The sequence below is a fragment of the Acidovorax sp. M14 genome (genome assembly GCF_049331375.1).
Lineage (GTDB): Bacteria > Pseudomonadota > Gammaproteobacteria > Burkholderiales > Burkholderiaceae_C > Acidovorax.
This window is the reverse complement of the sequence record NZ_CP186263.1, coordinates 1,634,057-1,689,603: the sequence shown is the minus strand read 5'-3', so window position 1 is coordinate 1,689,603 and position 55,547 is coordinate 1,634,057. Positions and strand designations below refer to the sequence as shown.

At 65.5% G+C, this 55,547-nt stretch carries 54 protein-coding genes (2 of these 54 running past the window's edge); 31 read left to right on the top strand and 23 right to left on the bottom strand.

The window, feature by feature from the left end:
• Positions 1-15, top strand: partial view of a RidA family protein gene (locus tag ACOYR4_RS07870; RefSeq protein WP_422849160.1) — the 3' end only. The gene continues 444 nt to the left of window position 1, outside the view; only the last 15 of its 459 coding nucleotides appear in the window; the start codon falls outside the window, past its left edge; the stop codon is at positions 13-15.
• Between the two features lie 139 nt (positions 16-154).
• Here the strand turns inward: ACOYR4_RS07870 and ACOYR4_RS07865 are convergent, their stop codons facing one another.
• The 4 genes from ACOYR4_RS07865 to ACOYR4_RS07850 form a co-directional block, all read right to left on the bottom strand.
• On the bottom strand, positions 155-1,957 hold the full coding sequence (locus tag ACOYR4_RS07865; protein WP_422849159.1) for a methyl-accepting chemotaxis protein: 1,803 nt from the start codon (positions 1,955-1,957) through the stop codon (positions 155-157).
• 294 nt (positions 1,958-2,251) lie between these two features.
• The gene (gene parC, locus ACOYR4_RS07860; protein WP_422849158.1) at positions 2,252-4,609 is read right to left on the bottom strand and encodes a DNA topoisomerase IV subunit A; all 2,358 of its coding nucleotides are present in this window, start codon (positions 4,607-4,609) and stop codon (positions 2,252-2,254) included.
• Between the two features lie 10 nt (positions 4,610-4,619).
• A complete protein-coding gene (locus ACOYR4_RS07855; protein WP_422849157.1) occupies positions 4,620-5,474 on the bottom strand; it encodes a lytic transglycosylase domain-containing protein in 855 nt (284 codons plus the stop codon).
• 33 nt (positions 5,475-5,507) lie between these two features.
• Positions 5,508-7,490 (bottom strand): DNA topoisomerase IV subunit B, encoded by a 1,983-nt coding sequence (locus ACOYR4_RS07850; protein WP_422849156.1) that lies wholly within the window; start codon positions 7,488-7,490, stop codon positions 5,508-5,510.
• Between the two features lie 130 nt (positions 7,491-7,620).
• Here ACOYR4_RS07850 and ACOYR4_RS07845 point away from each other — a divergent pair, with 130 nt between their 5' ends.
• From ACOYR4_RS07845 to ACOYR4_RS07820, 6 genes are all read left to right on the top strand, one after another.
• Complete coding sequence (locus ACOYR4_RS07845) at positions 7,621-8,838, top strand: MFS transporter (protein ID WP_060986400.1); 1,218 nt, start codon at positions 7,621-7,623, stop codon at positions 8,836-8,838.
• 21 nt (positions 8,839-8,859) lie between these two features.
• The gene (locus ACOYR4_RS07840; RefSeq protein ID WP_422849155.1) at positions 8,860-9,015 is read left to right on the top strand and encodes a hypothetical protein; all 156 of its coding nucleotides are present in this window, start codon (positions 8,860-8,862) and stop codon (positions 9,013-9,015) included.
• A 90-nt stretch (positions 9,016-9,105) separates the two neighbouring features.
• Positions 9,106-9,669 (top strand): class I SAM-dependent methyltransferase, encoded by a 564-nt coding sequence (locus tag ACOYR4_RS07835; RefSeq protein ID WP_422849154.1) that lies wholly within the window; start codon positions 9,106-9,108, stop codon positions 9,667-9,669.
• 30 nt (positions 9,670-9,699) lie between these two features.
• Positions 9,700-10,596: a 4-hydroxy-tetrahydrodipicolinate synthase gene (dapA, locus tag ACOYR4_RS07830; protein WP_422849153.1), complete on the top strand. Its 897-nt coding sequence runs from the start codon at positions 9,700-9,702 to the stop codon at positions 10,594-10,596.
• A gap of 47 nt (positions 10,597-10,643) precedes the next feature.
• Positions 10,644-11,741, top strand: coding sequence for an outer membrane protein assembly factor BamC (bamC, locus tag ACOYR4_RS07825; RefSeq protein WP_110959280.1), 1,098 nt, complete (start codon positions 10,644-10,646; stop codon positions 11,739-11,741).
• Between the two features lie 110 nt (positions 11,742-11,851).
• A complete protein-coding gene (locus tag ACOYR4_RS07820) occupies positions 11,852-12,634 on the top strand; it encodes an MBL fold metallo-hydrolase (RefSeq protein WP_422849152.1) in 783 nt (260 codons plus the stop codon).
• A 123-nt stretch (positions 12,635-12,757) separates the two neighbouring features.
• Here ACOYR4_RS07820 and ACOYR4_RS07815 read toward each other — a convergent pair whose 3' ends face one another.
• The 3 genes from ACOYR4_RS07815 to ACOYR4_RS07805 form a co-directional block, all read right to left on the bottom strand.
• Positions 12,758-13,039, bottom strand: a complete 282-nt coding sequence (locus tag ACOYR4_RS07815) for a hypothetical protein (RefSeq protein ID WP_043565263.1) — start codon at positions 13,037-13,039, stop codon at positions 12,758-12,760.
• Positions 13,040-13,290: 251 nt separating this feature from the next.
• Positions 13,291-13,812, bottom strand: coding sequence for a hypothetical protein (locus ACOYR4_RS07810; RefSeq protein WP_422849151.1), 522 nt, complete (start codon positions 13,810-13,812; stop codon positions 13,291-13,293).
• A 13-nt stretch (positions 13,813-13,825) separates the two neighbouring features.
• Entirely contained in the window at positions 13,826-14,956 is a 1,131-nt protein-coding gene (locus ACOYR4_RS07805; RefSeq protein WP_110959284.1) for a cupin domain-containing protein, read from the bottom strand.
• A 54-nt stretch (positions 14,957-15,010) separates the two neighbouring features.
• On the opposite strand from ACOYR4_RS07805, the gene ACOYR4_RS07800 reads away from it, so the two are divergent.
• Positions 15,011-15,535 carry an FKBP-type peptidyl-prolyl cis-trans isomerase gene (locus tag ACOYR4_RS07800; protein ID WP_015013336.1) on the top strand — a complete coding sequence of 175 codons (525 nt, stop codon included), beginning with the start codon at positions 15,011-15,013 and terminating at the stop codon, positions 15,533-15,535.
• 81 nt (positions 15,536-15,616) lie between these two features.
• Here the strand turns inward: ACOYR4_RS07800 and ACOYR4_RS07795 are convergent, their stop codons facing one another.
• The 4 genes from ACOYR4_RS07795 to coaBC all read right to left on the bottom strand — a co-directional run bounded on the left by ACOYR4_RS07795 (position 15,617) and on the right by coaBC (position 18,540).
• Entirely contained in the window at positions 15,617-16,117 is a 501-nt protein-coding gene (locus tag ACOYR4_RS07795) for a glycine zipper 2TM domain-containing protein (RefSeq protein WP_015013335.1), read from the bottom strand.
• Between the two features lie 216 nt (positions 16,118-16,333).
• The gene (dut, locus tag ACOYR4_RS07790) at positions 16,334-16,780 is read right to left on the bottom strand and encodes a dUTP diphosphatase (protein ID WP_422849150.1); all 447 of its coding nucleotides are present in this window, start codon (positions 16,778-16,780) and stop codon (positions 16,334-16,336) included.
• Positions 16,777-17,229 carry a hypothetical protein gene (locus ACOYR4_RS07785; protein ID WP_422849149.1) on the bottom strand — a complete coding sequence of 151 codons (453 nt, stop codon included), beginning with the start codon at positions 17,227-17,229 and terminating at the stop codon, positions 16,777-16,779. Before ACOYR4_RS07785 ends, dut begins: the two co-directional genes overlap by 4 nt.
• An 87-nt stretch (positions 17,230-17,316) precedes the next feature.
• The gene (coaBC, locus tag ACOYR4_RS07780) at positions 17,317-18,540 is read right to left on the bottom strand and encodes a bifunctional phosphopantothenoylcysteine decarboxylase/phosphopantothenate--cysteine ligase CoaBC (RefSeq protein ID WP_422849148.1); all 1,224 of its coding nucleotides are present in this window, start codon (positions 18,538-18,540) and stop codon (positions 17,317-17,319) included.
• Positions 18,541-18,790: 250 nt separating this feature from the next.
• On the opposite strand from coaBC, the gene ACOYR4_RS07775 reads away from it, so the two are divergent.
• From ACOYR4_RS07775 to ACOYR4_RS07745, 7 genes are all read left to right on the top strand, one after another.
• Positions 18,791-20,449: a CTP synthase gene (locus ACOYR4_RS07775; RefSeq protein ID WP_015013331.1), complete on the top strand. Its 1,659-nt coding sequence runs from the start codon at positions 18,791-18,793 to the stop codon at positions 20,447-20,449.
• A gap of 12 nt (positions 20,450-20,461) precedes the next feature.
• Positions 20,462-21,319: a 3-deoxy-8-phosphooctulonate synthase gene (gene kdsA, locus ACOYR4_RS07770; protein WP_056743422.1), complete on the top strand. Its 858-nt coding sequence runs from the start codon at positions 20,462-20,464 to the stop codon at positions 21,317-21,319.
• Positions 21,320-21,322: 3 nt separating this feature from the next.
• On the top strand, positions 21,323-21,613 hold the full coding sequence (locus tag ACOYR4_RS07765; protein WP_056640013.1) for a DUF1330 domain-containing protein: 291 nt from the start codon (positions 21,323-21,325) through the stop codon (positions 21,611-21,613).
• A 24-nt stretch (positions 21,614-21,637) separates the two neighbouring features.
• Complete coding sequence (locus ACOYR4_RS07760; RefSeq protein ID WP_422849147.1) at positions 21,638-22,396, top strand: hypothetical protein; 759 nt, start codon at positions 21,638-21,640, stop codon at positions 22,394-22,396.
• Positions 22,397-22,425: 29 nt separating this feature from the next.
• Positions 22,426-23,712: a phosphopyruvate hydratase gene (gene eno / locus ACOYR4_RS07755; RefSeq protein ID WP_291441639.1), complete on the top strand. Its 1,287-nt coding sequence runs from the start codon at positions 22,426-22,428 to the stop codon at positions 23,710-23,712.
• A gap of 110 nt (positions 23,713-23,822) precedes the next feature.
• The gene (locus ACOYR4_RS07750) at positions 23,823-24,101 is read left to right on the top strand and encodes a septum formation initiator family protein (protein WP_015013327.1); all 279 of its coding nucleotides are present in this window, start codon (positions 23,823-23,825) and stop codon (positions 24,099-24,101) included.
• A gap of 125 nt (positions 24,102-24,226) precedes the next feature.
• Entirely contained in the window at positions 24,227-24,745 is a 519-nt protein-coding gene (locus tag ACOYR4_RS07745; protein WP_422849146.1) for a hypothetical protein, read from the top strand.
• Here ACOYR4_RS07745 and ACOYR4_RS07740 read toward each other — a convergent pair.
• From ACOYR4_RS07740 to ACOYR4_RS07730, 3 genes are all read right to left on the bottom strand, one after another.
• A complete protein-coding gene (locus ACOYR4_RS07740; RefSeq protein ID WP_422849145.1) occupies positions 24,726-25,196 on the bottom strand; it encodes a CZB domain-containing protein in 471 nt (156 codons plus the stop codon). The genes ACOYR4_RS07745 and ACOYR4_RS07740 overlap by 20 nt on opposite strands.
• A 208-nt stretch (positions 25,197-25,404) precedes the next feature.
• Entirely contained in the window at positions 25,405-26,397 is a 993-nt protein-coding gene (locus tag ACOYR4_RS07735; RefSeq protein ID WP_422849144.1) for an Hsp33 family molecular chaperone HslO, read from the bottom strand.
• A gap of 46 nt (positions 26,398-26,443) precedes the next feature.
• Positions 26,444-26,968, bottom strand: a complete 525-nt coding sequence (locus ACOYR4_RS07730; protein WP_015013323.1) for a gamma carbonic anhydrase family protein — start codon at positions 26,966-26,968, stop codon at positions 26,444-26,446.
• A 113-nt stretch (positions 26,969-27,081) separates the two neighbouring features.
• Here ACOYR4_RS07730 and ACOYR4_RS07725 point away from each other — a divergent pair, with 113 nt between their 5' ends.
• The 3 genes from ACOYR4_RS07725 (at position 27,082) to ACOYR4_RS07715 (ending at position 30,654) form a co-directional block, all read left to right on the top strand.
• Positions 27,082-27,885 carry a ferritin-like domain-containing protein gene (locus tag ACOYR4_RS07725; protein ID WP_422849143.1) on the top strand — a complete coding sequence of 268 codons (804 nt, stop codon included), beginning with the start codon at positions 27,082-27,084 and terminating at the stop codon, positions 27,883-27,885.
• 121 nt (positions 27,886-28,006) lie between these two features.
• A complete protein-coding gene (locus tag ACOYR4_RS07720) occupies positions 28,007-29,272 on the top strand; it encodes an EAL and HDOD domain-containing protein (RefSeq protein WP_015013321.1) in 1,266 nt (421 codons plus the stop codon).
• 101 nt (positions 29,273-29,373) lie between these two features.
• The gene (locus ACOYR4_RS07715; protein ID WP_422849142.1) at positions 29,374-30,654 is read left to right on the top strand and encodes an EAL and HDOD domain-containing protein; all 1,281 of its coding nucleotides are present in this window, start codon (positions 29,374-29,376) and stop codon (positions 30,652-30,654) included.
• 84 nt (positions 30,655-30,738) lie between these two features.
• Here ACOYR4_RS07715 and ACOYR4_RS07710 read toward each other — a convergent pair whose 3' ends face one another.
• The 4 genes from ACOYR4_RS07710 to ACOYR4_RS07695 form a co-directional block, all read right to left on the bottom strand.
• Positions 30,739-31,722, bottom strand: a complete 984-nt coding sequence (locus ACOYR4_RS07710; protein ID WP_422849141.1) for a Bug family tripartite tricarboxylate transporter substrate binding protein — start codon at positions 31,720-31,722, stop codon at positions 30,739-30,741.
• Between the two features lie 51 nt (positions 31,723-31,773).
• A complete protein-coding gene (locus ACOYR4_RS07705; RefSeq protein ID WP_015013318.1) occupies positions 31,774-32,736 on the bottom strand; it encodes a Bug family tripartite tricarboxylate transporter substrate binding protein in 963 nt (320 codons plus the stop codon).
• Between the two features lie 55 nt (positions 32,737-32,791).
• The gene (gene xerD / locus ACOYR4_RS07700; protein WP_422849140.1) at positions 32,792-33,691 is read right to left on the bottom strand and encodes a site-specific tyrosine recombinase XerD; all 900 of its coding nucleotides are present in this window, start codon (positions 33,689-33,691) and stop codon (positions 32,792-32,794) included.
• A gap of 88 nt (positions 33,692-33,779) precedes the next feature.
• Entirely contained in the window at positions 33,780-34,745 is a 966-nt protein-coding gene (locus tag ACOYR4_RS07695) for a tripartite tricarboxylate transporter substrate binding protein BugE (RefSeq protein ID WP_056640033.1), read from the bottom strand.
• A gap of 186 nt (positions 34,746-34,931) precedes the next feature.
• On the opposite strand from ACOYR4_RS07695, the gene ACOYR4_RS07690 reads away from it, so the two are divergent.
• Both ACOYR4_RS07690 and ACOYR4_RS07685 read left to right on the top strand, forming a co-directional pair.
• Positions 34,932-35,837 carry an AEC family transporter gene (locus ACOYR4_RS07690; RefSeq protein WP_291441632.1) on the top strand — a complete coding sequence of 302 codons (906 nt, stop codon included), beginning with the start codon at positions 34,932-34,934 and terminating at the stop codon, positions 35,835-35,837.
• Positions 35,834-36,481 carry a GDSL-type esterase/lipase family protein gene (locus tag ACOYR4_RS07685; RefSeq protein ID WP_422849139.1) on the top strand — a complete coding sequence of 216 codons (648 nt, stop codon included), beginning with the start codon at positions 35,834-35,836 and terminating at the stop codon, positions 36,479-36,481. The genes ACOYR4_RS07690 and ACOYR4_RS07685 overlap by 4 nt, the downstream gene beginning before the upstream one ends.
• A gap of 90 nt (positions 36,482-36,571) precedes the next feature.
• On the opposite strand, the gene queG is transcribed toward ACOYR4_RS07685, so the two are convergent.
• A complete protein-coding gene (gene queG / locus ACOYR4_RS07680; RefSeq protein ID WP_422849138.1) occupies positions 36,572-37,621 on the bottom strand; it encodes a tRNA epoxyqueuosine(34) reductase QueG in 1,050 nt (349 codons plus the stop codon).
• Between the two features lie 12 nt (positions 37,622-37,633).
• Between queG and tsaE the strand changes: the two genes are divergently transcribed.
• From tsaE to ACOYR4_RS07665, 3 genes are all read left to right on the top strand, one after another.
• Positions 37,634-38,176, top strand: a complete 543-nt coding sequence (tsaE, locus tag ACOYR4_RS07675) for a tRNA (adenosine(37)-N6)-threonylcarbamoyltransferase complex ATPase subunit type 1 TsaE (RefSeq protein ID WP_422849137.1) — start codon at positions 37,634-37,636, stop codon at positions 38,174-38,176.
• Positions 38,177-38,182: 6 nt separating this feature from the next.
• Positions 38,183-39,649, top strand: coding sequence for an N-acetylmuramoyl-L-alanine amidase (locus ACOYR4_RS07670; protein WP_422849136.1), 1,467 nt, complete (start codon positions 38,183-38,185; stop codon positions 39,647-39,649).
• A 119-nt stretch (positions 39,650-39,768) separates the two neighbouring features.
• Positions 39,769-40,110 (top strand): cupin domain-containing protein, encoded by a 342-nt coding sequence (locus tag ACOYR4_RS07665; protein ID WP_309823109.1) that lies wholly within the window; start codon positions 39,769-39,771, stop codon positions 40,108-40,110.
• Between the two features lie 20 nt (positions 40,111-40,130).
• Here ACOYR4_RS07665 and ACOYR4_RS07660 read toward each other — a convergent pair whose 3' ends face one another.
• Entirely contained in the window at positions 40,131-41,711 is a 1,581-nt protein-coding gene (locus ACOYR4_RS07660) for a methyl-accepting chemotaxis protein (protein ID WP_309823107.1), read from the bottom strand.
• A gap of 276 nt (positions 41,712-41,987) precedes the next feature.
• On the opposite strand from ACOYR4_RS07660, the gene ACOYR4_RS07655 reads away from it, so the two are divergent.
• Positions 41,988-42,227: a glycine zipper 2TM domain-containing protein gene (locus ACOYR4_RS07655; protein WP_015013308.1), complete on the top strand. Its 240-nt coding sequence runs from the start codon at positions 41,988-41,990 to the stop codon at positions 42,225-42,227.
• Between the two features lie 121 nt (positions 42,228-42,348).
• On the opposite strand, the gene ACOYR4_RS07650 is transcribed toward ACOYR4_RS07655, so the two are convergent.
• Positions 42,349-42,996, bottom strand: a complete 648-nt coding sequence (locus ACOYR4_RS07650) for a DedA family protein (protein WP_295942133.1) — start codon at positions 42,994-42,996, stop codon at positions 42,349-42,351.
• Positions 42,997-43,104: 108 nt separating this feature from the next.
• Here ACOYR4_RS07650 and mutL point away from each other — a divergent pair, with 108 nt between their 5' ends.
• Together mutL and ACOYR4_RS07640 are read left to right on the top strand one after the other, a co-directional pair.
• Positions 43,105-45,201 carry a DNA mismatch repair endonuclease MutL gene (gene mutL, locus ACOYR4_RS07645; protein ID WP_422849135.1) on the top strand — a complete coding sequence of 699 codons (2,097 nt, stop codon included), beginning with the start codon at positions 43,105-43,107 and terminating at the stop codon, positions 45,199-45,201.
• Between the two features lie 66 nt (positions 45,202-45,267).
• Positions 45,268-45,948: a hypothetical protein gene (locus tag ACOYR4_RS07640; protein WP_422849134.1), complete on the top strand. Its 681-nt coding sequence runs from the start codon at positions 45,268-45,270 to the stop codon at positions 45,946-45,948.
• Positions 45,949-46,041: 93 nt separating this feature from the next.
• Here ACOYR4_RS07640 and ACOYR4_RS07635 read toward each other — a convergent pair whose 3' ends face one another.
• Positions 46,042-47,205 (bottom strand): glycerophosphodiester phosphodiesterase, encoded by a 1,164-nt coding sequence (locus tag ACOYR4_RS07635; RefSeq protein WP_422849133.1) that lies wholly within the window; start codon positions 47,203-47,205, stop codon positions 46,042-46,044.
• A gap of 274 nt (positions 47,206-47,479) precedes the next feature.
• Between ACOYR4_RS07635 and gdhA the strand changes: the two genes are divergently transcribed.
• The 4 genes from gdhA to ACOYR4_RS07615 all read left to right on the top strand — a co-directional run bounded on the left by gdhA (position 47,480) and on the right by ACOYR4_RS07615 (position 53,440).
• Positions 47,480-48,823, top strand: coding sequence for an NADP-specific glutamate dehydrogenase (gdhA, locus tag ACOYR4_RS07630; RefSeq protein ID WP_422849132.1), 1,344 nt, complete (start codon positions 47,480-47,482; stop codon positions 48,821-48,823).
• 131 nt (positions 48,824-48,954) lie between these two features.
• On the top strand, positions 48,955-50,088 hold the full coding sequence (locus ACOYR4_RS07625; protein ID WP_015013302.1) for a PilT/PilU family type 4a pilus ATPase: 1,134 nt from the start codon (positions 48,955-48,957) through the stop codon (positions 50,086-50,088).
• A gap of 14 nt (positions 50,089-50,102) precedes the next feature.
• Positions 50,103-52,502 (top strand): GspE/PulE family protein, encoded by a 2,400-nt coding sequence (locus ACOYR4_RS07620; protein ID WP_422849131.1) that lies wholly within the window; start codon positions 50,103-50,105, stop codon positions 52,500-52,502.
• Between the two features lie 104 nt (positions 52,503-52,606).
• Positions 52,607-53,440, top strand: coding sequence for an alpha/beta hydrolase (locus ACOYR4_RS07615; RefSeq protein WP_015013300.1), 834 nt, complete (start codon positions 52,607-52,609; stop codon positions 53,438-53,440).
• Positions 53,441-53,448: 8 nt separating this feature from the next.
• On the opposite strand, the gene ACOYR4_RS07610 is transcribed toward ACOYR4_RS07615, so the two are convergent.
• A complete protein-coding gene (locus ACOYR4_RS07610; protein ID WP_422849130.1) occupies positions 53,449-54,831 on the bottom strand; it encodes a serine hydrolase domain-containing protein in 1,383 nt (460 codons plus the stop codon).
• A 235-nt stretch (positions 54,832-55,066) separates the two neighbouring features.
• Between ACOYR4_RS07610 and ACOYR4_RS07605 the strand changes: the two genes are divergently transcribed.
• On the top strand, positions 55,067-55,547 hold the beginning of the coding sequence (locus tag ACOYR4_RS07605; RefSeq protein ID WP_422849129.1) for a multidrug effflux MFS transporter. It continues 761 nt past the right edge of the window; only the first 481 of its 1,242 coding nucleotides appear in the window; the start codon lies at positions 55,067-55,069; its stop codon lies off the right edge, out of view.

Below are 55,547 nucleotides of genomic sequence, written 5' to 3'. Positions count from 1 at the left end.
GCTGAACTGGCCTGACCTTCAGACCTCCAGCAAAAAGCCCTTGGCATCGCTGCCAAGGGTTTTTTTCGTTGCCTGCGGTCCGCCAGACCCGCTACCGGGGTGTGCAAAAGGCGACGTGCGCGCTGACTCGAGACCGGTGCGATCCCAACACCCGTCAGAAGGATTCCCAGTCCTCCTCGGCTCCCGCCGCAGCGCCCTGCTTCGCGTTTTTCTGGCTCCCTGTCTTGGCGACCGATGAGGGAGCGGGCGCCTTGGCCAGAGCGGCAGAAGTGCCGGTGGTGCTGATGCGGGCCGCTGAAGCGGTAGTACCGCTAGCGGCAGGCGCAGAAGCTGCGCGGGCTGGAGACAGGCTGGCGGTGACCTTGGCGGCGCCGCGCGCAGCGCCAATGGCGGCCTGGGCTGGGCCGTAGCTGGCGGCGTTGACCTTGAACATGGACACCTCGCGCGCCAGATGGTCGGCCTGCTCGCGCAGGCTCTGCGCTGCCGCAGCGCTTTCCTCCACCAGCGCGGCGTTCTGCTGGGTCATCTGATCCAGGTTGCTGATCGCCTTGTTGACCTGCGACACCCCCGCGCTCTGCTCGGACGATGCGGCGGTGATCTCGCCGATCATGTCGGTCACGCGCTGCACCGACTGCACGATGTCGGTCATGGTCGTGCCCGCGTCAGACACCAGGCGTGAGCCGGTCTCCACCTTCTCGACCGACGCGCTGATGAGCTGCTTGATCTCCTTGGCCGCCTCGGCACTGCGCTGCGCGAGGCTGCGCACCTCGCTGGCCACCACGGCAAAGCCACGCCCCTGCTCGCCAGCCCGCGCGGCCTCCACGGCGGCGTTCAGCGCCAGGATGTTGGTCTGGAACGCAATGCCGTCAATCACACCGATGATGTCCGCGATCTTCTTGCTGCTGTGGTTGATGTCCTCCATGGTGGCCACCACCTGGGTCACCACCTCGCCGCCCCGGCGCGCTACGCCGGTGGCGCCTGCAGCCAGGCTGCTGGCCTGCTGGGCGCTGCCCGCGCTCTGCTGGATGGTGCTGGTGAACTCCTCCATCGCGGCGGCAGTTTCCTGCAGGTTGCTGGAGGTTTGTTCGGTGCGGGCCGACAGATCCTGGTTGCCGGTCGCGATCTCGGCGCTGGCAATGGCAATGCTGTCCGTACTCTGGCGCACTTGGTGCACCATGCGCCCCAGGGCGTTGCTCATGGCATAGAGCGAGCGCAACAGATCGCCAAACTCGTCGCCGCGCGTGACGGACTCTTGCTGGCTCAGGTCGCCGCCTGCAATGCGCTCGGCCAGACCATGGGCCTGCGCCAGCGGCCGCTGGATGCTGCCGATCAGGTAATACGCCCCCACGATGATGGCGAGCAGAAGGAGGGCCACGGCCACCGCCGCGATCTTGACGGTGAGCATGCGCTCGGCCGCCATGGCTGCCTGCGTGTCTGCGGCGTTCTTCTGCTGCTGGGCCACGAACTCGCGCAGTGCCGTGAGGTAGGCCACCACGGACGGGTTGTACTTCTGATTGATCAGCGTCACGGCCTGATCTTGCTGGCCGTCGCCCTTGAGCTTGCGGGCCTCGCCACGCAGGTCGATCATGGCCTTGCGGGCGGCCGCGATCTTGTTCATCTGGGCCTTGTCAGCGTCGGACAGGGCCATGGATTCGAGCGACTTCTGCACCTCGCTGATCTGGGCCGAGGTGGCCGCAATGACGTCCTTGAACTCGGCCTCCACCGCCGGGTCGTTGCTCACGATCAGCGCCTGGGTGCGCGCGGCATTGGTTTCGGTCAACCCCGACCAGCGCAGGGCGGCCTGCACCCGCGCCTCCATCTCCTTGCTCACGGCATCGGCCTGGGCTTGCACTTTGGCCGAACGGTAGGCCGCAAACCCCACCACGGCGACCAGCATGACCACGATCAGAATCACAGCCAGCCACAGCTTGTGGGCCATCCTCAGTTGTTTGGGCATGGAGGTCTCCTGGAGTGTGTTTGTCACGAGATGTTGCTCGCTTTCCGACAATTGCACAAACCAGGAGCGGCCGCATGAGGGTCATCCCCAAGCGCCACTGGGCGCGCAGCCAAAGGCGCAGGGTGCGTCAAACGCGTTTCGCGCATCCCGCTCCAGCGGCCGTGACGACGCTTGGAGCGGCGAAAAAACGCAGTGAGATGGCCGCGGCCGAGCGCTGCGCCAGAGACAATGCTGCAGCAGGGACATGGCCGCAGGGCGCGGCAAAGAACGCCAGAAGCCTTGTGCGAGCCGCTGTTACTCGACCCGCGTCACCGCCTGGGGCTTGAAGCCCAAGTCCGCCGCCTTGCCCTTGCGGCCGCGCGCGGCGCGGGCGTTGTTCAGGCTGCGGATCTCCAGCGTTTCGTCGCGCTGCTTGCCGCCCCGGCCGATGCCATCGAGGCGGATGCTGCGCGTATAGGCGGCCGCGCCTGCGAGCTGGTCCTTGTCTTCCAGGTCGATCAGCATCAGCCCCCGACCGCCGTTGGCCATGGTTTTCAGCTCGGTGATCTCAAACGTGAGGATGCGCCCGCCGGTGGAGGCGCAAGCCACATGCGTGGCGGGCACCACCGGCTTGCTGCCTGTGCCGCCTGCGGCGTGCGAAGGCACGCACACGGTTTCGCCCTCGCCCAGGGTGATGAAGGCCTTGCCGCCCTTCTGGCGCGAGACCATGTTCTCCACCGCTGCCAGAAAGCCGTAGCCGCCCGAGTTGGACAGCAGCAGCGTGGCGTTGGCAGGCCCCGCAAAGTAGTGCAGCAACTGCGTGCCGGCTTCCAGCTCAATCAGCGTGGTCACCGGCTGGCCGTCTCCCCGCGCGCCCGGCAGCAGCGACACGGCCACCGAATACACGCGGCCATTGCTGCCAAAGGCCAGCAGGGTATCGACCGTGCGGCATTCAAACGTGCCGTACAGCCCGTCGCCCGCCTTGAAGGCAAAGCTGGCGGCCTCGTGGCCGTGGCCGGTGCGGGCGCGCACCCAGCCTTTTTGCGAGACGACCACGGTGACGGGCTCGTCCACCACCTTCACTTCGGCCACAGCCTTTTTCTCGGCCTGGATGAGCGTGCGGCGTGCGTCGGCAAAGGTCTTGGCGTCGGCCTCGATCTCTTTCACCATGGTGCGGCGCAGCGAGCCGGGGTTGTTCAGGATGTCTTCCAGCTTGCCCTGGCTTTCGCGCAGTTCTTTCAGCTCTTGCTCGATCTTGATGGCTTCCAGCCGCGCGAGCTGGCGCAGGCGGATTTCGAGGATGTCCTCGGCCTGCCGGTCGCTGAGGTTAAAGCGTGCAATCAGCGCGGCCTTGGGGTCTTCGGCCTGGCGGATGATGGCAATCACCTCGTCGATGTTGAGCAGCACCAGCTGCCGCCCTTCGAGGATGTGGATGCGGTCCAGCACCTTGTTCAGCCGGTGCTGGCTGCGGCGGGTGATGGTGGTCTGACGGAAGGCAATCCACTCTTCCAGCATCTGGCGCAGCGACTTCTGCACGGGCTTGCCATCGAGCCCCACCATGGTCAGGTTGATGGGCGCCGAGGTCTCCAGGCTGGTGTGGGCCAGCAGCGCGGTGATCAGCTCTTGTTGCGGGGTCTTGCCCGTCTTGGGCTCGAACACCAGGCGCACGGGCGCGTCTTTGCTCGACTCGTCGCGCACCACGTCCAGCACGGCCAGCATGCTGGCCTTCAGTTGCGTCTGCTCCTGCGTCAGCGCCTTCTTGCCCGCCTTGACCTTGGGGTTGGTGATTTCTTCGATCTCTTCCAGTACGCGCTGGGTACTCACGCCGGGCGGCAGTTCGTTGACCACCAGTTGCCACTGGCCGCGCGCCATGTCCTCGATCTTCCAGCGTGCGCGCACCTTCAGGCTGCCTCGGCCCGTGCGGTAGGCGTCGGCAATGTCGCCGGGGCTGCTGATGATCTGGCCGCCACCGGGGTAGTCCGGGCCGGGCACGATGGCCAGCAGCTCGTCCTGGCTGAGCGATGGCGTCTTGATGAGCGCCACACACGCATCGGCAATCTCGCGCAGATTGTGGCTGGGGATCTCGGTGGCCAAGCCCACGGCAATACCGCTGGCGCCGTTGAGCAGCGCAAACGGCAGGCGGGCGGGCAGCTGGCGGGGTTCTTCGGTGCTGCCGTCGTAGTTGGGCATGAAATCGACCGTGCCTTCGTCGATTTCGTCGAGCAGCAGACTGGTGATGCGCGACAGGCGGGCTTCCGTGTACCGCATGGCCGCAGCGCCATCACCGTCGCGGCTGCCGAAGTTGCCTTGGCCGTCGATAAGGGGGTAGCGCTGCGCAAAGTCCTGCGCCATGCGGACCAGCGCGTCGTAGGCCGACTGGTCACCGTGCGGGTGGAAGCGGCCCAGCACATCGCCCACCACGCGGGCGCTCTTGACGGGCTTGGCGGCCGTATTGCGCGTGGGGCCGCTGTAGCCCAGCCCCATGCGGTCCATCGAATACAAGATGCGTCGCTGCACGGGCTTGAGGCCGTCGCACACATCGGGCAGCGCACGGCCCTTGACGACCGAGAGCGCGTATTCCAGGTAGGCGCGCTGGGCGTAGCCCGCCAGGCCCAGGGAGTCGCCCCCGTCATCGCCTGCGGTGGTGAAATCAAGAGTGGGTTGGTCGCTCATTCGTTAGCGCTCATTCGTTCGGAATCGTCGGTAAGGGTTCAAACGCGGTCTGCGGCGCGTTGCGGGTCTGTGCCACCTGGGTGGGCGGCAGGTTGCCCCGGTTCTGCGCGCCGCCCGACAGCTCCATGCGCACACGGCCCGGCAGGGCGCGCTGTGTCAACACGGGCGCTGGCGGCTTGAGCTGGGCGTACAGACCCAGCACGGTGCGCACGTAGTTCTGGGTTTCCTTGAAGGCCGGGACTTGGTTGCCCGCCTTTTGCACGGCGCCTTCGCCCGCGTTGTAGGCGGCCACGGCCAGGTCCATGCGGCCGGGGAACAGGTCCAGCAGATGGCGCAAGTAGCGGGTGCCGGTGGGTACGTTCACGGCGGGGTCGGCCAGTTTTTGCTCCACCGTGCGCTTCTTGTCCGCACTCACGCCAAAACGGCTGGCCGTGGCGGGCATCACCTGCATCAGGCCCACGGCGCCCTTGGGCGACACGGCGGTGGCGTCAAACCCGGATTCGGCGGCGATCACGGCCTGCAGCAATTCGTAATCCACGCCATGTTGGGTGGACGCGGCGCGCAGGTGGTGCTTGACGCGTTTGTAGTCAGGCGCGATATCAAAAAACGCCAGCAGGCGCGCTCCCGCTGCAGGCAGCGCATAGGGCATGGGCGAGGTTTTGGCCGGCGCATCGCGGGTCGAGTCAAAGTCGTTGCCGCGAAAAAACAGCTGGTAGCGCGCATCGACCTGCTCCGCCGCAAAGTGCGTCACGCCGCGCTCGTCCACATGCGCCCACAGGTCTGCGCGGGCCGTCTGCTGCAAAAAGCAGAGCAAACAACCCAACACATACCAGCGCAAGCGGCCGATTTGGCGAAATGAGGTCATGGCAGGCGGCTCGGGCGCGTATGACGCTGCTCTTCAGATATCGACCTCGACCGCATCGCCATGCAGCTCCATCAGTTCGCGGCGCGCGGCGGCTTCGCCCTTGCCCATGAGCTTGGTAATCAGCCCCTCGGTGGCGGCAAAGTCCATGTCGCCCAGCTGCACGGGCAGCAGGCGGCGGGTGTCGGGGTTGAGCGTGGTTTCCCACAGCTGCTCGGCGTTCATCTCGCCCAGGCCCTTGAAGCGGCTGATCTGGCACTTCTCGCGCGGCACGCCGTCCTTTTCGGCCTTGTCCAGAATGGCGGCCAACTCGCCTTCGTCCAGCGCGTACATCTTGGCCGCAGGCTTCTTGCCACGCGCGGGCACGTCCACACGGAACAGCGGCGGGCGCGCCACGTAGATGTGGCCAGCCTCGATGAGCTTGGGGAAATGGCGGAAGAACAGCGTGAGCAGCAGCACCTGGATGTGCGAGCCGTCCACGTCGGCATCGGACAGGATGCAGACCTTGCCATAGCGCAGGCCGCTCAGGTCGGGGGTGTCGTTGGGGCCGTGCGGGTCCACGCCAATGGCTACCGAGATGTCGTGGATTTCGTTGTTGGCAAACAGGCGGTCGCGCTCCACCTCCCAGGTGTTGAGCACCTTGCCGCGCAGCGGTAGGATGGCTTGGCTTTCCTTGTCGCGGCCCATCTTGGCGCTGCCACCAGCCGAGTCGCCCTCGACCAGAAACACTTCGTTGTGCGCCGTGTCGCGGCTTTCGCAGTCGGTGAGCTTGCCGGGCAGCACGGCCACGCCCGAGCCCTTGCGCTTTTCAACCTTCTGGCCCGCCTTCTGGCGCGTCTGCGCGGCCTTGATGGCCAGCTCGGCCAGTTTCTTGCCGTATTCGACGTGCTGGTTGAGCCACAGCTCCAGCGCCGGACGCACAAAACCGCTGACCAGGCGCACCGCGTCGCGCGAATTCAGGCGCTCCTTGATCTGGCCCTGGAACTGCGGGTCCAGCACTTTGGCCGAGAGCACATAGCTGGCGCGCGCAAACACGTCCTCGGGCAGCAGCTTCACGCCCTTGGGCAACAGACTGTGCAGTTCGATGAAGCTCTTGACGGCGTTGAACAGGCCGTCGCGCAGACCGCTTTCGTGCGTGCCGCCCGCGCTGGTGGGGATCAGGTTGACGTAGCTCTCGCGCATGGGCTGACCGTCTTCGGTGAAGGCCACGGCCCAGGCGGCGCCCTCGCCTTCGGCAAAACTTTCGTTGTTGCGGTCGGCAAAACCCTCGCCCTCGAACAGCGGGATCACCGGATCGCCGTTCAGCGTCTGCATCAGGTAGTCGCGCAGGCCGCCTTTGTACTGCCACGTTTGCGTGTCGCGGGTTTTCTCGTTGACCAGCTGCACCGTTACGCCGGGCATGAGCACGGCCTTGCTGCGCAGCAGGTGGGTCAGCTCGCCCATGGGCAGGGCGCTGGATTCGAAATACTCGGCGTCGGGCCACACGCGCACCGAGGTGCCCTGCTTGCGCTCGCCCGCCTCCAGCGGCCGGGCCACCAGGGGCTCGATCACATCACCAGCCGCAAACACCAGCCGCGCCACCTTGCCCTCGCGATAGCTGGTGGCCTCCAGCCGGGTAGCCAGGGCGTTGGTGACCGACACGCCCACGCCATGCAGGCCGCCCGAGAAGCTGTAAGCCCCGCCTTTGCCCTTGTCGAACTTGCCACCTGCGTGGAGGCGGGTGAAGACCAGCTCGATCACCGGCGCGTTTTCTTCCGGGTGCATGCCGAAGGGGATGCCCCGGCCATCGTCTTCCACACTGACCGAGCCGTCGGCGTGCAGGGTGACGCGGATCTTCTTGCCGTGGCCGGCCAAGGCCTCGTCGGCGGCGTTGTCCAGCACCTCCTGGATGATGTGCAAGGGGTTGTCGGTGCGGGTGTACATGCCCGGGCGCTGCTTGACGGGCTCCAGGCCCTTGAGCACGCGGATCGAACCTTCGGAATATTCGCTGGCGGAAGCAGAAGACGGTTTGGCAGACATAGCGGCGGATTGTAGTGCGGCCACCGCCCTGGAGCTGGATAAAAAGACAGTCTTCGCGCGACCCTGGCGGCAACTGTATTGGTCGCGGGTGTATCAGCGCGTTTCACACAATCTGGCTACATTCCTGCGCATGCATATGAATCCTCCCAAACTATCCATGTTCCAGGTGCTGGCCTGCGGCGCGGCCATCGTGACCCTGTCCATGGGCACCCGCCACGGGTTCGGGCTGTGGCTGCTTCCCATCACCCAGGAGATGGGCTGGACGCGCCAGTCGTTCGCCCTGGCCATCGCCATCCAGAACCTGTCCTGGGGACTGATCGGGATTTTTGCGGGCATGGCGGCCGACCGGTTTGGGGCCTTCCGCGTCCTGCTCGGTGGAGCGGTGTTGTATGCCTTGGGCCTGGCAGGCATGGCCCTGTCACCCACGCCCACGTTATTTGCACTGACGGCTGGCGTGCTGATTGGCGCGGCCCAGGCGGGCACCACCTATGCGGTGATTTACGGCGTGCTGGGGCGGCAGATTGCGCCTGAAAAGCGCTCCTGGGCCATGGGCGTGGCGGCGGCAGCGGGCTCGTTCGGGCAGTTTCTGATGGTACCGGTGGAAGGCTGGCTCATCGCGGGCCTGGGCTGGCAGCAGGCGCTGCTGGCGTTGTCGATGGCGGTGCTGCTGATCGTGCCGCTGGCCTTTGGCCTGCGGGAGCCGGGCTTCAAGGGCACGGCCCCGGTCAAGCGCGACCAGACCATTGCGCAGGCGCTGGGCGAGGCCTTCCGCTACCCCAGCTTCAATCTGCTGATGGCGGGCTACTTTGTGTGCGGCTTTCAGGTGGTGTTCATTGGCGTGCACATGCCCAGCTACCTCAAGGACCACGGCCTGTCGCCCCAGGTGGCCAGCTATGCGCTGGCGCTGATCGGGCTGTTCAACGTGTTCGGCACCTACATCGCGGGCACGCTGGGCCAGCGCATGCCCAAGCGCCACATCCTCGCCTTCATTTACTTTGCCCGCGCGGTGGCGATCAGCATCTTTTTGCTGGTGCCGCTGTCGCCGCTGTCGGTGTACGTGTTCTCAGCGGTGATGGGCGCGCTGTGGCTGTCCACCGTGCCCCCCACCAACGCCACCATCGCGCAGATCTTCGGCGTGCAGCATTTGTCGATGCTGGGCGGCTTTGTGTTCTTCAGCCACCAGATCGGCAGCTTCCTGGGCGTCTGGCTGGGCGGCTATCTGTATGACGCCACCGGCAGCTACGATATCGTCTGGTACATCGCGATTGGTCTGGGGATTTTTGCCGGGCTGGTGAACTTGCCGGTCAAGGAAAGCCCGATCTCGCGCAGCAGCCCACAACCCGCCTGACCTGTTGCCCCCCCTCCCTGCATGAGCCACCCCACCCCGCCCCGCAAACCCACGCCGCGCGCCCTGCGCTGGCTGGGCGGCGCCGTGGCCGTGCTGCTGTGCCTGGTGGTGTTTGGCTTGTACACCGTGCCCGAATTCATGGTGATGCTGGCCGACCAGATGTGGGCGTGTTTTTGACCTGCTCCGCAACATTTTCAAGCGTTTTTGGCCGCAAGCGATAGTGGATCATGCGTAGGCAGCTATCATTTTTATAGTCTCATGCACGGTATGCACAGTACGCACGGTACAGAGGCCCCCTCGGAATGGGTGCGGCGCTGGAGCCACCTTATCGCCCCCCACAGCACCGTGCTGGACGTTGCCTGCGGCGCAGGGCGCCACCTGCGCTATCTGCGAGAACTGGGGCACACGGTGGTTGGCGTAGACCGGTCGGCCGAGGCGCTGGCCGCCAACGAAGGGCTGGGCGAGCTGGTGCAGGCCGACATCGAAAACGGCCCCTGGCCTTTTGCAGGCCGCCAGTTTGGTGGCGTGGTCGTCACCAACTACCTGTGGCGCCCCTTGCTGCCCACCATCGTGGCCAGCGTGGCGCCGGGCGGGGTGCTGATCTATGAAACCTTTGCCCAGGGCAACGAAACCATGGGGCGCCCCGCCCGGCCTGAGTTTCTGCTGGCACCCGGCGAACTGCTGCACGTGTGCAATGACTTGCGCGTGGTGGGTTACGAAGATGGCTTCATCGACGAACCTGCGCGTTTCGTGCAACGCATCACAGCCGTACGGGAACTCCCGCAGGCGGGCGGACCCTCACGACATCTTTTGCCCATCGGGGCTAGTTAGAATGCCCTTTTACCGTTTACCACTGCGGACATGACTTCTTCTTCCGTGCCACTCACCGGCAGCATCGTCGCCCTCGTCACCCCCATGCATGAGGACGGTAGCGTGGACTACCCCACCTTGCGCAAACTGATCGACTGGCACATCGCCGAAGGCACCGATTGCATCGGCGTGGTGGGCACCACGGGCGAGTCCCCCACGGTGAACGTGGAAGAACACTGCGAAATCATCCGCGTGGCCGTGGAACAGGCCGCCAAGCGCGTGCCCATCATGGCCGGCTGCGGCGCCAACTCCACCGCCGAGGCCATCGAACTGGCCAAGTTCGCGCGCGGCGTGGGGGCCGACAGCCAGCTACAGGTGGTGCCCTACTACAACAAGCCCACCCAAGAAGGCCAGTACCAGCACTTCAAGGCCATTGCCGAAGCCACGGGCGACCTGCCCATCGTGCTGTACAACGTGCCCGGCCGCTCGGTGGCCGATATGCAGCACGACACCGTGCTGCGCCTGGCCCAGGTGCCCGGCATCATTGGCATCAAGGAAGCCACCGGCAACATTGAGCGCGCCCAGTGGCTCATCCGCGACGTGCCCAAGGGCTTTGGCGTGTACTCGGGCGACGACCCGACCGCCGTGGCCCTGATGCTCTGCGGTGGCCACGGCAACATCAGCGTGACGGCCAACGTGGCCCCGCGCCTGATGCACGAGCTGTGTGTAGCCGCCCTGGCGGGCGACGCGCGCCGTGCCATGGAAATCCAGTTCCAGCTGATGCCCGTGCACAAGAACCTGTTCGTCGAAGCCAACCCCATCCCGGTCAAGTGGGCCATGGCCCGCATGGGCCTGTGTGGCAGCACCATGCGCCTGCCCATGACACCCCTGGCCAGCAGCAATGAGGCTGTGGTCGAGTCGGCACTGCGCACCAGCGGCCTGATCTAATTCGGGCTTTGCGCCCGCTCTCAGAGACACTTCCCAAGGATTTCCGCGTGAAAGCTGCTACCACCCGCCTCAGCCTGCTGGCCCTCGCCATGGCCCTGTCCGCCTGCTCCACCAGCATTCTGGAAGGCGACAAGATCGACTACAAGAGCGCCGCCAAGGGCTCGTCGCTGGAAGTCCCACCGGACCTCACCCAGCTGTCGCGCGACTCGCGCTATGCCATGCCGGGTGGCTCGGTCTCTGCCGCCGCCATGCAGGCCGGCCAGGCGGCGCAGCCGTCGGGCAACGCCAACGCGGCGGCCCTGCAGCTGGGCGACGTGCGCATCGAGCGCGATGGCAACCAGCGCTGGCTGGTGGTCAACCGCCCTGCCGACAAGCTGTGGGAGCCCGTGCGCGACTTCTGGCTGGAAAGTGGCTTCACGCTGGCCCAGTCAGAGGCCAATGTCGGCATCATGGAGACCGACTGGGCCGAGAACCGCGCCAAGCTGCCGCAGGATTTCATCCGTTCCACCATCGGCAAGCTGATGGAGTCCCTGTACTCCACCGGCGAACGAGACAAGTTCCGCACCCGGCTGGAACGCAATGCCAATGGAGGCACCGAGATCTACATCACCCACCGCGGGATGGTCGAGGTCTATGGCAACGTCACCAAGGACAGCACCGTCTGGCAACCTCGCCCCTCCGACCCGGAACTCGAAACCGAATTCCTGCGCCGCCTGATGGTCAAGCTGGGCGTGAGCCAGGAGCAGTCCAAGGCTGTCGCCGCAGCCCCCGCACCGCGCGCCCAGGCCGCCCGCATGGCCACGGTGAACAATGTGCCGGTAGTGCAACTGGACGAAGGTTTTGACCGCGCATGGCGCCGTGTGGGCTTGGCCCTGGACCGTACCGGCTTCACGGTGGAAGACCGCAACCGCAATGAAGGCACATACTTCGTGCGCTACGTGGCGCCGGACACCGAGAAGAAAGAACCCGGCTTCTTCAGCAAGCTGTTCAGCTCCACTTCCGCAACCCCTCCGCTCAAGTACCGCATCGTGGTGCGCAGCCAGGGTGAAGCAACCACCGTGTCTGTGCTCAACGAAGCCGGCGCCCCCGAAACCTCGGCCAATGCCGAGCGCATCGTGCGCGTGATTGCTGACGATCTGAAATAAGCGGCGCAGGCCGAAAGGCCGCCACCCACACCTCTGGAGCCCCCTCCGCCTTCGGGTGGACGGTGGCTCTGGTTTTTTGGACTGCCACAAACCCATTCTTTCGCCCCGCCATGCTTCGATTCAAGAACCTGGGCAGCGGCAGCACCGGCAATGCCACGGTGGTCGAAGGCCGCAGTGGCAGCCAGGTGCGCCGCCTCTTGATCGATTGCGGGCTCGGCATCCGACAATTGCAGGCCCGCCTGGCACAAGCGCAGTTGCAGGTGGAAGACCTGGACGCCCTCTTCATTACCCACGAACACTCCGATCACATCGGCTGTGCCCAGACCCTGGCGCTGCGTTTTCGCATTCCCGTGTGGATGAGTGAAGGCACGTACGCGGCCCTGGGCGCGCCAGACCTGGACGGTTTGCTGCAGGTAGCGCACGACATGGAAGCAATCGACATGGGCGCGTTCGAAGCCCGCCCGTTCACCGTGCCGCACGATGCCCGCGAGCCTCTGCAGCTGCGCTGCTCCGACGGCGCCGCACACCTGGGCATCCTGACCGATCTGGGCCATGCCAGCTCCCATGTGCTGCAGCAGCTGCAGGGATGCCACGCCCTCATGATCGAGGCCAACCACGACCCCGACATGCTGGCCGCATCCCGCTATCCACCGTTCCTGAAGCGCCGCGTAGGGGGGCTGTATGGACACCTGGCCAACACAGCAACCGCAGAGATTCTGCGCGTGGTGCAGCATGACGGCCTGCAGCGCGTGGTGGCGGCGCACCTGAGTGCGCAGAACAACCTCCCCGCCCTTGCCCGTCAGTCACTGGCCGCCGCGCTGGGGTGGGCGGATGAGGAGATCCAGGTCGCCAGCCCTACCGAGGGGACGCAATGGTTCGACGTGAACTCTTGATGGCCCGAACCGTACGCCCTTGAATGCCTCACCCTGACGAAGGGCATAAAAAAAGCCCCGGACCTTGCGGTGCGGGGCCGTGGCACAGGCCGACCTTGGGGTCAGCCCAGAGCCTGCAGCGATTTACTTGGCTGCGGAAGCGCCGGTAGCGGCGGTGGCAGCGGCGTCAGCAGCAGCCTTGGCAGCGTCAGCGGCAGGAGCAGCAGCGTCAGCAGCAGGTGCAGCGGCGGCAGGAGCAGCAGCGTCGGAAGCGGCAGGAGCTGCTGGCTCGGCGGCGGGAGCAGGTGCTGCGGCGGGAGCTTCCACAGGAGCGGGAGCGGGTGCTGGAGCGGGTTCTTCCTTCTTGCCACAAGCGGCGAGTGCAGCAGCAGCGATCAGGGCGGCCAGAACGAGAGAGTTCTTCATTTCGATTTTCCTATTTGGACAGACAGAATCTTGAAAAGCCACGGCGTCAGGCTTCCTGAGCCCATGCACGCATTGGCACAATGCACTTGGTTGCACCTTTTTGGGCACAGCCGCAGATTATATTGGTATTTAGTCAATACTGACTAACACTGACGAAAGCTTTACGCCAGCTTGACTTTGCGCAGTATGCCGACGGGCGCGACCGCCGCGTGGCGCCCTGCCAACGGGCACTCCCCAAAATGGGGCAAAAGCTACAACCCCAGCGTGGTGGAGGGAAATCCAGGCGCGCTTTTGCTGCGCACCCACTCGTTGAGCGTCTCATGCAGCATTACCCGGCGATCGGCCTCGCTGCCGGTGACCCCCACGCAGTGCTCGGGATCGAGCCGGTGCAGCACCCATTGCGGCGACCACAGCGCACTGGGCAAGTCCAGCGGGTCGGCGGCCGGGCTGCGGCGGCAGGTGATGATGTGGTCCCAGGTGCCACGCCAGCGCACAAAGCGGGCATGGCGGCGGATCACGTCGTCATAACTGCAAGCCAGCATGGTGAAGCGCCGGCCGCTGCGGGCCCAGTCCTGCAAGGCCTCGACCACCGCACGCTCGCCCAGGGGCCAGTCATGAAAGTGGGCATCGCTGATGAAAATTTCCTGCCAGCCATCCCGCGCCGCCGTCGCAATGGCGTCGCGCACCAGTTGCTGAAACGTCTCGCGCCCGCTGAATCGCCCGCTGGGCAAGTCGCGCAAAGGCTCGGCAGAGGGGGTGGCTGTGTCGGTCATCACTGGCTCCTGGTCACTCTCCACCGGCCCAGACATGGGCCCAGCCCGCATCGCACCACGACGAAAGCAGTTCCAGCGCATCGTCGCTGGCCCGTGCCAGATCCCGTGCCGACAGTCGGCGCTCATCCGCCAGGCGCCGCATCAGCGTGGCGTCACGCCCCGCTGCGCGGTAACTTTCGCCGTTGATGAAGATGTGGTGTGCGTCGTACATCATGCGGCTCTTGCGGTCCAGCCGCACCCCTTCCAGCATCACCCGGGTGTCGCCCGGCTCAAACCACACGCTGGGCTTGGGCTCGGTGAGGTACTCGCCCAGCGCGCGCTCCAGCACCAGGGGCTGGGCCAGCGCACGCGACAGGGCCTCGCGCGCAAAGTCCTGCAGCCCGGCGGGAATGTGCGCTGGCTGCGCCACCGCGTCCTGCCCCGCATCGCGATACAGCAACGGGTGATCGTCCTCCCCGGCATCTTCCGCCAGACGCACCAGCAGCTCTTGCGCCAGCTCGGCGCGGGCTGGCGCGCGAAAACCGATGGAATACGTCATGCACTCGCCTTCGGCAATACCGTCGTGGGCGTAGCGCGGGGGCAGGTACAACATGTCGCCCGGCTCCAGCACAAACTCTTCTTCGGGCTCAAACTCGGCCAATATCTTCAAGGGAATGCCGTCGCGCAGCGACAGATCCTTCTGGCGCCCGATGCGCCAGCGCCGCTTGCCGTGCGCCTGCAGCAAAAAGACATCGTAACTGTCGAAATGGGGCCCTACGCCACCGCCGTTGCTGGCGTAGCTGATCATGAGATCGTCCAGCCGCGCCTCGGGCACAAAACGAAACTGTTGCATCAGCGCATGCACCGCGTCGTTGTGCAGATCGACGCCCTGCACGAGCAGCGTCCAGTCGGGCTGCTGCAACGCAGGCAGTGCTCGGCGGCTGAAGGGCCCGTGGCGCAGCTTCCAAACGCCCTTGACCAGTTGCACCAAACGCGACTCCACGCCCTCTTGGGCAGCCAGCGCAAACAGCTCGGTCCGCAGCACCGGCGGTGCAAACTGCGGGATCGCCTGGCGCACCAGCAAGGGCTTCTTCTGCCAGTGGCGGCGCATGAATTGCGCGGGAGTGAGGCCGCCGAGCAGCGCCAGGGGTTGCTGAATGTCCATGGGGAAAGTCTTGCCCCTTTGCGGGGCCGTTGGTCAAACTGCGACAATTCTCCTATGGAAATTACCCAACAATGTGTGGTCGCACTGACCTGGACCCTGAAAGACACCCTGGGCGAAGAGCTGGATGTGCTTGACGAGCCCGTGGAGTTTTTGGTGGGCGGTGATGATCTCCTGCCCCGCATCGAAGAGGCCTTGCAAGGCCATGGCCCGGGTGCCAAGCTGGCGCTGCACCTCGAACCCGAGGACGCCTTCGGTGACTTCAATGACCAATTGCTGTTCTTGGAGCCACGCGCCCTTTTCCCCGCCGAGATCGAAGAAGGCATGACCTTTGACGGCATGGCGCTGCCCGAAGGCTGCAACCCCGATGCCCCCCGCACCGCCCTGTACACCGTGGCCGAGATCTACCCCGACCACATCGTGCTCGACGGCAACCACCCACTGGCGGGCATCGCGCTGCGCCTGCAACTGACCGTGGAGGCCGTGCGCGAGGCCACCGAAGAGGAGATTGGACGCGGCACGGCAGGAACCGGCTTCTTCCGCATTCAGCCCCAGGCGCCAGGCAGCTCGTTGCTGCACTGAGCTCCCTAAGAACCGGTTCAAAAAGCACAACGGACGCCCCGAATCAAATCGGGGCGCCCGTTTTTTGTGGTGTCGATCAGATCACATGCGCGAGATCTGGCCGTTGTACAGACGCACGCGGTCGCCGATGCGCAGGTCCCCCGGGCTGCTCACGTCGTACACGCGGTAGCCACCTTGGTCCAGCTGCACAGACAGCCGGTACCCCTGCACGTATTCCTGGTTGTTGCGGCCTTCGATGGCGTTGCCAGCCACCGCCCCGCCAAGAACGCCCACCGCAGTGGCTGCGGCGCGGCCCGTTCCCTTGCCCACCTGGTTGCCCAGCACCCCACCCACCACGGCGCCCAGAACGGCACCCGTGCCGGTGGTCTGGCCCTGGCTGCGACCTTGCAGGACCTCAATGTTGGAAACGCGACCATATTCTGTGCCCGCTTGTTGCTGCGGATAGGCAGGAGCCGTCTGGTACCCACTGGAATAGCCGCCGGAATACTGCGGCGCGGGGGCGGGGCGGCTGTGGCCACAAGCGGCCAGCGAAGCAGCCAGAACCACGGTGCCCACGAGGGCGAGAGGACGGTGGAATTGCATGTTCAATCTCCTGAAGTTGTCGGGCTACGCATTGGCAAAAGAATCCTGAAAGATCCCAGCTCAATGCCCATGTGCAGATTGGAACAACGCCCGAGGATGCCGTAGCGTAGACACAGGGGCCATCGATAGGTCGGTAACAGACCCATCGAAACGTAAGCGGATTCTTACAAACCGGCTACGCGGCCCCGGGAGCACCACGCCATCAGCTGGTGCGCGTCAGGACTTGCCCGTGGAGCCGTACCCACCCTCACCCCGCTGTGTGGCTTCGAACTCGGTGACGACGTTGAACTGGGCCTGCACCACCGGAACAATCACCAGCTGGGCCAACCGCTCCATGGGCTCCAAAGTGAAAGCCACGTTGCTGCGGTTCCAGGCGCTCACCATGAGCTGCCCCTGGTAGTCGCTGTCGATCAACCCCACCAAGTTGCCGAGCACGATGCCATGTTTATGGCCCAGGCCCGAGCGCGGCAAGATCAGCGCGGCATAGCCTGGATCTTGCAGGTAGATCGCAATGCCCGTGGGCACCAGTTGCCAGGCGTTGGGCTGCAGGGTCAGCGGCGCATCCAGGCAGGCACGCAGGTCCAGCCCCGCGCTACCGGGCGTGGCATAGGTCGGCAATTGGTCCGCCATGCGCGGGTCGAGAATCTTCACGTCAATCTTCACGGTTTTTTCTTTCCTGTTCCTAATCCTGTACCACTGCGCTGCTGCGCCACTTGTCGCAAGCGATCCTGCAAGGCTTGCGTCGCTGTATTCATCCCCGAGGCTTGAGCCCCTCCGAGCTGCGCTGCCGATTGCATCAGCCAGCCCAGCACCCACCACACCACGCCCATGACCACCAGGCCGGGCAACGAGCCATGACCGAGCAGGAAAAGGGCAATGCCGTGCAACACCACCATCACGAGCAACACCGCACGCACCGTGCGCAATACACCGGCCAGCGGACGCATCACCTGCAGCAGATCGGGCGGCAGAGCCTGAGCTTGTGCACCGGTGTTGGGCGCCTGGGCCGCTCTGCCGACAGCAGCAACAGCGGCAGCGGCAGCGGCAGCGGCAGCAGGAGCCTGCGTCACCGGGGCTTTCTGCAGAGGTTTCTGGACAGTCAGGCGCTCCACGTAGGCCGCAAAATCGCCATCGGGTGGCGTGTCCCAATCAGGCTTGGTGGCACCAGTTGTCATCACACCTCCCCACGGTGGTGGTCGTCAAGAAGGCAACGGTGGCAAACGCGCGGCGATCTCCGCAATGAGCTGCTGCGCCAGCACCCGTTTGGACGCGCGGGGCAGCTCGCGGTGGCCCTGCGCGTCCACCAGCAACAGTGCGTTATCGTCCTGCCCAAAGGTGGCGGGGCCGATATTGCCAACCAAGAGAGGGACACCCTTGCGCGCCCTTTTGGCTGTGGCATGGGCCAGCAGGTCATGGCTTTCGGCGGCAAAACCCACGCAGAAAAGGTCGCCTTCCAGCGCATGGGGCGACCTGGCGATGGTGGCCAGAATGTCGGGGTTCTCGACAAACTCCAGCGATGGGGACTGGCCGGAGCCGTCTTTTTTGATCTTCTGGTCAGACGCGTGGGCCGGGCGCCAGTCGGCCACCGCAGCCGTGGCAACAAACACCGAGGCAGCCTGCACATGCCGCTGCACGGCCGCCAGCATTTCCTGAGCAGATTGCACATTGACGCGCCGCACACCGCGTGGCGTGGGCACATGCACAGGCCCCGCGACCAGGGTGACATCGGCACCCGCCTCGCGCGCCGCACGGGCCACGGCAAAGCCCATCTTTCCGCTCGACAGGTTGGTGATGCCACGCACCGGATCGATGGCTTCAAACGTGGGCCCCGCCGTGACGAGCACCGACCGGCCTGCAAGGGTCTTGGGCGTGAAAAAAGCGATCAGCTCGTCCAGCAACTCCAGCGGCTCCAGCATGCGGCCGTCACCCGTCTCGCCACAGGCCTGGTCGCCATTGCCCACGCCCAGCACCACGGCGCCGTCCTGCGCCACCTGCGCCAGATTGCGTTGCGTGGCGGGATGGGCCCACATTTCGCGGTTCATGGCGGGGGCCAGCAACAGGGGCACGCGCTGCGCGGGGCGCGCCAGACACAGCAGGCTGAGCAATTCGTCCGCCCGCCCCTGCACCAGGCGCGCGATGAAGTCCGCACTGCAGGGCGCGATCAGGATCGCGTCGGCCTCGCGGCTCAGATTGATGTGGGGCATGTTGTTGGGCTCGCGGGAATCCCATTGCGAGCCATACACCGTGCGGCCTGACAGAGCCTGCATGGTGACCGGGGTGATGAACTGCTCGGCCGCCTCGGTCATCACCACCTGCACGGTGGCGCCCTCCTTGATGAGCTGGCGGCACAGATCGGCTGCCTTGTAGCAAGCCACGCCCCCACTCAGACCCAGAACAATGTGTTTGCCAGCAAGCTCATTCATGGGGCGAATTTAGCAGACGGGGGTGACCCTGCCCCCGGGGGTGTCGCCGGGGTGCCATCTATAATCCCAATTTCCCACCACCAGGGGGCCTCTCGAAACCTGTAGCGCCGGCAAGCGCTGCGGATCGGGATGGGCTGCTAGGCGCAAACCACAGCAATGGCCCAGCCATTGCGCGGATTTGCAACGCCGCAGACCGCACGAGTCCGTAGATGCTTGCGTCGCTACAGGTTCCGAGAGGCTCCCTTCAGACATGACCAAATTTGTCTTCGTCACCGGCGGTGTGGTGTCTTCCCTCGGTAAGGGAATCGCCTCAGCCTCCCTTGCCGCGATCCTCGAATCGCGGGGACTCAAAGTCACCCTCATCAAGCTTGACCCCTACATCAACGTAGACCCGGGCACCATGTCGCCGTTCCAGCACGGCGAGGTGTTCGTGACCGATGACGGCGCAGAAACCGACCTGGATCTGGGCCACTATGAGCGTTTCATCGAAACGCGCATGAAGAAAACCAACAACTTCACCACGGGCAAGATCTACCAGTCCGTGCTGGAGAAGGAACGCCGCGGCGACTACCTGGGTAAGACCGTGCAGGTCATCCCCCACGTCACCAACGAGATCCAGGAGTTCATCAAGCGCGGCGCTGGCATCGGCACGCCCGATGCCGTGGACGTGGCCATCGTCGAAATCGGCGGCACCGTGGGCGACATCGAATCGCTGCCATTCCTGGAAGCCGTGCGCCAGATGAGCCTGCGCATGGGCCCCAATAACGCAGCCTTTGTGCACCTGACCTACCTGCCCTGGATTGCGGCAGCGGGCGAGCTCAAGACCAAGCCCACCCAGCACACCGTGCAGAAACTGCGCGAAATCGGCATCCAGGCCGACGCCCTCTTGTGCCGCGCCGATCGCCGCATTCCCGAGGAAGAGCGCGCCAAAATCTCGCTGTTTACTAACGTGCCCGAATGGGGCGTGATCAGCATGTGGGACGTGGACACCATCTACAAGGTGCCTCGCATGCTGCACGAGCAGGGCCTGGACGGCCTGATCTGCGACAAGCTGCGCCTGAACACCCCGCCCACCAGCCTCAAGCGCTGGGACGATCTGGTGCACGAGACCGAGCACCCGCAAGGCGAAGTCACCATCGCCATGGTCGGCAAATACGTGGACCTGTCGGACAGCTACAAGTCCGTGAACGAGGCCTTGCGCCACGCCGGCATGCGCAACCATGTGCGCGTGAAGATCGACCATGTCGATTCCGAAACCATCGACAGCGCCGACGCAGTCGCCAAGCTCGCCAAGTACGACGCCATCCTGGTGCCCGGCGGCTTCGGCCAGCGCGGCGTGGAAGGCAAGATCGCCACGGCGCAGTTTGCCCGCGAGCGCAAGGTGCCCTACCTGGGCATCTGCCTGGGCATGCAGGTGGCCACCATCGAATACGCGCGCCATGTGGCCGGCCTGGCCAACGCCAACAGCACCGAGTTCGACCCCACCACGCCCCACCCCGTGATCGCGCTGATCACCGAGTGGAAGGACGCTGACGGCACCATCAAGACCCGCGACGAGAACTCCGACCTGGGCGGCACCATGCGCCTGGGCGCGCAAAGCTCGGACGTGGCCAAAGATACGCTGGCGCACAGCATCTACGGCGACGTGGTCACCGAGCGCCACCGCCACCGCTACGAAGCCAACGTGAACTACCTGGACCAGCTACGCAAGGCGGGCCTCGTGATCTCGGCGCTCACGCAGCGCGAGCAGCTCACCGAAATCGTGGAGCTGCCGCAAAACGTCCACCCCTGGTTCATCGGCGTGCAGTTCCACCCCGAGTTCAAGTCCACGCCCTGGAACGGCCACCCGCTGTTCAACGCCTTCATCAAGGCGGCCGTGGAACACCAGCAAGCCGCGAAAAAAGCCTGAGGGGACCTCACCATGCAGCTGTGCGGATTCAATGTCGGCCTGGACCAGCGCTTCTTCTTGATCGCGGGCACCTGCTCCATCGAAGGCCTGGAGATGTCGCTCGACGTCGCGGGCCAGCTCAAGGAAGCCTGTGCACCGCTGGGCATCCCGCTGATCTACAAAGGCTCCTTTGACAAGGCCAACCGCTCCTCCGGCACCAGCAAGCGTGGCGTGGGACTGGAAGCAGGCCTGAAGATACTGGACGAAGTGCGCCGCCAGCTGCAGCTGCCCATCCTGACCGATGTGCACGACACCTCGCACGTGGCCGAGGTGGCCAGCGTGGTGGACGTGCTGCAAACACCCGCGTTCCTGTGCCGCCAGACGGATTTCATCCGCGCAGTGGCGCAGTCGGGCAAGCCGGTCAACATCAAGAAGGGCCAGTTCCTTGCGCCGTGGGACATGAAGAACGTCATCGACAAGGCTCGGTCGGCAGCGGCCGAGGTGGGCCTGTCAGAAGACCGCTTCCTGGCCTGTGAGCGCGGCGTGAGCTTTGGCTACAACAACCTCGTGGCGGACATGACCAGCCTGGCCGAGATGCGCAATTCCGGCGCCCCCGTGGTGTTCGACGTGACCCACTCGGTGCAAAAGCCCGGCGGCCTGGGCGCCGTGAGCGGCGGCGCGCGCGACATGGTTCCCGTGCTGGCGCGTGCCGGCGTGGCCGTGGGCGTGGCGGGCCTGTTCATGGAAACCCACCCCCGACCTGCCGAGGCCTGGTCGGACGGCCCCAACGCCGTGCCGCTCAAGCACATGAAGGCGCTGCTGGAGACCTTGGTGGCGCTCGACGACGTCACCAAGAAAAACGGATTCCTCGAAAACAACTTTGGAGCTTGAGACATGAGCAGTGGTTACGTCATCGCATCCGTCACCGTCACCAACCCTGAGCAGTACGAAGAGTACAAAAAGTGGAGCACGCTGGCCATGCAGGCGCATGGCGCCGAGGTGTGCATTCGCGGCGGCAAGGTGGAAGTGCTGGAAGGCGACTGGAACCCCGGCCGCACCGTGCTGCTCAAGTTCCCCAGCTTTGAGGCCGCGCGCGCTTTCTACGACACGCCCGAGTACCAGAAAGCCAAGGCCGCCCGCGAAGGCGCAGCCATCATGCGCATGGTGTGCGTCGAAGGCGTCTGATCCTCCCAACTTTACGCGACTCTTATGCGCCATACCGGAACACTCCGCCATATCTCTGCTCGTTGCTGGAGCGCGATCGCACTAGGAGCTCTTTCAGCCTGCGGCGGCGGGAATGGAGGGATCGATCAACAGGCGGAAAAGGCTCTCTGCTTTGACGGCAGTGTTTTTGCCGTCGGCGCGAAACTCAATATCGACTACGTAGAGTCAGGCTTCGCAACGGGAGCGCGTACAGAGACCAGTGTGGTTTTGTCCGATATCGCGACATTTAACGGCAGTTCTAATTTAGTGGAACGGCGCATAACCACTAGCGGGACCTCGGTGCGAGGAGAAACGAACTACCGTGTGGAAAGTAACTTCTCGAAGTACGAAAAATCACTAGGTCCTGGCGTAACTGGGCTGTATGGGACGGTTGCCAACGGTCGATTTGGTCAGCAGCGAACCGTGCTTTACAACCCACCCTACGAAGACCGCCGCGGAGAATTAAAGAGAGGTCAAGAGGGCGTATTCACCTCTCAAGGTATCGACACCACAACTGGAACCGTTCCAGCAGGTCCCACATCGTTTACCAGGCAGATCCGAATCAAATTTGTTGGGGTTGATTCACTCTCCCTACCTGCGGGTCAATATGCTGCCTGTCGTTACGATATTCGCACAGATGACGGCGACTTCTCGAGTGAGTGGATCTACAGAGGCGTAGTCGTTCGCCAGGAGCGCACTACAGGTACTCCGGATCCTGAGATTCTCGAAATGAAGACTGGCACTCTCAATGGTGCCCTCTTGTGATTTTTTGAAACTTTCATTGGAAAACTAATATGAGTGCAATTGTTGACATCGTCGGCCGCGAAATTCTGGACAGCCGCGGCAACCCCACCGTCGAATGCGACGTGTTGCTCGAATCGGGCGTGATGGGCCGGGCCGCTGTGCCGTCGGGCGCCTCCACCGGCAGCCGCGAAGCCATTGAAATGCGTGATGGCGACAAGGGCCGCTACCTGGGCAAGGGCGTGCTCAAGGCCGTGGAATACATCAACACCGAGATCAGCGAAGCCGTGCTGGGCCTGGATGCCTCCGAGCAGGCGTTCCTGGACAAGACCCTGATCGACCTGGATGGCACCGAGAACAAGAGCCGCCTGGGCGCCAACGCCATGCTGGCCGTGTCCATGGCCGTGGCCCGCGCTGCCGCCGAAGAGTCTGGCCTGCCCCTGTACCGCTACCTGGGCGGCATGGGCAGCGTGCAACTGCCCGTGCCCATGATGAACGTGATCAACGGCGGCGCACACGCCAACAACAGCCTGGACCTGCAAGAGTTCATGATCATCCCCGTGGGCGCACCCACGTTCCGCGAAGCCGTGCGCTGGGGCGCCGAAGTGTTCCACGCACTGAAGAAGATCCTGCACGACAAGGGCATCAGCACCGCCGTGGGCGACGAAGGCGGCTTCGCTCCTAGCGTCGAGAACCACGAAGCGGCCATCCGCCTCATCCTGCAGGCCATCGAAGCCGCAGGCTACACGGCCGGCGATCAGATTGCACTGGGCCTGGACTGCGCCGCGAGCGAGTTCTACAAGGACGGCCACTATGTGCTGGAAGGCGAAGGCGGCCTGAAGCTCACCGCCCAGCAATGGACCGACATGCTGGCCGCCTGGGTGGACAAGTACCCGATCATCAGCATCGAAGACGGCATGCACGAAGGCGACTGGGATGGCTGGAAACACCTGACCGAACGCCTGGGCGACAAGGTGCAGCTGGTAGGCGACGACCTGTTCGTGACCAACACCAAGATCCTGAAGGAAGGTATCGACAAGCGCATCGCCAACTCGATCCTTATCAAGATCAACCAGATCGGCACTCTGACCGAAACGTTTGCTGCCATCGAGATGGCCAAGCGCGCTGGCTACACCGCCGTGATCTCGCACCGCTCGGGCGAAACCGAAGACAGCACCATTGCTGACATCTCGGTGGGCACCAACGCCGGCCAGATCAAGACCGGTTCGCTGAGCCGCTCAGACCGCATCGCCAAGTACAACCAGCTACTGCGCATTGAAGAAGACCTGGGCGACATCGCACAGTACCCCGGCCGCGCTGCGTTCTACAACCTGAAGTAATGGCCCCCACGGTCGTCCACTGCGTGTGGCTCCCTGCCCCCCAAGGGGGCCGCGTTTCGCCTTGGGGCGGCCCGGCGGCGAAACATAGTTGCAACAGTAAAGGTTGACCGTTGGTCTCCCGCATCGTCCCCGTCATCCTGCTGGCCTTGCTGGCAGCGCTGCACGCCCAGCTCTGGCTGGGGCGGGGCAGCGTGCCGCGCGTCAATGCGATGCAGCGGCAGATTGATGTGCAAAAGGCGGCCAATGAGCAGGCCCGCCAGGTGAATGCGCGGCTGACCTCGGAGGTGCACGACCTCAAGGAAGGCCTGGACATGGTGGAAGAAAAAGCGCGCAGCGAGCTGGGCATGGTCAAGCCCAATGAGGTGTACGTGCAGTTCACGCCCCGCTGACCTGCGTTGCGGGGCCCTAGTGCTGCATTGACTACTGCCCCGCGCCGACCCCTTTCACCACGCAGACATTGACCAAGGCCTGCGCTTCACTCATTGCCGTGCGGCAGCCCTCTACACCCACTCCCTTGATTGCATTGCTGGGCGCCCCCCATACGGGTGTAGAGGCGTTGGCACAGGCGCTACAGCAGCACATCAGTCCCGGTACGGTGCATATCGCCCTGCACCACCCGCACCTGACCCACACACCGACCGCGCCGCAGGAGGCATCTGAGGCGGTGGCGCTGACCCTGCTGATGGGTCTCGACCAGCCATGCCCTGCCGAGGAACGTGCCGCGCAAGAGGCCCGTGATGCCCAGCTGCGCACCGCCCTGGCGGCTGCATCCATCCCCTACCGCGTGGTGTACGGCACCGGCGAGCAACGCACTCGCAACGCCCTCATTGCTATACAAAAAGTAGCGCCTCAGGCTTATTCCACTAGCGCGAGAGCCGCATTAGACACTGAAAACGCGCCCAGAACGGCCCGGTTGCGCGCCTGGAACTGCGAGAAGTGCAGCGACCCCATTTGTGAGCATCGGCTGTTCACTGCACTGGTCGAGCAGCGGGATACGACACCGCCACCAGCCATCACGCCAGACCGCGCTTGAGCTCCTTGAGGAGCAGCACCACCTGGCTGGAGCCGTAGCGGTAACCGCCATTGAGCACCTGCACGGCCCGGTCCCATTCGCCCTGCTGGGCCAGTTCCACCAGGGTGGCAGCCTGCTCATGAAAGTATTGGTAGCGCGCCACCAGCAGCGGATAGGCAGGCTGGTCGCCCAGCAACTCGCCGCCCACGCCATGCAGCCAGCGGCCCAGCGCGCTCTGGTCGGCGCGGCGCACCTGGGCCGGGTCCAGCCCGACGGAGGTGCGGCCCTCCAGGTAGTCCATCAGCCGGTCTTTCCAGCGCTCGTGGGCGTTGATGGCGGCGTCGATGTCCAGCGCGGCGAGCAGGGTGTCAGCACGCCGCGAGTCTGGTGCCGCTGCACTGTCGTACAGCGCCAGCGGAGGCGCAGCCGAGCTGGCCCGGTGGCTCCCCAGAACACGGCGAAGAAACTGCATGACACCCCTCGTTCATTTCCTGCGCGACCGGAACTGATCGCTTGAACGCACACAGGCCTTGCGGTCCGGCCGTATGCATCGGTCCCCGCCACAACATGCACTGCTGCAGCACTGTTGAGTAGGGACCCAGGAATCTTAGGCGTGGATGGCGGGGGCGATTGTCAACGATGGTCAGCCAACCGCCGCGCCCGCAAGCAACAGCTGAACGTTACTGGATGCCGGTAGGCCCCGGGGGCTGCGCAGCGCCTGGCGAGACAAAAATCTGCGCCGCGTCGACCGCGTCGAAGCGGTACTGCTGGCCGCAAAACTCGCAACCCACCTCGATGTCGTCGCGCTCGGCCAGGATGCTCTCAGCCTCTTCAGCGCCCAGGTTGCGCAGCATGTTGCTCACGCGCTCGCGGCTGCAGGTGCAGGCAAAACGTGGGCCGCTGGCGCCCTGCTGGGGTTCAAAGCGCAGCAGCTTTTCTTCCCAGAACAGGCGGCGCAGGATGGTGTCCACGTCCAGCGTCAGCAGTTCCTCACGGGTCAGGCTGGAGGCCAGGTGCGCAATGCGGTTGTAGTCCTCGTTGTGGCCGATCTGGTCTTCGTTCTCGCGGTGCGAGAGGCCGGCGGCCAGGTTGCCCTCGCCCTTGATGGGCATGCGCTGGATCAAGAGGCCTGCGGCCACCTGGTCATTCGCGCCCAGCACCAGAATGGTGTCGAGCTGCTCGGACTGCAGCATGTAGTGCTGCAGCACGTCCGACAGGCGCTCCAGCTTCTCGTGGTGGTCGCCATGCAACGGCACCACACCCTGGTACGGCTGCTGGCCAGGGTGGCGGTCCATGGGGTCGAGCGTGATGGCGCAGCGGCCACCGCCGCCCACATTGACCATCTGGCTCAGCTTCGCGTCCGATGACACCTCGCCATTCACGGTAGCGGTGGCGCGCAGGCTCAGGTCCGACTGCACCTCGGCCACGGCCAGCTTGACGGGGCCGTCCCCAAACACCTGCAGCACCAGCGCACCGTTGAACTTGATGTTGGACTGCATGAGCACACCGGCGGCGGCCATCTCACCCAGCAACTCGCTCACCGGCGCGGGGTAGGCGCCGGTGGCGGTGTTGCCCGCCCGGCGCTTCAGGATTTCGGTCCAGGCATCGGTCAGGCGCACGATCATGCCGCGCACCGGCAGACCATCGAAAAGAAACTTGTGGAGTTCAGACACGCAGGGTTCCAGGAAAAATGAGGTGGCGGGCGGCGGCGATGCCCGCTCAGCCAATCTTGCGCAGGCCGCGTTGGAAGCGGCGTGCATTGTCAATGTAGTGTTGGGCGCTCTGGCGCAGGCCTTCGATCTGCTCGGGGGTGAGTTCACGCACCGCCTTGGCGGGGCTGCCGATGATCATGGAGCCATCAGGAAACTCCTTGCCCTCGGTGACCAGCGCGCCCGCGCCCACCAGGCAGTTCTTGCCAATCTTGGCGCCATTGAGCACCACGGCGCCAATGCCGATCAGCGATTCGTCGCCGATGGTGCAGCCGTGCAGCATGACCTGGTGGCCCACCGTCACGCGCTCGCCCACGACCAGGGGCTTGCCGAAGTCGGCGTGCAGCACGCTCGCGTCCTGGATGTTGGAGCCCGCGCCGATGGTGATGCTCTCGGTGTCGCCGCGCACCACGGTGCCAAACCACACGCTGGCGTCTTCGCCCAGCACCACATTGCCCATCACCTGTGCGCTGTCGGCCACCCAGGCCGACGCTGCCACTTGGGGAGCCACACCGTCGAGTTCGTAAATTGCCATGCACCCACTCCGCAGAAACCAAAGAAGCGGCACGCCATGGCGCGCCCTGAGAGGTCGCCAATCGTTACAAAGCGCAAGCCTTGGTGCCGATGGCAAGGCCTAGAATTGTAAGGATGGAGCTTCGCCACCGTGCACTGCAGGTCTTGTGCCTGGCAGACCCCGAACAAAAAGCGGCTGCAGCGCTAGAACTGTTTGCCCAAGCAGCTACGCTTTCAATAGCAGACACCCCCCCTGCGACCCCCACCGATCCAGACGCCCTGCCCGGCCGCCCCGAACGCCCCGAGCTGCTGCGCCACACCCAGGTGGCCCGCCGATCGCCCGCCACCCCCGAGGGCCGCGCCATTCTCATCCATGCCATCGCCCACATCGAGTTCAACGCCATCAACCTGGCGCTGGACGCCGTGTGGCGCTTTGACGGCATGCCGCGCGATTACTACCTGGACTGGATGCGCGTGGCGGCCGAAGAGGCCAAACACTTCCGGCTGCTGCGCGACCACCTGCGCAGCCAGGGCCACGACTATGGCGACTTTCCGGCCCACCAGGGCCTGTGGACCATGTGCGAGAAGACCCGGCACGACGTGCTGGCACGCATGGCCCTGGTGCCACGCACGCTCGAAGCCCGGGGGCTGGATGCCACGCCGCAGATTCAGGCCAAACTGCGCCAGGTGGGCACACCCGATGCCCTGGCCGCCGTTGCCATTCTGGACGTGATCCTGCACGACGAGGTGGGGCATGTGGCCATCGGCAACCACTGGTACCGCTGGTTGTGCGAGCGCGCTGGTGAGAACCCGGAAACCCTGTACGGCACGCTGGTACAGAAGTACGAAGCCCCCCGCCTGAAGCCCCCGTTCAATGAGTCCGCGCGACGCAGCGCCGGGTTCAGCGACGCCGAGTTGCGCTGGCTGCAGCAAGCCTGACCAGCACACCCTGCCATAGAGCCTGCGGACAACCTGAGGGGAATACGATGACTCCTACAATTCCCGGCGATGCCCTCTGCGGGCCCGCGCTTCCTATTTCAAGAACACCCAGCCCACACCCATGACCCAAGCTTTCACCCCCGGCACACCGCCCGCGCCCCCACCCGGCAACCAGTCGTCGGTCGCCATGATTGCGCGCCAAGCCATCGTGAACGCGCAGCAGGTGGTGGTGGGCTACGAGCTGTTCAACCGCTCGCGCAGCGGCGCCGCCCACACGGCCGCGACCGACGTGATCCTGGTGTTCACCGCCCTATCGCACGCCGGCACCGAAGAGCTGGTGGGCAAGAAGCTGATCTTCGTCAACTGCACCCACGAAAGCCTGTCGGGCGGCCACCTGGAGCTGGTGGACCCGGACAAGGTGGTGCTGGAGATTCCGCCCCTGGGCCATGCGGCCGCCGAAGAGGTCGCCACGCGCCTGCCCATCCTGACCGAGCTGCGCGACCGGGGCTTTCACCTGGCCTTCAACCACACGGTGCTGCAGTCGGCGTACGCCCCCTGGCTGCCCCTGGCGGACTACATCAAGCTGGACCTGTCGGTGCTGGCGCCCGACCAGCTGGCCGTGTTGATCAGCTACGCAGGCCGCCACAGCAAGGCCGAGCTGATCGCCGAGAAGGTCGAAACCGCCCAGCAATACGACATGGTGTCCAGCCAGGGCGTGCAACTGTTCCAGGGCTACTGGTTCGCCCGCCCGGCCCTGGTCGAGACCAAGCTGCTCACGCCTTCGCAGGCCAGCATCATTGAGCTGATCAACCAGGTGCGCAAACAGGCCAGCACGGACGAGATTGAGGAAGTGCTCAAGAAGGATGCGGGCCTGGCCTTCAACCTGATGCGCCTCATCAATTCGGCCGGGTTTGGGCTCTCGCGCGAGATCACCTCGTTCCGCCAGGCCGTGATGCTCATGGGCCTGAAAAAGCTGTTCCGCTGGGCGGCGCTGCTGCTGACCGCATCGCGCAACAACGGCACGCCCTCTTCGGTGGGCCACACCGCCGTGGTGCGCGGGCGCCTGATGGAGCTGCTGGCGCTGGAGACCCTGCCGCCCGAGGAGGCTGACCAAGCGTTTGTGGTGGGCATCTTCTCGCTGCTGGATGTGATGCTGTCCATGCCCATGGAATCCGCCATCGGCCTGCTCAATGTGCCCGAGCCCGTGGCCGCTGCACTGCTGCGGCGCGAGGGCTTCCTGGGCGATCTGCTGACCTTGGCCGAGGCCTGCGAATCCAGCGACGATGCCGTGTTCGACCGAACGGCCGGCCTGCTGCACCTGACCAGTCAGCAGATCAACTTTGCCCACCTGCAGGCACTGGCCTGGGCCGACCATATCGGCGACTGACGGGTGTCGCCGCCACGCTGGCGGCCCCTGGCAAGACTTTGGTTCTCTGCCAACGCTTGGCGGTCTAGAATGATCGCCAGCCTTTCATTTCAGTGGATCCCATGTCGAGCACATCCGAACAAGACACCCCGGACGCCGCAGCGCCTGCGGTCGAACCCGTGGACGAGAACCTTGCCATCATTGCGCGCCAGGCCATCGTGGACGAAAGCCGCGCGGTCTATGGCTACGAGCTGTTCGACCGATCCACCGCATCCGACTCGCACACCGCCGCCAGCGACGCAGCCCTGCTGTTCAATGCCCTGTCCTATGCGGGCACCGAGGCCCTGGTCGGCAAGAAGACGGTGTTCATCAACTGCACGCACGACAGCCTCTCGGGCGGCCACCTGGAGCTGATCCACCCCGAAAAGGTGGTGCTGGAAGTCCCGCCCCTGCCCGAGGGCGCCACCCAGGAAGAAATCGAAGGCCGTCTGCCCACCCTGGAAGCACTGCGCACACGGGGCTTTCGCCTGGCGTTTGACCAACAGGCTCTCAAGCGCGCCTACACCAGCTGGCTGCCCATGGCCGCCTTTATCAAGCTGGACATGCAAGCCTTCAAGCCCGAGCTGGCAGCCCCCCTGGTCAAATTTGCCACCGCCCACAGCAAGGCCACGCTGGTGGCCGAGAAGGTCGAAACGGCGGCGCAATACGAGCTGATGCGCGACCTGGGCGTCAAGCTGTTCCAGGGCTACTGGTTCGCCCACCCCTCGCTGGTCAAGGCCACCACCATCCGCCCCTCGCAGGCCACGATCATCCAGCTCATCAACCTGGTGCGCAAACAGGCCAGCACGGCCGAAATCGAAGACCTGCTCAAGAAAGACCCCACCCTGTCTTTCAACCTGCTCCGTTTCATCAACTCGTCGGGTTTTGGCCTGTCGTGCGAGATCACCTCGTTCCGCCACGCCGTGATGATCCTGGGGCTGAAAAAGCTGTTCCGCTGGGCAGCCCTCTTGATGACCACCTCGCGGGCGGGTGGAGCGCCACCGGCCGTGGGCCAGACTGCCGTGGTGCGCGGCCGCCTGATGGAGCTGCTGGCTGCCGAGCTGCTGCCGCCCGAAGAATGCGACAACGCCTTCGTCGTGGGCGTGTTCTCGCTGCTGGACACCATGCTGGGTGTGCCGCTCGAAAAGGCGCTGGAGTCCGTGGCCCTGCCCGAACCGGTGATGGACGCCCTGCTGCGTGGCACCGGCGTGTTTGCCCCGTTCCTGGAGCTGACCAAGGCCTGCGAAAGCGGCGATGAAGTGGCCTTTGCCAAGAACGCCGATGCGCTGCACCTGTCCAACCGCCAGGTGAACTGGGCCCACCTGCAGGCGCTGACCTGGGCCGAGAGCCTGAACGAAGAATAGTCCCGTTCTTCCCCCCTCCAAAAGCCACAGGCCCTGCTTCGACAGGGCCTGTGGCTTTTCTGGGGCTTCAACCCCTGCACACGGTCAGTTGCCCTGGATTCCCGCCGCGCGGATGATGCGCGCATTGTTCTCGGACTCCAGCGCAATCTGGCGCGCGAACTCGGCCGTGGTGCCGCCTGTGGGCACGTTGTCGGTGGCATCGAGCTTGGCGCGGATGTCCGGCAGCGCCAGCGCCTTGTTCACCTCGGTGTTGATGCGCGTGATGACCGTCTTGGGCGTCTGCGCCGGGGCATAGAGGCCGAACAGGGACGAGAGATTGGCCGCAGGCTGCCCCAGCTCGGCCAGCGTGGGCACCTGGGGCAGCGAATCCAGCCGCGCCGGGGCCCCCACTGCCAGCGGCTTGAGCTTGCCCGCCTGAATGTGCTGCAGCACCGCAGGGCCGGCGTTGGTCGATAGCACCTCAAACTGCCCGCCCAGCGCGTCATTCATCTGCTGGCCGCCGCCCTTGTAGGGGATGTGCGTGATCTGCACCTGCGCCACCGACTGGATCTGCTCCAGCATGATGTGCCCCAGCGACGCCTGGCCCGACGTGGCCCAGCGCACCGTGCCGGGCTGGGCCCGCGCACGCGCGATCAGGTCCTTGAAGTCGGTCGCGCGGCTCGCCGGCGTGCCCAGCAGCACCACGGGCGAATACATCACGCTGACCACGGGCGCGACGTCATTTTGCGGATCGAAGGGGGACTTGCCCAGGTGAGGATTGAGCGCCAGAGGGCTGACCGCAGCAAAACCCAGCGTGTAGCCGTCGGGCGCCGCCTTGGCCACCGCGTCTACGCCCAGGCTGCCACTGGCGCCCGCCTTGTTTTCAATGACCACGGGTGTGCCCAGCTGCGCAGCCAGCTTGTCGGCCAGCGCGCGGGCGATGTTGTCACTCACACCCCCCGCCGGGTAGGCCACGATGATGCGGATGGGTTTGGCGGGCCAGACCTGGGCCGAAGCCACTACGGGCGAGACCGCCAACGCGACCGCAGCGGCGGCCACCCACTGGCGGCGAGAGAAATGCAGATTCATGGTGAGAGCCAATGGAGAAGAGTTCGATGGGCAGCCGTCAGGTCACATCCGTCAATCCAGTTCGAGCTTGCGCTCGCGGATCAGCTTGGCCCACTTGTCGTTCTCGCCCTTCACAAAGCTGAAGAATTCCGCGGGTCCGAGAGAATGTACCTCCGAACCTGTGGACGCAAACTTGGCCTTTACCTCCGCTTGCGCCAGCACCTTGGCCAGTTCGGCAGCCAGCTTGTCCACCACCTCTTTGGGCAGCCCTGCGGGGCCCACCAGCCCCTGGAAGCCGACAGACTCCATGCCACCAAGGCCCAGTTCGCTCACTGTGGGGACGTCGGGCAACTGCGGGTCGCGGCGCGGGCCCGTCACTGCCAAGGCCTTGAGCTTGCCGCCCTTGACCTGCGGCAGCAACACCGGCCCCGCATCGATCAATAACTGCGTCTGTCCACCGATCAAGTCCTGCACAGCCGGGGCGCTGCCTTTGTAGGGTACATGCGTCACATCCAGCCCCGTTGCCTGGTTCATCAACTCGCCATTCAGGTGGGTGGACGTGCCGGCGCCGCCCGATGCAAAGTTCACCTTGCCTGCATTGGCCTTGGCCCACGCCACCCATTCCTTCAGGTCCTTGGCCGGGTGGTCCGGCCGGGTGACCGCGATGTAGCTGCCCTGGCTGATCTGGCCGATGTAGCTGAACTGCTTGAGCGGGTCGTACGGCATCTTGCGCTGCAAGTAGGGTGCGATGGCGAATGGGCCGGTATTGGCCAAGAGCAGCGTATAGCCATCGGGCGCGGCCCGGGTCAGCTCGGTCGCCGCCAGCATGCCGCCGGCACCGGGCTTGTAGTCCACCACGATCTGCTGTTTGAGAAGCTCCTGCAGCGGCACCTGCACGGTGCGCGCGGCAAAGTCGATGCCGCCGCCCGGCGGGTATCCCACGATGAGGCGGATGGGCTTGGCTGTGGGCCAGGCCTGCGCCATGGCCAGGGTCGCAGCCCCCAACAGCAATGCACCAGCGATGAGTTTTTTCATGCAATGTCTCCTTGTTGTGGTTTAGGAAAACTGGTCTGGCGCGCCGTTCAGCGCGCTAGCCCCTTGGGTGGTGCTGCGCGTGCAAGGACTTGAGCCGCTCGCGCGCCACGTGGGTGTAGATGGTGGTGGTGGAGATATCCGCATGGCCCAGCAGCAGCTGCACCACGCGCAGGTCGGCACCGTGGTTGAGCAGGTGCGTGGCAAATGCATGGCGCAGCGTGTGGGGCGACAGCGGCACCGTGATGCCCGCCACCTGCGCCCACTTTTTGACGATGACCCAGAACATCACCCGCGTCATGCCGCTGCCGCGCTGGGTGACGAACAGGTCGTCCGTCTGCTGCCCGCCCAGGATGGCACCACGGGCTTCGTTCAGATAGCGCAGCAGCCATGCCCGCGCCTCTTCGCCGAACGGCACCAGGCGCTCTTTGCTGCCCTTGCCCATCACGCGCAGCACGCCTTCGTTCAGGCCGACCTGGAAGGTCTTGAGCGTGACCAGCTCGGTCACGCGCAGGCCGCTGGCGTACATCAGCTCCAGCATGGTGCGGTCGCGCAGGCCCAGGGGGTTGCCCAGGTCGGGCGCGTTCAGCAGCGCCTCCACCTGCACCTGCGACAGGGTCTTGGGCACACGCAGCGGCTGGCGCGCGGCCTGCAGCCGCACCGTGGGGTCGGTGGTGATGCGCCGCTCGCGCAGCGCCCAGTGAAAGTAACGGCGTAACACCGTGAGGCGCCGGTTGGCCGAGGTGGCGCGGGTCTGCGCATGGCGGGCGGCAAAGTAGGCCTGCAGGTGGTGTTCGGCCGTGTCGTCCAGCGCCAGCGCGGGCTGCTGGTCGGCCAGCCACTGCGCGTACAGCGTCAGGTCGCGCCGGTAGGCGGCCAGCGTGTTGCGCGACAGGCCGTCTTCCAGCCACAGGGCGTCCACAAAGGTGTCGATGGCATTCAGACTGGGAGCAAGCATCCAAAAACCATAGCATGCATCGCGTGCATTCAGCTCCACAGGCACAAAAAAGCCGCCCGAAGGCGGCTGGGGACGGAAGCGGTGGCGTTTATTCCAGCGTCAGCTTCTGCTTGACGACCACATCCTTGTAGACAGCGAACTCGGCCTTGATCTGCTCGGCAAACTGCTCGGGCGTGTTGCCGATCACGAGCGAGCCCGTGTCTTCGATGCGCTTCTTCACGGCCGGGTCTTCCAGGGCCTTGCGCACACCGGCGTTGATCTTGTCCACCACATCCTTGGGCAGACCCTTGGGGCCCACGATGCCGTAGTAAGCCATGCGGTTCACCGGCTCCAGGCCCAGTTCCTTGAAAGTGGGCACATTGGGCAGGGCCGCCACGCGCTGGGGCGCTGCGACAACGATGGGCACCAGACGGTTTTCCTTGATGAAGGGCAGCGCCGAGGGCAGGTTGTCAAAAATCATGGGCACCTGGCCCGCCACGGTGTCGTTCAGGGCCGGGCCCGCACCGCGGTAGGGGATGTGGGTCACAAAGGTGCCCGAGAGGTTCTTGTACAGCTCCATCTGCAGGTGGCCGATGCCGCCCGTGCCGGACGACGAGTACGAATACTTGCCGGGCGACTTCTTCAGTTCGGCCACGAACGACTTGTAGTCCTTGGCCGGGAAGCTCGGGTTCACCGCAATGATGTTGGGCGTGGCCGCAATGTTGATGATGGGCGAGAAGTCCGTCAACGGGTTGTACGGCGTTTTGGGGTTGATGGCAGGGTTGGCGGCGGTGGTGGAGACCGTGGCCACGCCCAGCGTGTAGCCGTCGGCCGTGGCGCGGGCGAGTTCGGCCGCACCCACGATGCCGCCGCCACCGGCCTTGTTGTCCACGATCACGCTCTGGCCGAGCACGCGGCCCAGGGGCTCGGCGATCACGCGCGCAATGATGTCGGTGGTGCCACCGGGTGCAAAGGGCACAACCAGTCGGATCACCTTGTTGGGGTAGCCTTGTGCGGCAGCCGATCCAGCTGCGGCAGCCAGTACGGTCAGCGCAAGCCATTGACGACGATGCATGGAAATCTCCTTCGTGCGGGGTAACAACAAACAGCGCCGATGGTATGCGCAACACCCGCCAAACCGCCCTGCGGATTCCACATAAGGGCTAACCCTAAAAATGGGCGCGGGTGCGCAGCCTCCCTGCCCCACTCAACCGGCTGGGAACCCCCCACCGGCTTGCCATGCATCAAGTATTCTCGGTGCGTGAACTACGCCCAACTCCTGCTCCCCGATTTTTCACTCATCTTCCTGGGCTACCTGATCTGCCGGTACACCGCCCTGAACCGCTCGGTCTGGCAGCCAGTGGAGAGCCTGGTGTATTACCTGCTGTTCCCGGTGCTGCTGTTCCAGTCCATCGTCAAAAGCCCGATGGATATCGGCGCGGCGTCGGGCTTGATCGGCGCAGGCATGTTGTCGGGCGTGATCGGCATCGCACTGGCCTACAGCCTGCCGCACTGGCCCTGGGTGGGCAAGCACATCGACGTGCGCGACCACGCGGCCAGCGCGCAGGTGGCGTTCCGCTTCAACTCCTTCATTGGCCTGGCCATTGCCGAGCGGCTGGCGGGCACGCAGGGCCTGTTGATGATTGCCGTGCTGATCGGTGTGTGTGTGCCGCTGTTCAACGTGGCGGCCGTGTGGCCCATGGCCCGGCACGGGCAGCACAGCTTTGCGCGTGAGCTGTTGCGCAACCCGCTGATCATTGCCACCGCCTCGGGCCTGGCAGCCAACCTGCTGGGCTTTCAGATTCCCGAATGGGCGGTGCCCACGGTCAGCCGCATCAGCTCCGCATCACTGGCGCTGGGCCTGATGGCGGCCGGGGCGGGGCTGCAGTTTGGTCTGCTCACACGGGGCAAGACGCTGAGCGTGTCGGTGCTGGCCATCCGCCACCTGGTGCAGCCGCTGGTGGCGTTTGGCATGGCCCGCATATTTGGTCTCGACGCCGTCCAGACGACGGTGCTCCTGGCCTTTGCCGCCTTGCCCACGGCATCGACCTGCTATGTGCTGGCAGCGCGCATGGGCTACAACGGGCCGTATGTGGCGGGGCTGGTCACGCTGTCCACCTTGCTGGGCATCGTGAGCCTGCCGTTTGCGCTGGGGGTGCTGCGATGAACGGGGGCCTGAACCGCAGGCGGCTGCTGGGCGCCAGTCTGGTCGCCACCTTGGGCCTGGTCGCGTGTGGCCGCAAACCGCCGCGTGCCCAAGCGGTGCCGCCGGGCGCCACGGTGCTGGCGCTAGGCGACTCGCTCACATCGGGCGTGGGGGCCTCGGCCGACACCGCCTACCCGGCCGAGCTGGCGCGCCTGACGGGCTGGAAGGTGGTCAACGGCGGCGTGTCGGGAGACACCTCGGCCCAGGCGCTTGCACGCCTGCCGGGCCTGCTGCAGCAGCACCAGCCCGCACTGGTCATCGTAAGCATTGGTGGCAACGACTTTTTGCGGCGCCAGAGTGCGGCCACCACGCGCGCCAACATCCTGCGCATCTGCAGCGAGGCCAAGGGCAGCGGCGCACAGGTGCTGCTGGTGGCTGTGCCGGAGCTATCGCTGATGGCCGCTGCCGGCCGCCTGAGCGACCACCCGCTGTACGAAGAGATTGCCGAGGAGCTGAAGATCCCGCTGCACGCCAAGGGCTGGTCGAGCGTGCTCGCGCAAGAGCGGTTGCGGTCGGACCAGATCCACGCCAACGCCGCAGGGTATGCGGAGTTTGCCCAGGGACTGGTGGGCACTTTGCGGCAGACAGGGTTGCTGGTGCGGTAAGGCCCCGGCACAACGGCTATCACTCCTATTTTGATAGCTGACCAGGCATATTGCACTATCGCTACCAGGCGATTTCTTTCAAAACCGTCCTCAACCCGCCTCCAGCGCCCAGGCCACATGCTCCCGCACCAGCGCACTGGCATCCTCTGCGCGTGACTGCAGCGCCGTGCGCAAGGCGTCGTCGCCGGTGGCGCGCAGCGCATTGCCCAGTGCCACCGCCACATTGCGCAGCCAGCGCTCATGGCCTATGCGGCGAATGGGGCCGCCCTCGGTCATGCGCAAGAAGGTGGCTTCGTCCCACGCAAACAGGTGCACCAGTTGCTGGCCTGAGAGGCCTTTGCGCTCATCAAAGTCGGGCAGGCGGCTGACCTGGGCAAACTTGTTCCAGGGGCAAATGAGCTGGCAGTCATCGCAGCCATAGATGCGGTTGCCCAGCAGAGGGCGCAGTTCCACGGGGATGGGCCCGGCGTGTTCGATGGTGAGGTACGAGATGCAGCGCCGCGCGTCGATGCGGTGCGGCGCGATGATCGCCTGCGTGGGGCAGATATCGATGCACGCATTGCAGCTGCCGCAGTGCGCGGTGACGGGCTCGCTCGGTGGCAGCGCCATGTCCACATAAATCTCGCCCAAAAAGAACATGGACCCGGCCTCGCGGTTGAGCACCAGCGTGTGCTTGCCGCGCCAGCCCTGGCCGCTGCGCGCAGCCAGCTCGGCCTCCAGCACCGGGGCGGAGTCGGTGAACACGCGGTGACCAAACGGGCCGATGGCCTCGGCAATGCGGTCGCTGAGCTTTTGCAGCCGCGCACGCAGCACCTTGTGGTAGTCGCGCCCCCGGGCATAGACGGAGACGATGCCCTCGTGCGGGCGCTGCAGGCGGGAGAGTTCGGCCGCCTGCCAGCCCCCGGGCGCATCCCTGGCCGTGTCGCGCGGCAAATAATCCATGCGCGCCGTGATCACGCTCACGGTGCCGGGCACCAGTTCGGCCGGCCGCGCGCGCTTCATGCCGTGGGATGCCATGTAATGCATGTCACCATGGAAGCCCTGCGCCAGCCAGGCCGCAAGACCCGGCTCGGCCGCAGACAAGTCCACCCCCGCCACGCCGATTTGGGAAAATCCCAGCTCGCGGGCCCACTCCTGCATTTGAGGAACGAGTTGACTGTTGCACCACATACCGGCCAGATTGTAGAAAGCGGCAGCGATGCCCCTGGCGCCCCCCCTGCCGGCACTTCTGCCGAACCCACGCGCCAATTCATCTGGCATGGCGAGGAAGACACCGCCGCCTTTGCCCAGCGCCTGGCCGCACAACCCATGCTGGCCAACGCCTTTGTAACCCTGCACGGCGACCTGGGTGCGGGCAAGACCACCCTGGTGCGCCACCTGCTGCGTGCGCTGGGCGTACAGGGCCGCATCAAGAGCCCCACCTATGCCGTGGTGGAGCCCCACGAGGCACCAGGCATTTCGATCTGGCACTTCGACTTCTACCGTTTTGACGATCCGCGCGAGTGGGAAGACGCCGGTTTCAGGGACATTTTTGCCAACCCCGGTCTCAAGGTGGCAGAATGGCCGGAAAAGGCTGCAGCGCTTACCCCGCTTGCAGACCTTGCTATTCACATTGAAGCAACGGATGACACCGAAAGGAAGGTCACTCTGCATGCCCCCACCGCCACCGGGCGCAGCCTGCTGCAAGCTCTCTGAGACGCCGTGAACGAATCCACCTTGCCTGCCCGCCAAGCCCCCCTGCCCTCGCGCCGCGCCGTGCTGCGCGCCAGCAGCCTGGTGCTGTTGCTGGGCGCACAGCAGATTGCGCGCGGCGCCACCATCGTGGCCGTGCGCGTGTGGCCTGCCCCTGAGTATTCGCGCGTCACCATCGAGTCCGATGGCGCGCTGGTGGCCAAGCAGTTTTTCGTGACCTCGCCGCCGCGCCTGGCGGTGGACATTGAGGGCATCGACCTGAGCCCCGAGTTGCGTGAACTGGTGGCCAAGGTCAAGCCCGACGACCCCAACATCGCGGGCATCCGCGTGGGCCAGAACGCGCCCGGCGTGGTGCGCCTGGTGGTGGACCTCAAGCAGCCCGCCATGCCGCAGGTGTTCACCCTGCCGCCTGTGGCCGCCTACCGCCACCGGCTGGTGTTTGACCTGTACCCCGCAGCGCCCGTGGACCCGCTGGAGGCCCTGATTGCCGAGCGCCTGCGCGATGCCAACGGCCCCGCTGCTGCGTCTGCCCCCTCGCCTGCCAGCGCCCCTGCCACCGCCCGCGCGCCCGCACCGGCTGCCGAGCACGACCCGCTGGGCGACCTGATCGCGCAGCGCGCCAATGGCCCCACCACCGGCAGCACAGGTGCACAGCCGCCCGCCCCGCCACCAGCAGTGGCGGCGGCGCCTGCACCCGGGGCAGCCCCCGCAGCGCCATCGCGCCCCGGCAACCGCGCCACAGCCACCGAGACCGACCGCATCATCATCGTGGCACTCGACCCCGGTCACGGTGGCGAAGACCCCGGCGCCATCGGCCCCTCCGGCACGCGTGAAAAAGACGTGGTGCTGCGCGTGGCCCACCTGCTGCGCGACCGCATCAATGCCACCACCATTGGCGGCAATCCCATGCGGGCCTACCTCACACGCGACGGGGACTACTTTGTACCCCTGGGCACCCGCGTGCAAAAGGCCCGGCGCGTGCAGGCCGACCTGTTCGTGAGCATCCACGCCGACGCGTTCACCACCCCTGCCGCACGTGGTGCCAGCGTGTTTGCGCTGAGCCAGGGCGGTGCCTCCAGCACCGCAGCCCGCTGGCTGGCCAACAAGGAAAACCAGGCCGACCTGGTGGGCGGCATCAACGTGCAGTCCAAAGACCAGCATGTACAGCGCGCGCTGCTGGACATGAGCACCACCGCGCAGATCAACGACAGCCTCAAGCTCGGCACAGTGCTGCTGGGCGAGATCGGCAATGTGGGCAAGCTGCACAAGCCGCGCGTGGAGCAGGCAGGCTTTGCCGTGCTCAAGGCGCCCGACATCCCCAGCGTGCTGGTCGAAACCGCGTTCATCAGCAACCCCGAAGAAGAAAAGCGCCTGCGCAGCAGCGCCTACCAGGAGCAGCTGGCCGACGCGCTGATGCGCGGCATCACGCGCTACTTCGCCAAGAACCCGCCACTGGCGCGCAGCCGGTCGGTGTAGGCAGGCAGGGACATCGCGCGCGGGACGGCCAGCCCACCTTGCGCGCACTGCCAACTGCAGGCACAGTAGCCTGCATCGGCCGGGCGCGCACCGCGCCCTGGCCAGCAAGGAGAACTGCCATGGCCCTGCCCCACGCCCAATCTGGCCAGATCGTCAGCGTGCGCCCTCTGGGGGCGCGTTTGGCCGACACCGTCACCACCGCCATCCTCAAAGCCGGCCAGCTCGAAGTCATGCGGGTGGTCCTGCCGATAGGCAAATCCATGAAAGAGCACCAGACGCCCGGCGAGGCGACCGTTCAGTGCATCGAGGGCGTGGTGGAGTTTGCAAGCGACCAGGGCGTGCAGCAGTTGCACCCCGGCGACTTTGTGCACCTGGCACCGCGCGCGCTGCATTCGCTGAAGGCGGTGGAGCCTGCGTCCCTGCTGGTCACGATGTGCCTCAAGCCTGCCCCAACGGCTTGAACCGCAGCCCGCCCAGGCAATCAGCGCCCCAGCCGGAACACGCTCACGATCTCTGACAGCCGCGCCGCCTGGTGCTTGAGGCTGTCGGCCGCCGCCGCGCTCTGCTCCACCAGCGCAGCGTTCTGCTGGGTGACCTGGTCGAGCTGCATCACCGCCTCGCCCACCTGGCTGATGCCGATGGTCTGCTCGCCCGTGGCGCTGGAGATTTCGCCAATCAGGTCGCTCACCCGCTGCACTTGGGCGACGATGTCTTCCATGCTCTGCCCAGCGTTGCTCACCAGCTGCGTGCCGTTTTCCACCTTCTCCACACTCGCACCGATCAGGGCCTTGATCTCCTTGGCGGCTTCGGCGCTACGCTGGGCCAGGCTGCGCACCTCGCTGGCCACCACGGCAAAGCCACGGCCCTGTTCACCGGCGCGTGCGGCCTCCACCGCCGCGTTCAGCGCCAGGATGTTGGTCTGGAATGCAATGCCGTCGATCACGCTGATGATGTCGGTGATCTTTCGGGACGCGGCCGAGATGTCCTGCATGGTCGTCACCACCTGGCCCACCACCTCGCCGCCCTTGACTGCCGCCTGCGATGCCGAGCCGGCCAGCGTCGCGGCCTTGCGCGCGGTGTCGGCGTTGTTCTTCACGGTGCTGGTGATCTGCTCCATGGAGGCGGCCGTTTCCTCCAGGTTGCTGGCCTGCTCTTCCGTGCGCTGGCTCAGGTCGGCATTGCCCATGGCGATCTCGCTGGAGCCCGTGGCAATGCTGTCGCTGCTGTGCCGCACATCGCCCACGATGCGCACCAGCGAGGTCTGCATGCCCTGCATGGCCCGCATCATCTCGGCCACCTCGCCCCGCCCATGCACCTCGATGGGCTGAGACAGGTCGCCCTCGCCAATGCGCTGCGCCACCGCGCCCACCGCCCCCAGCGAGCGGCGAATGCGCTGCACCACCACCCAGGACAGCACCACCAGCAGCGCGAGCCCCGCCACGCCGGCCACCAGCACCGTCATGCGGTAGGACTGGATGAGTTCAGCCGCCTCGGCCGCCTGCTCGGCCGAGCGGCGCACCTGGTAATCGACCATCTTGTCGGCAATGGCGTTGTACTTGTCCAGCACTGGAGCAAACGTGCCCAGCGCATAGGCGCGCGCCTGGGCCATGTCACCCGCCTTTTTCAGCTCCAGCGATTTGTCGCGCGTCTCCAGGTACGACTTGCGGATGGTGGCCAGCTCTTCCTGGATGCGCAGGCCCTCGGGGCTGTTTTCCAGCTCGGTGTAGCGCTTTTGCACCTTGCTGGTGTCGGCCGTGGTGGCCGCCATCGTGTCCTTGAAGTAGTTTTGCAGGTCATCGCCCTCGGTCTGGGCGATGGAGAACACGCGCGTGGAATTGACGGCGATGTTGCTGCGCCAGCGCAGCGCCAGTTGCAGCCGCTCCACCTGCTCGGACGCGAGATGGTCCACCGTGGCCCCCAGATGCTGCACGCGCACAAGGCTGAGCACCAGCACCACCACCAGCGCCAGCACCGCCACCCCCACGATCAAGCTGATCTGCTGCGCCACCGTCAACTGAGCGCCCACGGCCCCCCGGCCGGCGTGCTGGATGTGCTGGGTCATCGCGTGTCCCCTTGTGTAAGTTTTGTACGCCCAGGAAATGATCTGCCTGTGCAACGCGGTTGGCAACAGCGCCGGGCGCAGGGAAACCCTAAGAGCTTGTTTGCGATCCCCTGGGAGAGGTAGACAGGCTCTCAGAAACTGTCCTACAGCCAGCGCCCTCGCCAGCCTACACCGCTGAAATGCATCACGAGCCACAGTAGAGGCACAGGTCGAGCTTCAGACGCCACTGCGGAAGGGGACCACGGCCTGACTCCACAACCATCAAGGAATCTCGCCATGAAAATCCGTCACATTCTTCTCGCGACCACTTGCACCGCGGCCCTGGCACTGGGTGGTTGTGCATCCAACCCGACCAACGCCCAAGTGGGTACTGGCGTCGGCGCCGTGGTCGGCGGCGTTGCCGGTAACGCCATCTTCGGCGGCCCCGTGGGCACCATCGGCGGCGCCGCTGCCGGCGCCCTCATCGGCCATGAAGTGGGCGAAGACCGCGACCAACGCCGCCCCTATCGCCGTTAAATTTCCGGGGCGCTGAGCGCACCCCCTTGGGTGCACAGTACCCGTTTGGGCATCAAAAAAGCGGCAGGCGCATGATCCACATGCGCCTGCCGCTCTTGTTTTGATAGCAGATGGTCGATCTTCAGACCGTACGTGCCTGACGCCCTGCGCGCCACGCGCCAAAGATGGCGATCAGGCCCGGCACAAAAATCATCGCCCAGATGATCTTGTCCAGGTTCTCCTTGACCCACGCAAAGTTGCCGAAGAAGTACCCCGCCGTGGCAATACCGAGCACCCACAGCAGCGCACCACCCACGTTGTACGCGGTGAACTTGGCACGGTTCATTTCAGCCACGCCCGCCACGAAGGGTGCAAACGTGCGGATAAAGGGCATGAAGCGCGCAATCACGATGGTGATGCCGCCGTAGCGCTCATAAAACTCATGCGCCTGGTTGAACGCCCGGCGGTTGAACCAGCGTGAATCCTCCCACTGAAACACCTTGGGCCCAAAGTAGCGGCCAATCGAATAATTGCACTGGTCGCCCAGGATGGCCGCCGCCAGCAGCACCGCGCACGCCAGCGGAAAGTTCATCATCCCCGCCCCACACAGCGCACCCACGATGAACAGCAGCGAGTCGCCCGGCAAGAACGGCATCACCACCAGCCCCGTTTCGACAAACACGATGGCGAACAGCAGCGCGTACACCCACATGCCGTAGGTCTGCACAAACGCCTCCAGGTACTTGTCCACGTGCAGGATGAAGTCGATGAGAAAAGTGACAAGTTCCATGAAGAGGCAGGCCCGGCGCGGCGCGGAAAAAAGGTGGGCGCATTATCCCCATCCCGTCCGCCGCACCGCCCGATATCCCTGCACAGCCCCCGCCCTAAAATCCCCCGGGTGAACGACACCTCCTCCTCCCTCGCAGCGGCGCAGCCCGCCTCCGGCCCCACGCCCCCCGCGCGCCGCCCCATCCGCGATCTGCCCGATGAGCTGATCAGCCAGATTGCAGCTGGCGAGGTGGTGGAGCGCCCGGCCTCGGTGGTGCGGGAACTGGTGGACAACGCGCTGGACGCGGGCGCCACGCAAATCACTGTGCGGCTGTCGGCAGGTGGGGTGCGGCTGATCACGGTGGAAGACGATGGTGGAGGCATTCCGCAAGAAGAGCTGCCCGTGGCCCTGCGCCGCCACGCCACCAGCAAGATCACCAACCTGAACGACCTGGAGACCGTGGCCACCATGGGCTTTCGGGGCGAGGCGCTGGCGGCGATTGCGTCGGTGTCGGAGATGGCCCTGCTCTCGCGCCCGGCGGCCCAGGCCAGCGCCTTCTTGCTGGACGCGCGCAGCGGCGAGCTGCGCCCCGCCGCACGCAGCACCGGCACCACGGTAGAGGTGAAGGAGCTGTTCTTCTCCACCCCCGCGCGCCGCAAGTTCCTGAAGACCGACGCCACCGAGCTGGCGCACTGCATTGAATCGGTGCGCCGCCACGCGCTGGCGCGGCCCGATGTGGGCTTTGCGATCTGGCACGAGGGCAAGTTGGTGGAGCAGTGGCGCGCCACCTTCGTGCCCGGCCAGAGCGATGTACAGGACGCCCATGACGCGCTGGCCCGCCGCCTGTCGGATGTGCTGGGCGAGGACTTTGTCACCCAGTCGGTTGCTGTGCAGCACCGCGTGGGGCCTGTCACCGTCACCGGCCGCGCAGGCCTGCCCGACGCGGCCCGCTCGCGGCCTGACCACCAGTATTGCTACGTCAACGGCCGCTTTGTGCGCGACAAGGTGCTCACCCACGCGGCCCGCAGCGCCTACGAAGACGTGCTGCACGGCCACAAGCAGCCCATCTACGCGCTGTATGTGGAGATCGACCCGGCGCGTGTGGACGTGAACGTGCACCCCACCAAGATCGAGGTGCGCTTTCGCGACAGCCGCGAGGTGCACCAGGCCGTACGCCATGCGGTGGAAAACGCGCTGGCTGCGCCCCGGGCCGCCGCACTGGCAGCGGCTGCGGCGGCGCCCAACCCCTCCACAGCGGGTGATGGGGAGCATTTCAAGCCCCAGACGCCTCAAGCGCCGGTGTGGAATGCCCAGGCTGCTATCAAATTTGAAGAACGGGGCCACCGTGTGGAAGACCTGGCGGCCCTGTGGGCGCCGCGTGGTGCTCCCTCCGCGAGTCCCATGACAAACCCAGCGGTTGGCGCTGCGGTGGGGGGACTGTGGGCGCCTTCGGCCCAGGCGAGTGCGAACGCAACAGTCACAGCGCCCACCACGCCCAATGCTCCCGGCGCTTCTGCCACGGGGTGGGACGGCGCGCAGCCTGCAGAGGTAGCTGCGCCCTCTGCAGCATCCACGACCGCTCCCCTTGCCAGCAACCCGGCCACGGCCTGGCCCGTGGGCCGCGATGGCCAGGAAACCGCCTGGCCCCTGGGCAAGGCCGTGGCGCAGTTGCACGGTGTGTACATCCTGGCCGAAAACGCCCAGGGCATGGTGGTGGTGGACATGCATGCCGCCCACGAGCGCATCGTCTACGAGCGCCTGAAGGCCCAGGTGGACAGCGGCGCGCGCATTGCGAGCCAGCCCTTGCTGATCCCTGCCACCTTCGCCGCCACGCCACAGGAAGTCGCCACAGCCGAAGAGTCTGCCGAAGTGCTGGCCACGCTGGGCCTGGAGGTGGTGCCCTTCTCCCCCAAGACCCTGGCCGTGCGCGCCGTGCCCACCACGTTGGCGCAGGGCGACCCGGTGGAGCTGGCCCGCAGCGTGCTGGCGGAGCTGGCCGCCCACGACGCCACCACGGTGGTGCAGCGCGCCCGCAATGAAATCCTGGGCACCATGGCCTGCCACGGTGCCGTGCGGGCCAACCGCAAGCTCACCATCGACGAGATGAACGCCCTGCTGCGCCAGATGGAAACCACCGACCGCTCCGACCAGTGCAACCATGGCCGCCCCACCTGGCGACAGTTGAGCATGAAGGAGCTGGACGCGCTGTTCCTGCGTGGACGGTAGCGGCGGGCACCACCCCGCCCGCGACATAGCCAGAGCCCTCTCCTCCAGCCATTGCCATCGCCCTCCATGACCTATCGTTGCAGCCCCGCCCCTACACCCGCCCTCAACCTGCTGGCGGCCACCACTGTCCTGTGCCTGGCCTGGCCCGCCCACGCCGGGCGCCCCCTGTCCGTGGACGATGCGGGCGTGGACGAGGTGGGCCATGGCCACGTCGAAGTGTGGTGGGAGGGCCAGCGCGGCCAGCCCGGCACGGTGTACGTGGCCCCTGCCTTCACCCCCATCGCCGGACTGGAGCTGGGCGCCGTGTTGGCGCGTGACCGCAACGAGCGTCACACCCTGCAAGGCCTGCAGGCCAAGTGGCTGTGGAGCCCCGCGCAAGAACAAGGCTGCAATGCAGGCAGCAGCGCCGGCGTCGTGCACCGGCGCCAAGGTGCCGGGCAGAGCGCAGGCAGCGTGGTCGCGCTCAATCTCATCGGCACCTGCGCCGCGACCTGGGGCGTGGTCAATGCCAACCTGGGTAGCCAGCGCGAGCGCGGCCAGTCCTGGCGCGCCACCTGGGGCGCCTCGGTGGAGCGCACCTGGGGCGCCATCACGCCGCACCTGGAAGCCTTTGGCACCCAGCACAGCGCCCCCACGTTTCAGACCGGCGCCCGGTGGGAGTGGGCGCCCGGCAGGCAGCTCGACGCCACCATTGGCCGCCAGCAGGGGCGCACCGTGCTCAGCGTGGGGTTTGCGCTGGGGTTCTGACCCCGCACCACACCGCCGCATGAAAAAAGCCCGCCGAAGCGGGCTTTTTGACGGGTGCGCAGAACGCTACTTAGTAGCGTGCAGTGGCCTCTTTCAGTTGTCCCGCGCTGCCTTGGCCGTGTCGGCAAAGTCGCTGAACACGCCGTCCACACCCAGGTTGTAGAACAGCTTGTATTCGGCCTTGGGGTCGCCCTTGAAGTCCGAGGCCAGGCGCTTGGCTTCGTTGCGGAAGGTGTAGGCGTGCACGAACAGGCCTTCAGCGTGTGCGTTCTTCACCACGTCGGTGGGCGCAATCATCACGCGGTCGCGTTCGTCGATCTTGCCGTCGCCATTCAGGTCGTCGGGCTTGCCGTCCTTGTTGGCATCCACTTGCTTGGAGGGGATCAGGTAGGGCTTCCAGGGGCCAATGCCGTCGGCGTAGGTCTTGACTTCCTTGAGGCCCGCGGGGGTTAGCAGGCTGGCGAAGGTACGCGAGTCACCGGCCACGGCAAAGTCATAGGGCTTGTCGTACGGGGCCACCAGCGACATGGTGCCATCGGGGTTCACATCGTCTGCGTCCACCAGCTGCACCAGGCGCACCTGGGTCTTGGTGCGCAGGTACTTGAGGTTGGAGACTTCGAACGACTGGATGATGACGGGTGAGCTCTTGGAGGTGTAGCCGTACTTGGCCAGGATGGCCAGCAGGCGGTCTTCCAACGGCAGGCCTTGCTTGACGTGGTAGGTGGGGTGCTTGGTCTCGGGGTACACGCCCACGGTGCGACCCGCCTTGGCGCCTTCGGTCTTGGCCAGGTCCAGCACTTCCTCAAAGGTGGGGATCTGGAACTTGCCGTTGTACGACTGGTCGCGGTCGGACAGGGGCTGGATGGCGCGCAGGGTCTTGAGTTCGGCCAGGGTGAAGTCGGTGACAAACCAGCCTTCTTCCTCTACGCCGTCCACCACTTTCTTGGTCTTGCGGCTGGCGAATTCGGGGCGGGTGGAGACATCGGTGGTGCCGGTGATGTTGGGCTCGTGGCGGGCGACCAGCACACCATCCTTGGTGGCCACCAGATCGGGCTCGATGAAGTCGGCGCCCATGTCGATGGCCAGCTTGTAGCCTTCCAGCGTGTGGTCGGGCCGGTAGCCCGCCGTGCCCCGGTGGCCGATGACCAGGGGCTTGTCGCCGTTCAGGGTGGGGTACGGATAGTTGTCGCTGCCGCCGCAGGCTGCCAGCGTGGCCACCATGGCCAGCGCGCCCCATTTCACACCAGGGATGTGCATGCTCTTCTCCTCGCTATGTTGTTGGTAGAACCGCCGAACTGTGGCGTCGGCATGTGACAAGGCCATGACGTTGGCTTGACCAACGGATGACGGCCAAACCACCCGCCAAACGCACCAATATGTGGCAAATATCCCGGCCACATTCCCCACCATTGTGCATAGACATCGGCATGAACGTATAACTTTTGGACATAATTCGATGCTGCGGTGCGCCAAACCGGTGCATGACTGCCTTCGATTTGTTGACCCTTTACTGCTGAAAGCCCTTTGAACCATGAAACACGCGACCGCCGAGAGCTTCCTTTCCCACGTGGCGCTCCGCAATCCCGGCCAGCCGGAATTCCTGCAAGCTGTCACCGAAGTGATGGAAAGCCTGTGGCCGTTCATCGCGCAGCACCCCCGCTATGCCGAGCACGGCCTGCTGGAGCGGCTGGTGGAGCCAGAGCGCGTCGTGATGTTCCGCGTGTCCTGGGTGGACGACCATGGCGCCGTGCAGGTCAACCGCGGCTACCGCATCCAGCACAGCATGGCCATCGGCCCCTACAAGGGCGGGCTGCGCTTTCACCCGTCCGTCAACCTGTCGGTGCTCAAGTTCCTGGCTTTTGAGCAGACTTTCAAGAACGCACTGACGACGCTGCCCATGGGCGGCGGCAAGGGCGGCTCCGACTTCGACCCCAAGGGCAAGAGCCCTGCCGAAGTCATGCGCTTTTGCCAGGCCTTTGTGACCGAGCTGTACCGCCACGTGGGTCCGGACACCGATGTGCCCGCCGGCGACATCGGCGTGGGCGGCCGTGAGGTGGGTTTCATGGCGGGCATGTACAAAAAGCTGGCCAACAACGCAGCCAGCGTGTTCACCGGCAAGGGCCTGTCGTTCGGCGGCTCGCTGATCCGCCCTGAAGCCACGGGCTATGGCACCGTGTACTTCGCGCAAGAGATGCTCAAGACCCGGGGCCGCTCGTTCGATGGCCTGCGCGTGTCGGTGTCGGGCTCGGGCAACGTGGCGCAATACGCCGTTGAGAAGGCCATGCAACTGGGTGCCAAGGTCATCACGGTGTCGGACTCCAGCGGCACCATCATTGACGAAGAGGGCTTTACGCCTGAAAAGCTCGCCATCCTCATGGACGTCAAGAACCACCTGTACGGCCGCGTGAGCGATTACGCCGCACGCACGGGCGTGAAGTTCGAGGCCGGTGTCCGCCCCTGGCACGTGAAGGTGGACGTGGCCCTGCCCTGCGCCACGCAAAACGAGCTGGATGAGAACGACGCGAAAACGCTCATCCAGAACGGCGTGGTCTGCGTGGCCGAGGGCGCCAACATGCCATCGACCATCGAAGCCGCCAAGGCGTTTGAGGCCGCTGGCGTGCTCTACGCCCCCGGCAAGGCCAGCAATGCGGGTGGCGTAGCCACATCGGGCCTGGAGATGAGCCAGAACTCGGCCCGCCTATCCTGGCCGCGCGAAGAGGTGGACGCACGCCTGCTGCAGATCATGCAGGGCATCCACGCGGCCTGCCTGCAATATGGCAAGCGTGCCGACGGCAGCGTGAGCTATATCGACGGTGCCAACATTGCCGGCTTTGTGAAGGTGGCCGACGCCATGCTGGCACAGGGCGTGGTATAGGCCCCAGCAGGGCCTCAGAGCCTGTTCGCACAGCAAATCACTGGGGCTTCGGCCCCTTTGTTTTTGGCGCGCGGCGCAGTGCAGGCTATGCTGCACCTGGAAACAAATACGCACACTTTGGGGAGTCCGGCATGGAAATCTTCAGCTTCTTGAACGTCATGGTCGAAAAAGGAGGCTCGGACCTCTTTTTCAGTGTCGGCGCGCCGGTCAATCTCAAGATCGAAGGGGTCACCCACCCGTTGAAGATGCCCGCCTTGCTGCCCGGCCAGGTCAAGCAACTGGCCTACTCGGTCATGAACGAAAAGCAGATCGGCGAGTTCGAGGCCAAGCAGGAGATGAACCTGTCGATCTCGGCCGAGAACCTGGGGCGCTTCCGGGTAAACGTTTTTGTGCAGCGCGGCGAAACCGGCATGGTGGTGCGCTACATCAAGAACAAGATCCCGCCACTGGCCGCACTGGGCCTGCCCCCGGTGCTGGAAAAGCTGGTGCTGCGCAAGCGTGGCCTGGTGCTGGTGACCGGCGCCACCGGCTCGGGCAAATCGACCACGCTGGCGTCGATGATCAACTACCGCAACGAGAACGTCACGGGCCACATCCTCACCATCGAAGACCCGCTGGAGTTCTTGCACGCGCACAAGCGCTCGGTGGTGGACCAGCGCGAGGTGGGCATCGACACGCAGTCGTACGAAGAAGCCCTGAAGAACGCGCTGCGCGAGGCACCCGACGTGATCATGATCGGCGAGATCCGCGACCGCAACACCATGAAGCAGGCCATTGCCTATGCCGAGACGGGCCACCTGTGCCTGTCCACGCTGCACGCCAACAATGCCAACCAGGCCATGGAGCGGGTCATCAACTTCTTCCCCGAGGATGCGCACCACCAGCTGCTGATGGACCTGAGCCTGAACCTGGCTGGCGTGATCTCGCAGCGCCTGATCCCCGGCCTGCACGAAAAGCTGGTGCCTGCGGTGGAGGTGATGCTCAACTCGCCCTACATCGCGGACCTGATCGCCAAGGGCGAGTTCTCCGGCATCAAGGAGGCCATGGGCCACAGCACCGAGATCGGCATGTGCACCTTTGACCAGGCGCTGTACCAGCTCTACACCGACGGCCGCATCTCGCTGGACGAGGCGCTACACAACGCCGACTCGCGCACCGACCTGGCGCTGCGCGTGCGCCTGGCGGCGGGCGTGACCACGCAGGATGCGGGGGACCTTTCCATCGACACCTCCTCGCCCATGCAGTCGGCCTCGCGGCTGTCGTGACAGGCAGCGCGCGCATGCAGCATTGGCCGTTTCCGCCGTTCTTTCGCGACGCGCGGCCGGCAGATGTCGTCACACCGGCAGACGCCATCGTCTTCACAACGGGCGGGGACACCCGCCACGGCGTGCTGGAGCAGTTTGACCCGCAGGCACAACGCGCCGTGCTGATGCCGCCAGAGGGCACGGCGGCGGTGACACTGCCGTTTGCGGCCATCAAGAGCATCCAGCTGATGCCACCCATTCCGCTGGCGGCCGATACCGACCTGACGGCGCGTTACCAAGCCGCCGGGGGACACGAAGTCAACACCACATCGCGCCCCTTCACCGTGCAATTCGTCGACGATGAAAACCTGCGCGGCGAGACCAAGGGCTTTGTCAAAACCCGCCAGGGCCTGTTCTTCTATCTGACCACCGATGCGGTGCACTGCGTGCGGATATTCATCCCCACCACGGCACTGCGCAGCTACCAGGTGGGCGGCCTGCTGGGCCAGCACCTGATCCAGTCGAACCTGGTCAGCGCCGACACGGTGCAACTGGCCCTGACCGAGCAGGAGCGGCGGCGGCAAGGCCCCTCGGCCAACGGCGAACCCATCCGCAGCCCGGCGCAGCTGGCCGGCCAGATCACCCAGATCGGCAGTTTTGTGCCCGTGCGGCTGGGCGACCTCCTCATCAACCAGGGACTGGTCAGCAACGACCAGATGCGGGATGCCCTGACGCTGATGCAGCGGGGCAACAAGCACCTGCTGGGCAACATCCTGGTGGAGATGGGCGCGCTGAGCCGGGCCCAGCTGACCGAGGTGGTGGCGCAGCAGTTCAGCATTCCGATGGTGGCGCTGGACGGCTTTGTGGTGCAGCCCGAGGTGCTGCGCCTGGTGCCCAAGGAATACGCGGTAGAGCACCAGGTGCTGCCCCTGCTGGTCAGCGACAAGAGCCTGGTGGTGGCGGTGGAAAGCCCGGTGGATGCCGACTACCTGGACGAGCTGCGGTTCTCGGCCCAGAAGCAGGTGGTGCCCGTCATTGCCAACCCGGACGAACTGGCGGCGCGCATCACGGTGGAATACTCCAAGGTGGGCATGGACCGCACCGATCTGTCGATTGAAGAAGAGCTGCGGCAACTGTCCCAGCGGCTCACGGCCAGCGACACATCGCCGGGCCACCCAGACCTGCAGCGGCAGGTGTCCGACAACGACAGCCTGGTGGTGCGGCTGGTCAACAAGACCATCCTGGACGCCCAGGCACGGGGCGCGTCGGACATCCACATCGAGGCCTACCCCGAGGAGCAGCCCACGCTGATCCGGCTGCGCGTGGACGGCGATTTGACCGAATACATGCGCATCCCGTTCGTGCTGCGCGCGGCGCTGCTGTCGCGCATCAAGATCATGGCCAACCTGGACATCTCCGAGCACCGGCTGCCGCAGGACGGAAAGATCGACTTCTCGCGCTTTGGCCACACCAAGCTGGAGCTGCGCGTGGCCGTGCTGCCAACCACCAACGGGCTCGAAGACATCGTGATGCGGCTCCTGGCATCGTCCAAACCCATCCCGCTGGCCAAGCTGGGCATGGATGGCGCCCTGGTCGAACAACTGCAGCAGATGGTGCACCGCAGCTACGGCCTGATCCTGGTGTGTGGGCCCACGGGGTCGGGCAAGACCACCACCCTGCACTCGCTGCTGGCCGAGGTGAACCACCCTGACACCAAGATCTGGACGGCCGAAGACCCCATCGAGATCACGCACCATGGCCTGCGCCAGATCCAGATGCACCCGCGCATCGGGCTCACGTTTGCCACCGCCATGCGCGCCTTTTTGCGGGCCGACCCGGACGTGATCATGGTGGGCGAAATGCGCGACAGCGAAACCGCCCACATCGCCATCGAGGCATCGCTGACCGGCCACATGGTGATGTCCACCCTGCACACCAACAGCGCGCCCGAGAGCGTGATCCGCATGCTGGACATGGGGCTGGATCCCTTCAACTTTGCCGACGCGCTGGTGGGGGTGCTGAGCCAGCGCCTGGCGCGCCGCCTGTGTCCCGACTGCAAGCAGCCCTACACCCCGGACGCCGACGAGCTGCAGCAGATCGCGACGGACTACGCGGCCGGCACCGGCCTGGCGCCCGAGAGCCTGCTGGCGCCCTGGCGCAGCCGCTTTGTCCCCGCAGGGGCATCGGACTGGGTGCTGTACCGTGCCCAAGGGTGCAGCCATTGCGACCACACGGGCTACAAAGGCCGTGTGGGCATCTACGAACTCATGGCCGCCTCGCCGGGCATCAAGAAGCTGATCCAGACCCGTGCGCCAGTGGACCAGCTGTTTGAGGCCGCCACCGCGCAGGGCATGCTGCGGCTGCTGCAGTACGGGTTGCTCAAGGTGCTGGAGGGCGTGACCGACCAGCGCAGCGTGCGCGGAGCCTGCTCCTGAACCGCAGAGCCCCAAGGACGCTCTCGCAGGGGATCGTCCATGGGGCCTTCCAATACCCTCCGTCCTCACCGAACTTTTGCACCGGGACCAGAATCTGTCTGACGATGAAACGAATCCCTCTCCTTGCATCCCTGGCGCTGGCAGTGGCCGTGAGCGTGGGTTGCGCCACCCTTGACGCCAAACAGCGCGAATGGATCTTCCAGCCCAGCGACCGCAGCTGGGGCGGTGCGCCGTCCACCGAAGGCATGCAGGACGTGTGGATCGAATTCACCTCCGACACCACCGGCAAGGCCGAGCGCCTGCACGGGCTGTGGTTGCCCCACACGAAGGCCAGCGCGCCGGTGATGCTGTACCTGCACGGCGCGCGCTGGAACGTGGCGGGCTCTTCAGGCCGCATCCGGCGCATGCAGGAGCTGGGCTTTTCGGTGCTGGCCATCGACTACCGGGGCTTTGGGCGCAGCAGCGCGGGCCTGCCCTCCGAAGCCACCGCCGCCGAGGACGCCCGTGCCGCCTGGAACTGGCTGGCCGAGCAGCACCCGGACAAGCCCCGCTACATCTTCGGCCACTCGCTGGGCGGCGCCATCGCCATCGACCTGGCACGCCAGGTGCCGGATGAAAAGGGCACCATCGTCGAAGGCACTTTCACCAGCATCCCCGACGTGGTCAGTACCTTCAAGTGGGGCTGGCTGCCCGTGTCGCCCCTCATCACGCAGCGGTTTGAATCCATCCGCAAGGTGGCCGACATCGGCTCGCCGCTGCTGGTGGTGCATGGCAGCGACGACAGCCTGATCCGTCCCGCACTGGGCCGCCAGCTGTACGAGGCAGCACGGGAGCCCAAGCAGTTTGTGCTGGTGGAAGGCGGCTCACACCACAACACCAACTCTGTGGGGCAGCGGCAGTACCGCGAGGCCGTGGCCTCGCTGTTTCACCTGAAGTAGGCGTATCGTCAACGGCGCACCGCCTGCGCCAGCGCCGCCCAGGCCTTGAGGGTGAGCGGGTGGGTAAAGCCGGCCCCCGCCACGGGGTGGGACGACAGCTTGACCACCACCATCTCGGCGGCAGGGTTCACATGGATGAACTGGCCGTGGATGCCCGCAGCCTCGTAGGCACCATCGGCGTTGTGCAGCACCCACCACTGGTTGCGGTAGCTGTAGCCGGTCCGAAAGGCCATGCCACCCATCTTGAACTTCTCGCGGTCGCCGCCCTTGGCGGTGTCGTCGATCACGGCCTTGTCAAAAATCCTCTGGCCGTTGAAGCTGCCTCCCAGGCGCAGCATCTCGCCAAACCGCGCCAGGTCGCGCGCCGTGGCGTTGAGGCCCGCGCCCTGCAGCGGCGTGCCCACGCTGTCCACCATCACATGGGCGTCCTCTTCAGTGCCCAGCTTTTGCCAGATGTTGTCGCTCATCAGCTCCGCCCAGTGTTTGCCCGTGGCGCGCGACACGATCCAGCCCAGCACCTCCGAATGCACGGTGCGGTACACAAAACCGGCGCCGTGTTCGCCTTCCTTCTTGAGCGTCTTGAGGAAGTCGTACACATTGGTCGGCCCCTGGTAGCCCGGTGGACGGGGCAGCAGGCCGCTGGACCAGCTGTAGCCAAAGATCTCGGTCGTAGGGTCGGTGTAGACCTCGCGGAAGCGCACGGCGCCCGTCATGTCCATCACATCGCGCACCTTCATGTCGCCCCAGGCCGATTCGGCCAGCTCCGGCACGTACTTGGTCACCAGCGCCTCGGGGTCAATCTTGCCCTCGTGCGCCAGCTGCGCCGCCATGAGCCCGGTGAACGACTTGGTGACCGAGAACAGCAGATGCGGCGTGTAGGGCTTCATCTGGTTGTCGTAGCGCTCGTACACCACGCGGCCCTTGTGCATCACCACCAGGGCATCGGTGTAGGTGCGGGTGAACCATTGGTCCACCGTGATGGGCTGGCCTTTGTCGTCATCGAATGCCACAGCGCCCAACGGTCGCGGGTCGGCAGGTAGGGCTGAGGGCGCAGCACCGCCACGGCGGATGTTGCGCGTGGGCTGCAGCTCGCGCAGGTGCTGCACAGCCCAGCGCAGCTGCGGGTATTTGTACGAGTTGCTCAGGTCCACCCGCTGCGCCCCCTCGGGCGGGAAGGTGCTCATGTAGCCCAGCTTGTCCAGCGTCACAGTCTCTGGCGCAGGCAATGCCAGGGCCTGCGCCTGGGCTGGGGCCGCCAAGGCCACGCCCAGCGCCGCCACGGCGCAAGCGGTTTGCCACAGCGTTGCAGCGGCTTTACCAGAACGCCGGGGCGGTGCAGAGCGCACTGAGGGATGGGGGTACGCCACAGAGGCGCTGTGGATCTTGTGCATGTCTTGTCTCCTCTTTATGTTGTGTTGTGCAGCATCTGGGCGCGGTACCCCTCAGAACAGCGTCCAAGGCTCGTCGGTCCGCCAGCCACCGCGCCGCCATGGTGCTTCGCCCTGCACTCGCCAGGATGTCACCGGTGCGACCTTTGTCATACACAAATCTGCGCAAGTTCTCACAGGTTCACGGCAATCAGCCTGCCAGCGGTTCGCCCACCCCTTCTGGTACGCTCAGACAGATATGTCTGCCCCCTCCGCCACCGCAGCGTCTGCGGCCGCCCCTGTCTCCGTCCAACCCGGCCTGGCCATTCTGGTGCTGGCCCTGCTGCTGTCCATCCAGCCCGTCACCACCGACCTGTATCTGCCCGCCCTGCCCGCGCTCACCCGCAGCCTGGGCGCACCCATGGCGGCCGCGCAGCTCACGCTCAGCGGGCTGCTGCTGGCGTTCGGTTGCTCGCAAATGGTGTGGGGCCCGCTGTCTGACCGCTTTGGCCGCCGACCCGTCCTGCTGGCAGGGCTCACCATCTACACCGCGGCCTCGCTGGGCAGCGCCTTTGCGCCAACCATGGGCCTGCTGATTCTGTGGCGCATCGCCCAGGGGGCTGCCATGGGCGCCGTGGTGATGTGCGCGCGCGCCATCGTGCGCGACCTCTACACCCCGCTGGAGGGCGCGCGCGCCATGTCCAAGGCGCTCACGGGGCTGGGCATCGTGGCCTGCATCT

What these genes read in the sequence shown, in the direction of transcription:
- ACOYR4_RS07685 (WP_422849139.1), top strand. Translation starts at nt 35,834, where the DNA reads ATGAACGGGGGCCTGAACCGCAGGCGGCTGCTGGGCGCCAGTCTGGTC.
- ACOYR4_RS07650 (WP_295942133.1), bottom strand. Translation starts at nt 42,996, where the DNA reads ATGGAACTTGTCACTTTTCTCATCGACTTCATCCTGCACGTGGACAAG.
- ACOYR4_RS07840 (WP_422849155.1), top strand. Translation starts at nt 8,860, where the DNA reads ATGAGCCACCCCACCCCGCCCCGCAAACCCACGCCGCGCGCCCTGCGC.
- parC (WP_422849158.1), bottom strand. Translation starts at nt 4,609, where the DNA reads ATGAGCGACCAACCCACTCTTGATTTCACCACCGCAGGCGATGACGGG.
- ACOYR4_RS07620 (WP_422849131.1), top strand. Translation starts at nt 50,103, where the DNA reads ATGCAGCATTGGCCGTTTCCGCCGTTCTTTCGCGACGCGCGGCCGGCA.
- eno (WP_291441639.1), top strand. Translation starts at nt 22,426, where the DNA reads ATGAGTGCAATTGTTGACATCGTCGGCCGCGAAATTCTGGACAGCCGC.
- ACOYR4_RS07655 (WP_015013308.1), top strand. Translation starts at nt 41,988, where the DNA reads ATGAAAATCCGTCACATTCTTCTCGCGACCACTTGCACCGCGGCCCTG.
- ACOYR4_RS07760 (WP_422849147.1), top strand. Translation starts at nt 21,638, where the DNA reads ATGCGCCATACCGGAACACTCCGCCATATCTCTGCTCGTTGCTGGAGC.
- ACOYR4_RS07635 (WP_422849133.1), bottom strand. Translation starts at nt 47,205, where the DNA reads ATGCACATCCCTGGTGTGAAATGGGGCGCGCTGGCCATGGTGGCCACG.
- xerD (WP_422849140.1), bottom strand. Translation starts at nt 33,691, where the DNA reads ATGCTTGCTCCCAGTCTGAATGCCATCGACACCTTTGTGGACGCCCTG.
- ACOYR4_RS07725 (WP_422849143.1), top strand. Translation starts at nt 27,082, where the DNA reads ATGGAGCTTCGCCACCGTGCACTGCAGGTCTTGTGCCTGGCAGACCCC.
- ACOYR4_RS07775 (WP_015013331.1), top strand. Translation starts at nt 18,791, where the DNA reads ATGACCAAATTTGTCTTCGTCACCGGCGGTGTGGTGTCTTCCCTCGGT.
- ACOYR4_RS07695 (WP_056640033.1), bottom strand. Translation starts at nt 34,745, where the DNA reads ATGCATCGTCGTCAATGGCTTGCGCTGACCGTACTGGCTGCCGCAGCT.
- ACOYR4_RS07715 (WP_422849142.1), top strand. Translation starts at nt 29,374, where the DNA reads ATGTCGAGCACATCCGAACAAGACACCCCGGACGCCGCAGCGCCTGCG.
- ACOYR4_RS07845 (WP_060986400.1), top strand. Translation starts at nt 7,621, where the DNA reads ATGCATATGAATCCTCCCAAACTATCCATGTTCCAGGTGCTGGCCTGC.
- ACOYR4_RS07765 (WP_056640013.1), top strand. Translation starts at nt 21,323, where the DNA reads ATGAGCAGTGGTTACGTCATCGCATCCGTCACCGTCACCAACCCTGAG.
- ACOYR4_RS07810 (WP_422849151.1), bottom strand. Translation starts at nt 13,812, where the DNA reads ATGACCGACACAGCCACCCCCTCTGCCGAGCCTTTGCGCGACTTGCCC.
- ACOYR4_RS07640 (WP_422849134.1), top strand. Translation starts at nt 45,268, where the DNA reads ATGACCTATCGTTGCAGCCCCGCCCCTACACCCGCCCTCAACCTGCTG.
- ACOYR4_RS07855 (WP_422849157.1), bottom strand. Translation starts at nt 5,474, where the DNA reads ATGACCTCATTTCGCCAAATCGGCCGCTTGCGCTGGTATGTGTTGGGT.
- coaBC (WP_422849148.1), bottom strand. Translation starts at nt 18,540, where the DNA reads ATGAATGAGCTTGCTGGCAAACACATTGTTCTGGGTCTGAGTGGGGGC.
- ACOYR4_RS07740 (WP_422849145.1), bottom strand. Translation starts at nt 25,196, where the DNA reads ATGCAGTTTCTTCGCCGTGTTCTGGGGAGCCACCGGGCCAGCTCGGCT.
- ACOYR4_RS07660 (WP_309823107.1), bottom strand. Translation starts at nt 41,711, where the DNA reads ATGACCCAGCACATCCAGCACGCCGGCCGGGGGGCCGTGGGCGCTCAG.
- ACOYR4_RS07625 (WP_015013302.1), top strand. Translation starts at nt 48,955, where the DNA reads ATGGAAATCTTCAGCTTCTTGAACGTCATGGTCGAAAAAGGAGGCTCG.
- ACOYR4_RS07820 (WP_422849152.1), top strand. Translation starts at nt 11,852, where the DNA reads ATGCTTCGATTCAAGAACCTGGGCAGCGGCAGCACCGGCAATGCCACG.
- ACOYR4_RS07610 (WP_422849130.1), bottom strand. Translation starts at nt 54,831, where the DNA reads ATGCACAAGATCCACAGCGCCTCTGTGGCGTACCCCCATCCCTCAGTG.
- ACOYR4_RS07720 (WP_015013321.1), top strand. Translation starts at nt 28,007, where the DNA reads ATGACCCAAGCTTTCACCCCCGGCACACCGCCCGCGCCCCCACCCGGC.
- ACOYR4_RS07795 (WP_015013335.1), bottom strand. Translation starts at nt 16,117, where the DNA reads ATGCAATTCCACCGTCCTCTCGCCCTCGTGGGCACCGTGGTTCTGGCT.
- queG (WP_422849138.1), bottom strand. Translation starts at nt 37,621, where the DNA reads ATGCAGGAGTGGGCCCGCGAGCTGGGATTTTCCCAAATCGGCGTGGCG.
- ACOYR4_RS07800 (WP_015013336.1), top strand. Translation starts at nt 15,011, where the DNA reads ATGGAAATTACCCAACAATGTGTGGTCGCACTGACCTGGACCCTGAAA.
- ACOYR4_RS07865 (WP_422849159.1), bottom strand. Translation starts at nt 1,957, where the DNA reads ATGCCCAAACAACTGAGGATGGCCCACAAGCTGTGGCTGGCTGTGATT.
- dapA (WP_422849153.1), top strand. Translation starts at nt 9,700, where the DNA reads ATGACTTCTTCTTCCGTGCCACTCACCGGCAGCATCGTCGCCCTCGTC.
- ACOYR4_RS07815 (WP_043565263.1), bottom strand. Translation starts at nt 13,039, where the DNA reads ATGAAGAACTCTCTCGTTCTGGCCGCCCTGATCGCTGCTGCTGCACTC.
- ACOYR4_RS07665 (WP_309823109.1), top strand. Translation starts at nt 39,769, where the DNA reads ATGGCCCTGCCCCACGCCCAATCTGGCCAGATCGTCAGCGTGCGCCCT.
- ACOYR4_RS07850 (WP_422849156.1), bottom strand. Translation starts at nt 7,490, where the DNA reads ATGTCTGCCAAACCGTCTTCTGCTTCCGCCAGCGAATATTCCGAAGGT.
- ACOYR4_RS07730 (WP_015013323.1), bottom strand. Translation starts at nt 26,968, where the DNA reads ATGGCAATTTACGAACTCGACGGTGTGGCTCCCCAAGTGGCAGCGTCG.
- ACOYR4_RS07835 (WP_422849154.1), top strand. Translation starts at nt 9,106, where the DNA reads ATGCACAGTACGCACGGTACAGAGGCCCCCTCGGAATGGGTGCGGCGC.
- ACOYR4_RS07805 (WP_110959284.1), bottom strand. Translation starts at nt 14,956, where the DNA reads ATGGACATTCAGCAACCCCTGGCGCTGCTCGGCGGCCTCACTCCCGCG.
- ACOYR4_RS07710 (WP_422849141.1), bottom strand. Translation starts at nt 31,722, where the DNA reads ATGAATCTGCATTTCTCTCGCCGCCAGTGGGTGGCCGCCGCTGCGGTC.
- kdsA (WP_056743422.1), top strand. Translation starts at nt 20,462, where the DNA reads ATGCAGCTGTGCGGATTCAATGTCGGCCTGGACCAGCGCTTCTTCTTG.
- ACOYR4_RS07705 (WP_015013318.1), bottom strand. Translation starts at nt 32,736, where the DNA reads ATGAAAAAACTCATCGCTGGTGCATTGCTGTTGGGGGCTGCGACCCTG.
- ACOYR4_RS07615 (WP_015013300.1), top strand. Translation starts at nt 52,607, where the DNA reads ATGAAACGAATCCCTCTCCTTGCATCCCTGGCGCTGGCAGTGGCCGTG.
- gdhA (WP_422849132.1), top strand. Translation starts at nt 47,480, where the DNA reads ATGAAACACGCGACCGCCGAGAGCTTCCTTTCCCACGTGGCGCTCCGC.